Consider the following 57671-nt stretch of genomic DNA (forward strand, 5'->3'; position numbering starts at 1 on the left):
CAGTTCGTGGCGTTTGTCGCTGGCGGTTTCCTCGCTGATGGCCGCTGCCTTCAGCAGCGTTTCATAGCGCCGCGACTGGATCCCGGCCCGGTCCAGGCGGATGCGCGAATCCTGCGCCAGAGCGTGTGCGCGGGACAGCGCCGCCGCCTGGGCCAGGATGCGGTCATCGAGGTCCACCGGGTCCATTTCGCCCAGCGTCTGGCCGGCCCGCACAACGTCGCCCACTTCCACGTCCAGCCGCAGCAACCGTCCGGTCAGGGTCGGGCCGATCCGGTGGATCTCACGGGCCTCGACCGTGCCGATCCCCAGGCGTACCGGATGAATGGAGGCTTCCTGAACCCGTGCCGTGGTGACCGGAATACGGGCCAGCGGGCCGGACCGCAGGGCGACGTAGAAGAACAGCGCCAGCAGGGCCAGGGCAAGCGCGGCCAGCAGCAAGCGTTTTCCATCGATGCGCGGGATCCTCATGACCGGACTCCGATGCCCTGCAGGAACAGGGCGAACAGGGCGGGTGCCTGGCTTTTCATGCGCCGGATGTCGCCGGCCAGCATGGCCTGGATCACCAGACCCTGGATCATGCCCAGGAACAGGGCGGGCATGGCGTCCAGATCCAGCGCATCCCGCAGCGCCCCCCGGGCGATGCCCCGGCGGGCCTGTTCCAGCAGCCGGACCCGGTACTGCTCCAGCAAGGCCCGCACGCGGTTTTTGGCGGGGGTGGTGCGATCGTGCTGCAGTTCGGCGAACAGGATGCGCGGTATGCCCGGGTGGGCGACGATGAAATCCACATGGGCCTGGAACATGGCCTCCAGCGCCGCCAGCGGTCCGTCCGACCGGGCGATGGCCGCATCGACGCGCGCCAGCAGCGTTTTTTCGGCATGAGCCATCACCGCGTCCCAGATGGCCTCCTTGTTCGGGAAATGACGGAACAATGCGCCCTGGGTGAGCTGCATGTGATCGGCGATGGCGGCCGTCGTGATGTCGGCCGGATTGCGGTCCGCGGCCAGTGCGATGACCGCCTGCACGGTGGCCGCCCGCCGTTCGTCCGCCGGCAGGTATTTCGGCGAGGATCTGGGCATTCCGTTCCCCGAAAGAAAGTAATTGATTACTATCTTATCATGCGGGCCGGATCGATTGTCCTTGACTGGATGGCGGGGCGAGCAGGTCAAGGGCGTGCCGGGCCGCGATCCATTCCTCGTTCGTGGGCTCCATGGCGATCCGCACGGCGCTGCCGGGCGTCGACAGCGTCGTGGCCTGAGCCGCGTTGGCCTCCGGGTCCAATGCCATCCCCAGCCAGTCCAGCGCTTCGCAGATCCGCCGCCGCAGCTCGACGCTGTGTTCACCGATCCCGGCCGTGAACACCAGCATGTCCAGTCCGCCCAGCACGGCCGCCAGCGCCCCGATCTCGCGCACGATGCGGCGCACATAAAGCGCCAGGGCCAGCCGCGCGCGAGGCTCGCGAGCCTCGACGGCCAGCAGGTCGCGCGGATCGGGCGAGATGCCCGAAACGCCCTTCAGTCCCGATTCGTGATACAGGATGCGGCCGACTTCTTCCAGGCTGAGCCGTTCGATCTCCATCAGATACAGGACGGCGCCCGGGTCCAGCGAGCCGGTACGGGTGCCCATCATCAGGCCATCCAGGGCGGAAAACCCCATGGTGGTGGCCTGGCTGCGAAGATCGCGCATGGCGCACAGGCTGGCACCGCTGCCCAGGTGGGCGGCGATGACGCGTCCGCGCGCCTGGTCGCCGTGGCGTTCAGGCAGGGCGATGGACAAGTATTCATACGAAAGGCCATGAAAGCCGTAGCGTCGCAGGCCGCGTTCCCAGGCGTCGTAGGGCAGCGGCAGCATTTGCTCGACCTGCGGGATGGTATGGTGAAAAGCGGTGTCGAAACAGGCCATCTGGGGCAGGCCGGGCCGTTCGCGCAGCAGGACGTCGATCGCTTCCAGGGCGAATGGCTGGTGCAGCGGCGCGAGGGGGATGTAGCCGCGAAGATCCTCCAGCACGCCGGCGTCGATGCGCACCGGCGCGAAATATTTGCTGCCTCCGTGGACCACGCGGTGGACGACGGCCGCCAGGCGCCCGTCGCCCAGCCGTGCGTGCACGCGCCGCAGGATCAGGTCCAGTGCGCAGCGGTAGGGTTGGGCGGGATCGAGGGAGACGACGAACGGCGTCACGCCGGTTTCGCCGAAGTCGGGGTGTTCCCCGCCGATGCCCTGCACTTTGCCATTCCAGACGGGCTGCCGGGGCGGAGGATCCGACGCGGTGTCGAACAAGGCGAACTTGATGCTCGACGAGCCGCAGTTCAGCACCAGGATCAGGGATGGCCCGTGGGTGTCGGTCCGGCCGAGGGTCATGGGGGCGTGCTCCGGTAGTGGTGCGCCAGCAGCAGGGCCAGGGCGCATGAGGCGATGCGGGATTCATAAGTGTCGGCCCGGCTGGTCAGGACGATGGGTACGCGGGCGCCCAGGACGATTCCGGCGCTGGCCGCGTCGCCCAGGTACATCAGCTGTTTGGCCAGCATGTTGCCGCTTTCCAGATCGGGTACGACCAGGATGTCGGCGCGGCCGGCGACCTCCGAGCGAATGCCCTTGACTCGCGCGGCGGCCAGCGAGATCGCGTTGTCGAAGGCCAGCGGTCCGTCGAGCAGCCCCCCGGTGATCTGGCCCCTGTCGGCCATCTTGCACAGGGCGGCCGCGTCCAGCGTGGCAGGCATGGCGGCGTTCACGGTCTCGACGGCGGCCAGGATGGCCACGCGCGGTTCGGCCACGCCGATGGCGTGCGCCAGGTCGATGGCGTTGCGGATGATGTCGGCTTTGTGCGCCAGGGTCGGGGCGATGTTGATCGCCGCGTCGGTGACGATGAAGGGGCGGGGATAATGCGGTGTCCGCAGCAGGTAGCAATGGCTGACGCGCCGGCTGGTGCGCAGCCCGTCACGGGCGACCACGGCGCCCATGAGTTCGTCGGTGTGCAGGCTGCCCTTCATCAGTGCGTCGACCTCGCCGGCACGCGCCAGCGCCACGGCCTGCTCGGCGGCCGCGTGGCTATGGGGCGCGTCCTGGATATCGATGCCGCGCAGCGAGACGCCCAGCGTCCCGGCGGTCTGTTCCAGGCGCGCGCGGGGCGCCACCAGGATGGGGGCGATCAGCCCTTCACGGCGGGCGTCCAGGGCCGCTCTCAGGCTGGTTTCGTCGCACGGGTGCACGACCGCCATCCGGATCGGCCCGAGCCCGCGCACCCGCTCCCGCAGGACGCGCAGCCCGTCCCGCCGTGTGTCTTCAGTGTGCATGTCGGTCATGGGTGCCTCAGACCATATGCTGGCCGCCGTTCATGGCCAGGTTGCTGCCTGTCATGAATGCCGCCAGGTCGCCGCAGACGAAGGCCACCAGCGCGCCGATTTCTTCCGGTCGACCCAGACGGCCGACCGGGATCTGGGAGATGATCTGGTTTTCGAGGACGTCGCGTGGCACGGCGGCGACCATCGCGGTGTCCATATAACCAGGGGACACCGTGTTGACGGTGATGCCCTTGCGCGCCAGTTCCAGCGCCAGCGATTTGGTGAAGCCGTGGATGCCGGCCTTGGATGCGGCGTAGTTCGTCTGGCCGTACTGGCCCTTGCTGCCGTTGATCGAGGCGATGTTCACGATGCGGCCCCAGCCGGCCTCGATCATGTCGTCGACGAAGGGATGGGTCACGTTGAACATGGAGTCCAGATTGGTGCGCAGCACGCTGTCCCAGGCGGATTTCCGCATCTTGCGGAAGGTGCCGTCGCGCGTGATGCCGGCGTTGTTCACCAGGATGTCCACCCGGTGGCCGTCGGTCCGGATGCGTTCGGCCATGGCCAGGCAAGAGGCCTCATCGGCCACGTCGACGCCGTAGGCATGGAAAGCGTAGCCGTCCGCAGCCTGGGCCTTCAGCCAGGCCGGGACGTGGTCGTTGCCGAGGGTATGGGCGACCAGCACGGTATGGCCCTGGTCGTGCAGGGCGCGGGCGATGGCCTGGCCGAGCCCGCCGGTGCCGCCGGTGACGAGTGCGGTATGGGATGTGGGCATGAAAGACTCCTGGAAGGGTGGACGCTCAGGCCATGCTGCCGATCACGGACCGGAAGCGGCGCAGAGAAAGATAGAACATGAGGGAACCGATGATCGCCAGGCCCAGGAACGAAGGCCAGACCACGTCCAGGCCCGCGCCCCGGTACAGGATGGCCTGCCCCAGCTCGACGAAATGGGTGGTGGGCGCGGCCAGCATCAGGTCCCGGGCCAGCACGGGCATGCTTTCCCGGGGCGTCGTGCCGCCCGAGAGCATCTGCATCGGCAGCAGGATCAGGATCATCAGCATGCCGAATTGGGGCATGTTGCGCGCCAGGGTGGCCAGCCAGATGCCCATCGCGGTCATGGCGAACAGATGCAGTGACGCGCCGGCGAAAAAGAGCGCCAGGGAACCCTCGATCGGCACGTGCAGCAGTCCTCGAACGATGCCGTTGAGCGACAGGGCGGCGGCGGCCAGCACGACCAGGCTCATGGACCAGACTTTGGACAGCATGATCTGGGCCGGCGTGACCGGCATCACCAGCAGGTGCTCGATGGTGCCGTGCTCGCGCTCGCGGATCAGGGCGGCGCCGGTGAGGATCAGCGACACCATGGTGATGTGGTTGATGATTTCCATCAGACCGCCGAACCAGGACTTGTCCAGGCCGGGGTTGAAGCGCGCCCGCAGGACCAGGTCGACGGGCGGATCGGCGGCCTGGCCGCGCCCGCGCATGAAGTCCGCGATCTCGCCCTGGATGATTTGCTGGATGCTGCCGTTGCCCGTGAAGGCCTGGCTCATGCGGGTGGCGTCGACGTTGATCTGGATTTCCGCGCCGCGGCCCGCCAGCGCGTCGCGCTGGAAATCGGGCGGGATGTTCAGCACGAAGGAATACCGGCCGATGTCCATGCCCGGATCGACCTGTTCGTGGCCGATCATGGCGGGCGGCATGAACTGCGGAGGGTAGAAGGCATCGGCAATCTGCCGGGACAGAGGGGAATGATCCTCGTCCACGATGGCGATCGGGACATGGTGCAGGGTCTCCGGGATGGCCGTGGCGGCAGTGTAGACCGAGACCGTGAAGGAAAAGGCGATCAGCACCAGCATGGCGGGGTCGCGCCACAGGCTCCAGAGTTCCTTCACGCCCAGCCACCAGATCGTTCCGAGGAATCGGTGCTTCATGTCAGCGGTCCTGTTTTCGAAGCAGCGCGATGGCGCCGCCCATAATGACCGGGATCGACAGCGCCATGGGCCAGATGGATGGCCAGAGGTCCTGGAATCCCAGCGCCTTGTTGAAGACGCCGCGGCTGATGGTGAACATGTAGGCGGCCGGGTAGGTCAGGCCGACCAGCCGGCCCGGTCCCTCCAGGGAACTGACCGGATCGAGCAGTCCGGAAAACTGGACCGCCGGGATCAGGGTCGCGATCATGGTGAAGAACATGGCGGCGATCTGGCTGCGCGTGATGGCCGACGCCAGCAGGCCCAGGCCGGTCGAGGCGACGCAGAAGAACGCGGCCGCCAGCGCCAGCGTGGGCAGGCTGCCCTTGATGGGCACCCCGAACACCGTCACCGCCAGCAGGCACATGGCGACGAAGTTCACCAGGGCCAGTCCGATGTAGGGGATCTGCTTGCCCAGCAGGAATTCGGCGCGCGACACCGGCGTGACGTACAGGTTGATGATCGAGCCGATTTCCTTTTCCCGCACCACGGCCAGCGCCGTGAGCATGGCGGGCAGCATGATGAGCATCAGCGGGATCACCACCGGCACCATGGCCGGCAGGCTGCGCACGTCCGGGTTGTAGCGGAAGCGGGTTTCCAGGCCGACCGGCTGGGCGATCGGCGTGCCCGGGCGTTCGCGTGCCTGTTGCGTCAGCCATAGCTGGTGCATGCCCTGGACGTAACCCTTGATTGTTTCGGCGCGCTGCGGCATGGCGCCATCGATCCAGGCGCCGATCTCGGTGGCGCGTCCGTGCAGCAGGTCGGCGCCGAAGCCGGGCGGGATCTCGATGGCCAGCGACAGTTCGCCGCTGCGCATGCGGCGGTCCATGTCGGCCTCATCGAGGATCGGGGCGTGCTCGACGAAATAGCGTGAGCCGGAAAGGTTCAGCGCATAGTCGCGGCTGATCGTGGTGCCGTCCCGGTCCAGGACGGCGAAGCGCAGGTTGTCCACATCCATGCTGATGCCGAAGCCGATGACGAACATCAGGACCAGGGAACCCAGCAGGGCCAGCGTGCCGCGCACCGGATCGCGGCGCAGCTCCATGGATTCGCGGCGCATGGTGCTCAGCAGCCGGACCGGGCTGAAGGCCGGAATGCGGGGGGCGCGGGCGGCCGGTGTCGTCGCCGATGCCCGGCCGGAAGGGGCGGGTGGCATGCCGTCGTTTGCGGATGCCCCGGATCCCGTAAGCCCGGGCGGCGCCGCGGCCTGGCCGCCGGCCTCCAGGAGGTAGCCGATGAAGGCTTCCTCCAGAGTCTTTGCGCCACGCTTGCGCACCAGTTCGGCGGGCCGGTCGCTGTCGAGTACGCGCCCCGCGTGCATCATGGACATGCGGTCGCAGCGTTCTGCCTCGTTCATGAAATGGGTGGAAATGAAGATCGTCACCCGGTCGCGGCGCGACAGCGAGATCAGCAGGCGCCAGAAATCGTCGCGGGCGATGGGATCCACACCGGATGTGGGCTCGTCCAGGATCAACAATTCCGGTTCGTGCACCATTGCCACCGCCAGCGAAAGCCGCTGGCGGATGCCCAGCGGCAGGCTGTCGGGCAGTTTGTCCAGCGACTCGTCCAGGCCGAAACGCTCCGTCATGGCCCGGACACGGTCCGGGATGCGTTCGGGCGGAACGTGGAACAGACGGGCGTGCAAGACCAGGTTCTGGCGGACCGTCAGTTCCCCATACAGAGAGAAAGACTGGGACATGTAGCCGACCCGTCGGCGCACGCCCAGGTCGCCGGGATCGATCTCTCGACCGAACAGCCGGGCGTGGCCTTCGCTGGCGGGCAGCAGGCCCGTCAGCATTTTCATGGTGGTGGTTTTGCCGCAGCCGTTCGAACCCAGGAAGCCGAAAATCTCGCCGCGGCGGATGCTGAAACTGACGTGATCGACGGCGACGAAATCGCCGAACCGCATGGTCAGGCCGTTGGCCTCGATGGCGATGTCGCCATCCGTATCCTCGGGCAGCGGAGGGATTTCCACCGGCGCGTAGCCCTCGCGCCGGGAGGGGGGCAGCAGATGGATGAAGGCCGATTCCAGCGTTTTCTGGCCAGTCGAGGCGAGCAATCCGGCGGGCGTGCCAGTGGCCAGGATGCGGCCCTGATCCATGGCGACCAGCGAGTCGAAGCGTCGCGCCTCGTCCATGTAGGCCGTGGCCACGACCACCGTCATCCCCTGCCGCCCGGCACGGATGCGGGCGATCAGTTCCCAGAACTGGGCGCGGGCGAGCGGATCGATGCCGGTGGTGGGTTCATCCAGAATCAGGAAATCGGGATCGTGGACCAGGGCGCAGCACAAACTGAGTTTCTGTCGCATGCCGCCCGAAAGCTTGCTGGCCGGGCGTGACAGGAACGGATGCAGGCCGGTGCTGCGGGTCAGGTCGTCGATGCGCCGGCGCCGCTCGGCGGCGTCGTGGCCGAACAGCCGGGCGAAGAATTGCAGGTTTTCCTCCACCGACAGGGTGGGGTACAGGTTCTTGCCCAGGCCTTGCGGCATGTAGGCGATGCGCGGGCAGGCGCGGTCGCGGTGGTCTCGCCGAGCCATGTCGCCGCCCAGCGCCTCCACCCGTCCCCGCTGGATGACCCGGGCGCCCGCCAGGATCGACAGCAGCGTGGATTTGCCCACGCCGTCCGGGCCGATCAGCCCCATCATCCGGCCAGCCGGAATCTCCAGATCGATGCCGTCCAGCGCGCGGGTCCGGCCGTAATGGTGGCTCAGCCCCTGGATCCGGGCCGCGAACGCAGTCGATGCCATACGCTTACCCGGGCAGACGGATGGCCAGGGATTCGGGCCAGGGACGACCGGCATCGGTGCGCACCCAGGCCACGCCCGGCAAACCGGTCTTGACTTGCTCCAGGTGCTTCAGCAACAGGTCGGGCGGGATGCGGGCCTTGACGCGGAACATCAGCTTCTGGCGTTCGCTGGCGGTTTCCACCGTTTTGGGGGTGAATTGCGCCTGGCTGGCCACGAAGGACACTTCGGCCGGAATCACGTACTCGGGCGCGGCGTCCAGGACGATGCGGACCTCGCTGCCCATCGCCAGGCGCCCGGCGGCGGTTTCGGGCACGAAGAAGGTCATGGACACGTCGGCCAGGTCCAGCATGTTCAGCACCCGGCCGCCGGCTCCCAGGACCTCGCCGGGCTGAGCCACGCGCAGTTGGATGCGGCCGTCGCGCGGCGCCTTCAGGCTGGCGTCCTTCAGATCGGCCTCGATGCGGGTCGTCGTGGCGGCGGCCGCCGCCACGGCGGACTCCGCGCCCACCAGGTCGGCCTTGGCCGCGGCCACGCCCGCCTGGGCGGAGAGGATGCGGGCCCTGGCCGCCGCCAGGCCGGCTTCCGCACTGTGCAGCCTGGCCTGGTCATCGTCCAGCTCCTGCTGGGACGCCGCCCCGCGCTGCGCGAGGGAGCGCGAGCGGTTCAGGCGTTGACGGGCGGCGAACAGATCGCTTTCGCGCTGCCTGGCGACGGCCTGTTGCGTAGCGACATCGCTTTCCCGGAGGGCGACCTGCGCCTGGGCGGCGGCGACGGCGTGCACCGCCTGGCGCTGGCGGGCGCCGGCTTCGTCGAGCTGGGCCTGCAGGGAATCCAGGTTCATGACCGCCAGGGTCTGGCCGGTCTTGACGAAGTCGCCTTCGCCGACCAGGATCCGGTCGACCCGGCCAGGCAGCCTGGTGGCGATGTCGATTTCCGTTGCTTCGATCCGGCCGTTGCTCTGGATGAAGCCGGGGCCCGGTCCCCGGTCCTGGGCGACGCGCCAGAGGCCATAGGCGCCGGCCCCCACGACGAGGACGATGGCAAGAGCCAGCGGGAGTCTTTTCTTGAGGCGGTCGGTTGGGTTCATGGTCGATCCGGCGTTCAGTGTGTGATCCCGGCCTGTGGAGCGGGGCTGCGATGATCGGTCGGCGCCGGGCCCGCGCCACCGCCCAGGGCGGCGAACAGCGCGACCTGGCTTGACAGCCACGCGGCGCGGACCTGCACCAGTTGCTGCTGGGCGGTCAGCAGGTCGCGTTGGGCATCGAGCACCTCCAGGTAGGGCGCGGCTCCGCTGTCATAACGCAGTTGCGCGAGCGTCGCGCGTTCGGCCTGGGTCCGGGCCATGCGGGCCTGGATCTCCATCTGTTCGGCCAGCCACCGGCGTGCGGACAAAGCGTCCGACACTTCGCGGAACGCCGTCTGGATGTCCCTTTCGTAGGTGGCCACCGCCATGTCGCGGCGGACTTCGGCGACCTCCAGGTTGGCCTGGAGCCGGCCGGCCGTGAAGATCGGAATCTCGATGACGGGGGTGAACATCCATGCGCGGCTGCCGCTCTCGAACAGGCTGTCCAGTTCGGTGCTGGCGGTGCCCAGGGACGACGTCAGGGAGATGCGCGGCAGGAATGCCGCCCGTGCGGCCCCGATCCGGGCGTGGGCCGCGCGCAGTCTGTATTCGGCGACCCGGATGTCCGGGCGGGCCAGCAGCACGTCGGCCGGCAGGCCGGGCCGCAGGGAGGCCAGCGGAGTGGCGTCCAGACTGACGGGGACGGCGGACCGGGGCCCCGGATCGGCGCCCACCAGCAAGGCCAGCGCATGGCGGGCGGCGGCCCGTTGCTGCTCGATCTGGGCGCTGAGCGACTGGGCCTGGATCAGCAGGGTGCGGACCTGGGTAAGTTCAAGTGCCGAGGACGAGCCGATCTTCCGGCGCTGTTCGAAGATGTCCAGCGACTGTCTGCGGTTGTCGACCGCTTCCCGGGCCAGGACGGCCCGTTGCTCCAGTTCGCGCAGCGCAAGCACGGCGTCTGCCACCTGGCGGATCAGAGCGGTCTGGACGCCCTGGCGGGCCGCATCGGTCGCCAGCCACTCGTCCAGGGCGGCGTCTTTCAGATTGCGGATCCGGCCCCAGAAGTCGATTTCCCAGTTCGTGAGGCCGACGGCGGCCTGGTACTTGGATTGCACGACGGTCTGGTCCGGCAGCGGCGCGGCAATGTCGCGCGCGCGGGTGCCCTGGCCCTGGGCGCCGATCGAGGGCGGCAGTTCCGAACGCTGGATGCGATAGGCGGCCTCGGCCTCGCGCACGCGCAGCACGGCCAGGCGCAGGTCGCGGTTGTGTTCCAGCGCCAGGCCGATCAGCCGGCGCATTTCCGCATCCTGGAAATAGTGGGACCAATTCAGGTCGGCCAGCGCCCGGGCGGTTTCGGCGCCGGTGTCGGCCGGCCAGGCGTTGGCCACCGGCAGGGGCGGGGTTGCATGCCGGGGGGCCAGGTCGACGCAGGCCGTCACGGTCAGCAGCAGGCCGACGGCGCCCAGGGCGCGAATGGCTCGTTTCATTCGGTTCGGCATGTTGCGGGCTTTGGCGGGTCAGGTTTCCAATACGTAGCGCCCAGGAGCATGGCCCAAGGACGGCCGGCCGGGGATGCCCAGCGGCGGCGGGGCCTCGGGTGCGCCCGAGCGATCCGCCAGCCACTGCGACCAGGCGGTCCACCAGGACCCGTCGGTGACGGGCGTGGCGGCCATCCATTCGTCGGGTGGCAGGAACGGATCGCCGGGCCGGCGTGTACGGATGCGGTACTGGCGATGCGGATGGCCGGGTTCGTTGACGATGCCGGCATTGTGGCCGCCGCTGGTCAGCACGAAGCACAGCTCGCCCGGGAAGAACTGGTGCAGCTTGTAGACCGAGCGCCAGGGAGCGACGTGGTCGGTGACGGTGCCCACGGCGAAGATCGGCAGGCGGATGTCGCTGATCGACACGGACCTTCCGCCTACGGGGTAGCGTCCGGCGCTCAGGTCGTTGTTCAGGTACAGGCGCCGCAGGTATTGCGAATGCATGCGGGCGGGCATGCGCGTGGCATCGGCGTTCCAGGCCATCAGGTCGTTGATGGGCCGGCGCTCGCCCAGCAAGTATTCGTGGATGACGCGCGACCAGAGCAGGTCGTAGGACCTCAGCATCTGGAAGGCGCCCGCCATCTGATCCGCGCTGAAATAGCCCAGGCGCCCCATCTGGGCTTCGAGCATGTGCACCTGGGCCTCATCGATGAACAGGCCGATTTCCCCCGGCTCGCTGAAATCGACCTGGGCCGTGAACAGGCTGGCGCTCGCGAGGCGCGCATCGCCGTCGCGTGCCATGGCCGCCGCCGCGACCGACAGCAGCGTGCCGCCCAGGCAGTAGCCCGTGGCGTGGACGCGGTGTTCCGGCTGGATGCGTCCGATGGCGTCGAGGGCGGCGAAGAATCCGTGGCGGAGATAGTCGTCCATGCCCAGCCCGGCATCCTGGTCGGTGGGATTCTTCCAGGAGATGCAATAGACGGTGTAGCCCTGGTCTCGCAGGAAGCGGATCAGGGAATTGTGCGGCGACAGGTCCAGAATGTAGTACTTCATGATCCAGGCCGGCACCAGCAGGACGGGTTCCGGGCGCACGGTCGCGGTCGTGGGGGCGTACTGGATCAGCTCGATCAGCCGGTTGCGCAGCACCACCTTGCCCGGGGTGGCCGCCACATCGCGCCCGACGCGGAATGCGTCCGCGCCGGCGACCGGCATGCCGGCCTGGTGGCGGACGATATCCTCCAGCAGGTAACCGCCCCCCCGCAGCAGGTTCATGCCGCGTTGCCCGATCGTGCGGTCGAGGGCGACCGGGTTTGTCCAGAGCTGGTTGCCTGGCGACATCATGTCCAGCCACTGCCGCGCCCAGAACGAGACCTGCCGCATGTGATGCGGATCGACGCCGTGCAGGTCGGTCGTGGCTTCCTCCCACCAGGCCTGCGTCAGCAGAAAGCCCTGATGCAACAGGTTGTAAGGCCAGCGGCACCAGGCGGGATCGCTGAACCGGCGGTCGGTTTCCGGCGGCGTGATGCAGACCCGCGACGGCCCACCGGACGCCCGCAGGCAATCATACAGATAGTGCGCCAGATCGATCTGGTGAATGATGGCCAGGCGCAGCAGTTCGGCCTGCTTGCCGGGCGAGGCTGTCAGGTGCGTGGCCCAGTCCAGCCATGCCAGGTTGAGCGAGGCGGGCGACAGCGACGCGAACGCGCGCGCCTGGCTGGCGTGGAAATATTGGTCGGTGGCCCGGGCGGCGGCCCGGGCGTCGATGTCGCCGAGGCGGTTCAAGGATGGTGACATAAGGTCCCCTTTACCGACTTTTTAGTCGATAGATCTCCAGTCTATCCTGATGGAGATCAAGGGCGCGGTGTTCCAGGCGCCGATGCGGCGCATGCCGCCGCTCCATTTCCCCGAGGCTGGAGGCTCAGGGCTTGCGCAGCCGCGCGAAGGCCTCGGCCATGGCGCCCTGGGGGGCGGCGGCCCGGTCGGGGCGTCCGCCGCGTTGGCCCGCGCGGCCGCCTGTGCGGCCCGCGCCGCTCACGCCGGCCGAGGCGCGAGGCTCCGGGTCGTCCTTGCGCATGCTCAGGGCGATGCGCTTGCGCGCCACGTCCACTTCCAGCACGCGCACCTGCACCGTCTGGCCCACGCGCACCACGTCGCGCGGATCCTTGATGAACCTGTCGGCCAGGGCGGATACGTGCACCAGGCCGTCCTGGTGCACGCCGATGTCCACGAAGGCGCCGAAGTTGGCGACGTTGCTGACCACGCCCTCCAGGACCATGCCGGTCGCCAGGTCCTTGATGTCCTGGATGCCTTCCTTGAATTTCGCTGTCTTGAATTCGGGGCGGGGGTCACGGCCCGGTTTTTCCAGTTCGGCGAAGATATCGCGCACCGTGGGCAGGCCGAAGCGCTCGTCGGTAAAGTCCGCAGGAGACAGGCCTTTCAGGGAATCCGCATGGCCCATCACCGCCTCGGCGGGCCGGTCGACTTTTCGCAGGATCCGCTCGACCACGGGATAGGCCTCGGGGTGCACGGCCGAGGCGTCCAGGGGGTTGTCGGACCCCGGGACGCGCAGGAAGCCGGCCGCCTGCTCGAAGGCCTTGTCGCCGAAGCGCGGCACGTCGCGCAACGCCTTGCGATTGCGGAAGGCGCCGTGGGCCTCGCGCCACTGCACGATATTGCGCGCCAGGGACTGGTTCAGTCCGGACACGCGCGTCAACAGAGGCGCCGAGGCCGTATTCACATCCACGCCGACGGCATTGACGCAGTCCTCGACCACGGCGTCCAGGGAACGCGCCAGTTCTCGCTGATTGACGTCGTGCTGGTACTGGCCCACGCCGATCGCCTTGGGCTCGATCTTCACCAGTTCCGCCAGCGGGTCCTGCAGGCGGCGGGCGATGGAGACCGCGCCGCGCAGGCTGACGTCCAGTTCGGGGAATTCCTGGGCAGCCATTTCGGAGGCCGAATAGACCGAGGCGCCGGCCTCGGACACGACGACGCGTTCGAAGGCCAGTTCCGGGTGGCGCTCGCGCAGCGTGGCGGCCAGGCGCTCGGTCTCGCGCGAGGCGGTGCCGTTGCCGATGGCCACCAGATCGATTTTGTGACGCGCGATCAATGCGGCCAGAGTCCGCAGGCTGCCTTCTACGTCGCGGCGCGGTTCGAAGGGGTAGATGGTGGCGGTTTCCAGTAGCTTGCCGGTGGCGTCGATGGCGGCGACCTTGACCCCCGTGCGGATGCCGGGGTCCAGACCCAGCACGGCCTTCGGGCCCGCGGGGGCGGCCAGCAGCAGGTCCTTCAGGTTGGCGGCGAACACGCGGATGGCTTCGGCTTCGGCCGTTTCCCGCAACCGTCCGATCAGCTCGGTCTCGAAGCCGGTCAGCAGCTTGACCCGCCAGGTCCAGCGGCAGACTTCGGCCAGCCAGTGCTGGCGGGGCGTGGCGTGGGCATCGAAACGGGCGTCCACGCCCAGGATGCCGGCGATGCGCGCCACGAAGGGGTGCGGCGTTTCGGCCTCGCGCGCGGGATCCAGTCCCAGGCGCAGGTCCAGGACGCCTTGCTGGCGGCCGCGCAGCAGCGCCAGGATGCGGTGCGAGGGCAGGGTGCGCAGGGCCTCGCTGAAGTCGAACCAGTCGCGGAAGTTCGCGCCTTCGGTTTCCTTGCCTTCGACGACCTGGGCGGTGATCCGGCCGGTGTTCCAGAGTTCCGTGCGCAGCGTGTCCAGCAGCGCGGCGTCTTCCGCGAAGCGCTCGGCCAGGATGTCGCGCGCGCCGTTCAGGGCCGCGCGCACGTCCTCGAAGCCGGCCTCGGCGTTCAGGTAGGAGGCCGCCAGGACTTCGGGATCGGCCGAGGCATCGGTCAGCAGGGCGTCGGCCAGGGGTTCCAGACCCGCCTCCCGGGCGATCTGGGCGCGCGTGCGCCGCTTCGGCTTGTAGGGGGCGTACAGGTCCTCCAGGCGCTGCTTGCTGTCGGCCTCCAGGATCCGAGCCCGCAGGGCGTCGTCGAGTTTGCCCTGTCCGGCGATCGAGTCCAGGATCGCCACGCGGCGGCCTTCCAGTTCGCGGATGTAGAGCAGACGGACTTCCAGCTGGCGCAGCACCGTGTCATCCAGTCCGCCGGTGGCTTCCTTGCGGTAGCGGGCGATGAAAGGCACCGTGGCGCCGGAATCCAGCAGGTCTACCGCCGCCGCGACCTGGGCGGGACGGGCGTCGAGTTCCGCCGTCAGCAGCCGCAGGACGCGGGCGGGATCGACGACATGGGTCTGAGAGTCGGAGCTGGTCATGGTCATGGGTGTCACGCAATACCGGTACAAGCGGCGCATTTTGCCATACCCGCTCCGTCATGCCGCGAGGCCTGGCGTATCATCCGGGGATCGATCCGCATCCACGCCGCGTCCTGCATCATGTTTTCCGACGATCTCGCCGCTCTTTTCGGCCCCGACGGCCCGCTGGCCAGCCAGTTGCCGGGCTACGTGCCGCGCGCGGCCCAGCTCGAACTGTCGGAGGCCATCCGCGCCACGCTGGACAGCGGCGGCGTGCTGATCGCCGAGGCCGGCACGGGCACTGGCAAGACCTGGGCCTACCTGGCGCCCGCCTTTCTCTCGGGCGGCAAGGTGCTGGTCTCCACCGGCACCCGGACGTTGCAGGACCAATTATTCCGCCGCGACATTCCGCGCCTGCGCGCTGCGCTGGCCTTGCCCGTGGATGTGGCGCTGCTCAAGGGGCGCGGCAACTACGTTTGCCATTACCACCTGGAACGCCTGGAACAGGACGAGCGCGGCCTGAAGTCGCGCGACGAAATGCCCCAGTTGCGCGCCATCCGCCGCTTCACGCGGGAAAGCGACAGCGGCGACCGCGCGGACCTGCCCGAGGTGCCGGAGACCGCCGACATCTGGAACCGGGTCACTTCGACCCGCGAGAACTGCCTGGGCCAGGACTGTCCTTACGTGCGCGACTGTTTCCTGCTGAAAGCGCGCCGCCACGCCCAGGAAGCCGACGTGGTGGTGGTCAACCACGCCCTGTTCATGGCCGATCTGGCGCTGCGGGAAGAGGGCGTCACCGATCTGTTGCCGGAGACGCACATGGTGGTGTTCGACGAGGCGCATCAGTTGCCCGACACCGCCACCCGCTTTCTGGGGCAGAGTCTGTCGTTGCACCAGGTGCTGGATTGCGCCCGCCAGGCCGAGGCGGCGGGGCTGGCTCATGCGCGCGAGGCCGTCCGCTGGAGCGAACTGTGCCAGACGCTGGATGCGGCGGCGCGCGATCTGCGCCTGACAAGCGCCCCCGTGGGGCGTCTGCCGGGTGGCCGGGCGACCTTCGAGCAGATTCCCGAGGCCGACGCTTTCGACCAGTCGCTGGACCGTCTGGCGCAGGCGCTGGACGGATTGGCCGACTCCCTGGGCACCCAGGAGGAACGCCACCCGGATCTGGCCGCCGCCGCCCGAGCGGCGCGTACATTGCGTGCCCGTCTTTGGCAATGGGCGCATCCCGCCAGGGGGGAGCCCGAGGCCGGCGGCGATGCCGCCGTGCGCTGGATCGAGCACAGCGCGCATTCCGTGCGGCTGCAACGGGCGCCCTTGTCGGTGGCGCGGATCTTTTCGGGCTTCCGGCGGCCGGGCCAGTCCTGGGTGCTGGCGTCGGCCACCTTGTCGGTGCGCGGCGATTTCCAGCATTTCCAGCGCCAGCTGGGATTGGGGGGCGCCGAGACACGCAGCTGGGCTTCGCCCTTCGACTATCCGGCCCAGGGGCTGCTGTATGTGCCCAAGGGGCTGCCATGGCCGAGCGACCCGGGTTTCACGGATGCCTTCGCGCAGGCCCTGCTGCCGTTGGTGGACGACTGCGCGGGCGGGGTGCTGGTGCTGTGCACCACCTTGCGCGCGGTCGACCGGGTGGCTGATGTCCTGCTGCGCGGCATGCTGGCTTCGGACCGGCCGGTGATGCGCCAGGGCGAAGCCTCGCGCGGCGTGCTGCTGGATCGCTTCCGTGCGGCCGGCAACGCGGTGCTGGTGGGCAGCACCAGTTTCTGGGAAGGCATCGATGTGCCGGGCGACGCGCTGACCCTTGTGGCGATCGACAAGCTGCCGTTCGCGCCGCCCGACGATCCGGTGCTGGAGGCGCGTCTGAACGCCTGCAGGGCCGAAGGCGGCAATCCTTTCATGGAATACCAGTTGCCTCAGGCGGCGCTGCTGCTCAAGCAGGGCGCGGGGCGCCTGATCCGCTCGGAGACCGACTGGGGCGTGCTGGTGGTGGGGGACGGACGCCTGGTGGACAAACCCTATGGGCGGTTGCTGTGGCAGGGCCTGCCGCCTTTCGCACGGACCCGGGATGCCTCCGTGGCGCTGGATTTCCTGGGCAATCCGCCGGGCGGGCGGGAGCCGGCCCCCGAGAGCGCCGCCGAGGCCTGACTGGCGCGAACGGGGCCGGTCGTGGGCCTACTAGAACCAGTTGATGGGGTTCCAGCGGTTGACGGGCGCGTCCAGGCCTTGTTTGTAGTACTTGCTGTCCGGGAAGTTCTTGTCGAGCACGCGCTTGGCGTCGTCGCGCAATTCCGGCAGGTTCAGCTTGTCGTAGCTGAGCATCATCAGATAGAGGGCCTTTTCCGCGATGGGCACGCCCGCGAAGTCGGTGACCACGGTCTGGGCGCGGTTGGCCGCCGCCACATAGGCGCCGCGTTCGTAGTAGTACTGGGCGATGTGGACTTCGTTTTCGGCGATGGTGTTGACCAGCCAGGCGACGCGCTTGCGGGCGTCGGGCGTGTAGCGGCTGTCGGGGTAGCGTTTGATCAGCTCGTTGAAGGCTTCGTAGGATTCGCGCAGGCCCTTGGGATCGCGTTCGCTGGGGTCCTGGCGCGTGAAGTTGGACAGGATGGCGCTGGGCGGCGTGAAAGTGATCATGCCTTTCAAGTACAGCATGTAGTCCGTGCCGGGATGGTTCGGGTATTGCTGCATGAAACGGTCGATCGCGGCACGGGCCTGTTCGGGTTCCTCGTCTTTCCAGTTGACGTAGGCCTGGTCGATCAGGGACTGCTGCGCGTAGATGCCGAAGGGGTAGCGGGCTTCCAGGGCTTCGAGGTTCTTGCGGGCATCGGACCAGTTGCCCGAGCTGATGTCCGACCGGGCCTGGCTGTAGAGACGCTCCGCGCTCCAGCCGGCGGTCGGATCGATATTGCCCTTGGTCGAGCTGCAGCCCGCCGCAAGGGCCATGCACAGGCAAGCCAGGATCAGCCGGATACGGGTTGGCAGGGCTTTCGGTAAAACGAGGGCATGCGCGGCCACGGAGCGTCCTTGGTCAAGGTGTTAGCATTGTCGGCAGATTATATGATTTGTCGCCATGCCGTACACGGATATCGCCACTGAAGACACCGGCCCCGACGCGCCCGACGTGTTCCGCCTGCCGCCCGACGTCCTCCCGGACCGGCTGGACAAGACGCTCGCCCGCCTGATGCCGCGGCATTCGCGCAGCCGTCTGCAGTCATGGATCGAGGACGGTCACGTCGAGGTCGATGGCGCCGTGGGCAGGGTGCGCACCCGGGTGGGGCCCGGCGCCCTCATCCGTGTCTGGCCCCAGCAGGCGCCCGAGGATCTGGCCTTCGTCCCGGAGGACGTCGATTTCCGTGTGGTGGCCGACTCGCCGGAATGGATCGTGGTGGACAAGCCTGCCGGCCTGGTGACGCATCCGGGTGCGGGCAACTGGCACGGCACGCTGCTCAACGGCCTGCTGTTCCGCTATCCGGAACTGGCCCGCGTCGCCCGGGCCGGCATCGTCCACCGGCTGGACAAGGACACCTCGGGGCTGCTGGTCGTGGCCCGCACGGAAACCGCCCAGACGCAACTGGTGCGCCAGCTCCAGGCGCGCACGGTCCGGCGTGAATACTGCGCGCTGGTTCACGGCGCACTGTCGGGGCGGGGCACGGTGGATGCGCCGATCGGCCGCGACGCCCGGGTGCCGGTCCGCATGAGCTCGGACCGCCCGGTAGCGCCCAAACCCGCGGTGACGCATTATGAATCCCTGGGCATCGGGCGCAGCGGCGACGCCGTCGTTTCCCGGGTGCTGTGCCGCCTGGAAACCGGCCGCACACACCAGATCCGTGTGCATATGGCCCGTTTGCGGCACCCCTTGCTGGGCGACACGCTTTACGGGGGACGGCACGAGGCCGGCGCCGGGCGCCAGATGCTGCATGCGCGCGCCCTGGGTTTCGACGACCCGGCCAGCGGTCGGCCCTGCGCCTTCACGGCGGAACCTCCGGACGATTTTCGCCGCGTACTCGACGGTATTCATTGGGAAGACGATGGCGACGACGGTGCTTGAGCCGGCCCCCGGTCTGCGGGGGGTGACAGGGTCGCCCTGGGCCGGCGTGCGCTATTTCTCGACCTGGCGCGTCGGCGGCGTCAGCCGGGCGCCGCGCGACAGCCTGAACCTGGGCGGACACGTCGGGGATGATCCGGCGGCCGTGCGGGAAAACCGGCTGCGGCTGCGGCGCGCCCTGCCGGCCGAGCCGCTCTGGCTCGAACAGGTGCATGGCACGGATGTATTCGAGGCCGATGCCGTGCCCGGCGGATCCTGGCGGGATGCGGGTTCCGGGGCACGCATGAGCGCCCCCTGCGCGGACGCGGCCGTGACGACCTTGCGCGGCCGTCCCCTGGCGATCATGACCGCCGATTGCCTTCCGGTCGTGCTGGCCGACGAGGACGGCGCCGTGCTGGGCGTCGCTCATGCGGGCTGGCGCGGGCTGGCGGCCGGCGTGCTGGAAAACACGCTGGGCGCCATGCGCCGCCGTGCGCCGTCCGCTCGCGGCTGGCGTGCCTGGATCGGCCCGGGCATCGGACCCGGGGCCTTCCAGGTCGGGCCGGACGTGCGCGAGGCGTTCACTGGCCCTGGAGGCGATCCGGCCTGGGCCGCGTTCTTCTCGGCCGAGCCGGATGGCACGCACTGGCGCGCGGATCTGGCGGGCCTGGCGTGCGCCCGGCTGCAGCGTGCCGGTGTGGATCGGGTGGAGCCCTGCGGGGAATGCACCTGGACACGGGCGGACCGGTACTTTTCCCATCGACGCGATCCAGGATCCGGACGGCAGGCGACCCTGGCGTGGCTGACACCTCGCCCAGGCTAGCGACTTACCCGAATTGACGCGTTTTGGCAGAATGACAGAATAGACAAACAAAAAGGTTCCGGGTTGTTTCGGGATCTGGCGGTACAAGGGATCGTGGAATGGCTGATCGGAATTCTTCACAAAAGCGGACGCCGCCCAGGGTCGCCCCTGCCCAATTGGCATCCATCCAGTCAGATTTCACCCAGGCCTGGCAGTCGCTGCTCGACACGTTCCGCCAGGGCGCGCTGACGCCACCCGCGGACCGGCGTTTCTCGTCCGAGGCCTGGGCCGGCAACCCACACGCGCTGTTCTCGGCGCATGCCTACCTCCTCATGGCCGACGCCTTGCAGCGCCTGGCCCAGGCCGCCGACCTCGAGACCGGCGCGCGCGAACGCCTGAAATTCTCGATCATGCAGTGGGTCGAGGCCGCCGCGCCGAGCAATTTCCTCGCGTCCAATCCCGATGCCCTCAAGGCCATGGCCGACAGTGGAGGCGAATCCCTGCAGCGGGGCTTGGCGAACCTGATGCGCGACCTGACGCGGGGCCGCATCACACAGACCGACGAGTCCGCGTTCGCGCCCGGCGAAAACCTGGCCATGACGCCGGGGGCGGTGATCTACGAAAACGCCCTGATGCAGGTCATCCAGTACCGGCCGCAGACGGCGAAGGTCCGCCGGCTCCCTCTGCTGATGGTGCCGCCTTGCATCAACAAGTACTACATCCTGGACCTGCAGCCGGCCAATTCCCTGGTGCTGCACGCCGTGCGAGCCGGCTTCGAAGTCTTCATGGTGTCCTGGCGCAATCCGTTGCCAGGTGACGAAGACGGCATCCAGCACAAGACCTGGGACGACTACGTCGAGGACGGCGTGCTGCAGGCCATCCGGGTCGTGCGGGATGTGACCCGCCAGCCGCGAATCAATGCCCTGGGCTTCTGCGTGGGGGGCACGTTGCTCTCCAGTGCCCTGGCCGTGGCGCGCGCCCGGGGCGAGGACCCGGTGGCCGCGCTGACGCTGTTGACCACTTTCCTGGATTTTCGCGAGACCGGCATCCTCAACGTCTTCGTCGACGAGCAGCATGCCCGTGCGCGGGAACAGCAACTGGGCGCGGGCGGCCTGATGACGGCGGGTGAACTGTCGACCACCTTCTCGTTCCTGCGGCCTTCGGAGCTCGTCTGGAACTACGTCGGCTCCAATTATCTGATGGGCGAATCGCCGCGGGCCTTCGACCTGCTGGCGTGGAACGCCGACGGCACCAATCTGCCGGGGCCGTTCTTCACCTGGTATTTCCGCAACACCTATCTGGAAAACCGCCTGGAAACCGGCCGGTTGCGTATTGGCGGCACGGTCGTCGACCTGCGCGCCCTGGACATGCCGGCCTACCTGTATGCTTCTCGCGAGGACCACATCGTGCCCTGGACCTCGGCCTACGCCTCGACGCGGCTGCTGCGCGGCCCGCTGCGTTTCGTGCTGGGCGAGTCCGGCCATATCGCGGGGGTCGTCAATCCTCCGGAACGGGGCCGTCGGGGCTATTGGTCCGGGGGGCGGGACGCCGGCCTGCCGGCAGACCCCCAGGCCTGGCTGGACCAGGCGGATCATGCCAAGGGCAGCTGGTGGCCCGACTGGCTGGACTGGCTGGCCGGGCATTCAGGGGATTGGCGGCCGGCCCGCCGCTCCCTCGGCAATCGAAAATATCCTGCCATAGAGCCCGCACCCGGGCGCTATGTCAAAGTCAAAGCAGTCTGAAAAGGAGAACACCATGAGCGGCAAACTGGCTTACGTGACGGGGGGCATGGGCGGCATCGGCACATCGATCTGCCAGCGTCTCGCAAAAGAAGGCTTCACGGTGGTGGCCGGTTGCGGTCCCAGCCGGGACTATGCCAAATGGCTGGACGAGCAGGCCGCGCTGGGCTACCGGTTCAGCGCCTCGGTCGGCAACGTGTCCGACTGGGATTCCACGGTCGAGGCCTTCGTCAAGGTCAAGGAGCAGTTCGGGCCGGTCGATGTGCTGGTGAACAACGCGGGCATCACCCGCGATGGCGTCTTCCGCAAGATGACCCAGGAGGACTGGCGCGCCGTCATCGACACCAACCTCAACAGCCTGTTCAATGTGACCAAGCAGGTCATCGACGACATGGTGGACCGGCAATGGGGCCGGATCATCAACATCAGTTCGGTCAACGGCCAGAAAGGCCAGTTCGGTCAGACTAACTATTCGACGGCCAAGGCCGGCATCCATGGCTTCACCATGGCCCTGGCCCAGGAAGTCGCCAGCAAGGGCGTCACCGTGAACACGATCTCGCCGGGCTATATCGGCACCGACATGGTGCGCGCCATCAGGCCCGACGTGCTGGAAAAGATCGTCGCCACCATCCCGGTCAAGCGCCTGGGCACGCCCGAGGAAATCGGCTCCATCGTCGCCTGGCTCGCATCCGACGATTCTGGCTTTGCCACCGGGGCGGATTTTTCGCTGAACGGCGGCCTGCACATGGGTTGATCATGGCTCGGAACACCCAAACCCCCCAAACGGAACGGCTGATCAAGAAATATCCCAACCGCCGCCTTTACGACACCCAGTCCAGCGCCTACATCACGCTGGCCGACATCAAGCAGCTCGTCCTGGACAACGAAGTGTTCAGGGTCGTCGATGCCAAGACCGGCGACGACCTGACCCGCAGCATCCTGCTCCAGATCATCCTCGAAGAGGAATCCGGCGGCGTGCCCATGTTTTCGGCCGAGGCGCTGGCGCAGATCATCCGGTTCTACGGCCATGCCATGCAGGGCGTGATGGGCACGTTTCTGGAAAAGAACATCCAGGTGCTGATGGACATCCAGGACCGCATGGCCGAACAATCCCAGGGGCTGTACCAGCAGCATTTCGGCCCCGAGGCCTGGGCCCAGTTGATGAACATGCAGACTCCGGCCCTGCAGAACATGATGAACAACTACATCGAGCAAAGCCGCGGCCTGTTCGTGCAGATGCAGGATCAGATGCAGGATCAGACGCGCTCCATGTTCTCGGCCTTTCCTTTCCCCGGGCAACCGCCCGAGGGCGGGAAAAAGAAAAAATGACCGCGAGCCGGGCGAGGTGCCCGGCCCCGCGCCGTTTCGACCCGGTTTCGCCCCCTGGTGGTTTTCCGGCGCGGTTTCTGGTGCTATAGTAACGAGAATCATTCTTCTTACTAGCACGGAGATCGTTCATGGTGAACAAGTTGTTCGTCGCACTGGCCGGCATCGGTCTGGCTTCTTCCGCCTTGGCGGCCGAATACCCCATCGGCGAGCCCAGCGAGCGCAACGGGCTGGAAGTGGCGGCGGTCTATCTGCAGCCGGTCGAAATGGAACCGGAGGGCATGATGCTCGCCGCGAAGGATTCCGACATTCACCTGGAAGCCGACATCCACGCCACGGCCGACAACAAGAACGGCTTGCCAGAAGGCGCCTGGGCGCCGTACCTGAACATCCAGTACGTGCTGCAGAAGCAGGGCAGCGACAAGATCCTGAAGGGCGACCTGATGCCGATGGTGGCCAACGACGGCCCGCACTATGGCGACAACGTCAAGCTCGAAGGACCGGGCAAATACACCCTCACCTTTGTCATCGGCTCGCCCGAAACTGCGCACAACAACCATTTCGGCCGCCATATCGACAAGGAAACCGGCGTTGCGCCGTGGTTCAAGACCTTCGAGGTCAAGTACGAGTTCGTCTATGCCGGCACGGGCAAGAAGGGCGGCTACTGACATGCGCGCCTGGATCGCGTTCGCGGCCCTGGTGTGGGCGGGCTGGCTGGCTCCGATGTCGGTGGCCGGCGCCGCCGACATGCCGGTCCATACTTTGACTTTCAAGGCCGACGGCACCTTCGAGCCGGCCCACCTGGAAGTGCAGGCTGGCCGTTTCAAGATCGTCCTCGTCAACGAAAGCACCGAAGCGGTCGAGTTCGAGAGCCTGCCGCTGCGCAAGGAAAAAGTCCTGGGGCCGGGGGTCACCTCGTTCGTGGTGCTGTCCCTGTCGCGGCCGGGCGAATACCCTTTTTTCGATGACTTTCATCCCCAGGTGAAGGGCACCCTGGTGGTGCTTCCCAAGCCCTGACATCCGCATCCCATCATGGAACAAGTCGCCTTCATCGTCTGGCGTGAAAGTGTCGAGGCTCTTTTGGTCGTCGGCATCCTTTATTCCTGGCTACGCGCCTCGCCGGAAGGCCGGCGCGGATTGCCCTGGCTGTGGGGGGGCGTCGGCGCCGGGCTGTTGCTGGCCGGCGCGCTGGCGCTGGTGCTGCTGGGGATTTCTTCCTGGCTGTCGGACCAGGGCCAGGAGTGGTTCCAGGCCTTGATGGCGCTGGCGGCCTGCGGACTGGTGGTTCAGATGGTCGTCTGGATGCGCGCTCACGGTCGCGGCCTGAAGCGCGAGCTGGAATCAGGCGCATCCGAGCGGGTCGGCGACGATCACTGGTGGGGCCTGCTCGCGCTGGTCATGATCGCCGTTGCGCGCGAAGGCAGCGAGACCGTGGTTTTCCTGTACGGCACTGTCCTGTCCTCGCAGGCGTCCGGAGATGTCGGCGCCATGGCGCTGGCGGGCGCGGGCGGATTTTCCGCCGCGCTGCTGACTTTCTGGCTGCTGCAGTTGGGCGGTCGGATCATTACCTGGCGGCGTTTTTTCAAGCTGACGGAAATCCTGCTGCTGCTGCTGGCCGGCGCATTGCTGGTGTCGGCCACTGACCGGCTGATTTCCCTGGACGTGTTGCCGACGCTGATGGATCCGGTCTGGGATACCTCCTGGCTGCTGGGCACCGAAAGCGGACTGGGCAAGATCCTGGCGGATTTCGCCGGCTATCGCGCCTATCCCGCGCTGTCCCAATTGCTGATCTGGCTGGCGTACTGGTGCGTCGTGGCGTGGATGCTGCGTCGAGCCTCGCGCGCCGCCGTGCCGGCAGCCTCCGGCCGTGCCAAGGCGCCCGTGGCGGCATGACCTGCCGGCTCGGGGGGCGGCCCGGGGCCGCCATCTCTTCGGCCAAGGGCGCGAGGATATCCGTCCCATGGGCGGCGCACAGCGCCGCGAGACAGTCTCGTACCTCGGAGGGGGATGCGGTGGCGGTGCGCTCGCCGGCTCGATGGCTTGCATGAGGCAACCCCTGTTTGCCTGGAAGGGGGGATGTGTGGAGAATACCGCCTTGGCCTCAAGACATGAAATGGCATAGCCGCATGATTTCGTCGCATTCGTTCCGTTCCAGTGTCGCGCGCGCAGGAGATTTCCTGCGCGATCATCAGCGCGCGATCCGGCGGATGCAATGGGTCATCGTCTTCGTCTACATCGCTTTGCTGGCGATTCCTGCGGTCATGCCCTTGCCGGATCGCACCGCGTCCGTCTTCAACAATCTCACCATCCTGGCCCAGTTCGCCTTCTGGGGGATCTGGTGGCCGTTCGTGCTGGTGTCCATTCCCCTTTTCGGGCGTGCCTGGTGCGGCCTGTTCTGTCCCGAAGGCGCCCTGACCGAATGGGCCAGCAGGCACGGGCGCGGCCGGGCCATCCCGCGCTGGATGCGCTGGGGCGGCTGGCCTTTCGTGGCCTTCAGCCTGACCACGGTCTACGGTCAGTTGGTCAGCGTCTATCAATACCCCTGGGCGGTCGCCGCGGTGCTGGGCGGTTCGACCGTTGCCGCCATGATCGTCGGCTGGCTTTACGGGCGCGACAAGCGCGTCTGGTGCAAGTATCTGTGTCCTGTCAACGGGGTGTTCAACCTGCTGGCCAAGCTCGCCCCCTGGCATTACCGCGTGGACGCCGCCGCCTGGCGCGCGCCCGCCAGGCGGACCGAATCCATCAACTGTGCGCCCTTGCTGCCCCTGCGCAACATGCAGGGCGCGGCCGAATGCCACATGTGCGGGCGCTGCAGCGATTACCGTGGCGCCATCACCCTGTCGCCCCGCTCGCCCGAGGCCGAGGTCGTCCACGTGGCGCAGGGCGACGGCTGGCAGACGGCGCTGATCGTCTTCGGCCTGATGGGATTGGCCGTGGGCGCCTTCCTGTGGAGCGCCAGCCCCTGGTTCGTGTCAATCAAGCAGGCCGCCGCGACCTGGCTGGTGACGCGGGATATCTATTGGCCGCTGGCGGACAACGCCCCCTGGTTCATCCTGACCCATTACCCGGACGTCAACGACAGCTTCAGCTGGCTGGACGGCGCCGTCATCCTGCTCTTCATCGGCGGCGCGGCCATCATCGTGGGCGGCGCCGCGTTCTGTGGGCTGTGGCTGGCGGATCGCCTGCTGCCGGTCGCGGATGCGCCGGGGGTGCGGGACGCCACCGGCCGGCTGTTGCGCGGCCGCCTGGCGGGCGTGCACAAGCTTGCCCAGGGCCTGATTCCGGCGGCGGGCGCGGGCGTTTTTCTGGGGCTGTCGGCCACGACACTGACTTTGCTGCAGCACGAGGGCGTGCCCATCGGCTGGGCGAACGCGGTGCGTTTCACGCTGCTGGCGCTGGCGCTGGCCTGGAGTCTGCGCTTCGAATGGCGGCTCGCGGGCTTGCGCACGCCGCAGCCACTGCGCAAGCTGGGCGCCGTGATGCTGGTGGCGGCGGGCCTGCTGCCGTTTTGCTGGGCCTGGGTGCTGTTCTTCGTGCGCTGGTGACCGGGGGCGCGTGCGAGCCCACGCGGCCGGCCAGCCGATGCGGACGCGCGATTCGATGCCGTGGCCGCCGACGTTCGCAACAATTCACAACAGCCATCGAAAAAACGCTATTCTTATTCCGGGACTCTCGCCGCCCGGCGGAGCGCGCATGCAACCAGTCCGCGTCTTTGCCTGTCTTTTCAATCGAGGAGTCTCATGGCGGGGTTTTCCGCAAGACGAACGTTCAGCCTCTGGTTTCCAGGCCTCGTGGTGGCCCTATTCGGGCTCGGCCTGACTTACGGTCTGGCGCGGCAACAGCAGGATGCCGGGCGGGCGATCGCCCAGTTGCGGTTTTCCGAGGAAGTCCGTTCCTCCAGCGACGCGATCGCCCAGCGCATCGTGGCCTATTCGGAAGTCGTGGCCGGTCTGCGCGATCTGTTCATGGTGAATCCCGACCTGGACGACGCCCTGTTCGACCGCGTGGTGGCGCAGCACGATGTGCGCCAGAACTATCCCGAGCTGGTCAATCTGTCCTTCGTGCGCCAGGTGTTCGCCGACGAGCTGTCCGCATATGAGTCGCGGCTGCGTGCACGCATGCGCGTGACGGGCGCCGCAGCGTCCGTCATCCATCCGCGTGTCGAGCGTCCCGATCACTATATCGTCGAGTATCTCTGGCCCAGGGATGGCAACGAGGGCGTCTGGGGGCTTGACATCGCCTCGCAGCCCGCCAACCTGGCCTGCCTGCTGGTGGGGCGGGCGACGGGCCGTCCCGCGGCGTCGGCGCCTTTCTCCCTGCTTCAGTACAAGGAAGACGGCATCGCTTTCGTCCTGCGCTTTCCCGTGTTCCATCGGGGCGAGGACGACCGCTTCATCGGCGCCGTGGCCGCCGTGGTGCGGGTTGCCGATATGTTACAGGCCGTGCGTGCGTCCGGATTTCTGCGCGGCCTTTCGGTGCGGCTGCAGGACGTCGGTCCCGCCGGCGCGCCGGGCGTGCCGGCCACGCTGGGCGCCTCGATGCTGCCGCCGGACGACGCCATGTCCGGCGTGATGCTCGAGGAAACCCGGCTGCTGGATGTGGTGGGCCGGACCTGGCGCCTGGAATTCACGCCCAGCCGTGCGCTGTTGTCCTCCGCCGAACGGATGATGCCCTGGTGGATCGGTTTCTCGGGCGTGATCCTGACGCTGCTGCTGGTGACGTTGACCTGCCTGCTGACACGTCAGCGTTCCCGTGCCTACACGGAAGTCGCCTCCACGCACGAGGCCCTGCGGCGCAGCGAGGAGCGTTTCCGCGCCGTCTTCAACCAGGCGGCGGTCGGTGTGTCCCTGACCGACGTCAAAACCGGCGCCCTGGTCCGTGTCAATCAGAAATATTGCGACATCCTCGGCTATACGCGCGAAGAACTGCTGAGGCTCGACTTTCAGCAACTGACCCATCCCGACGATCTGGAGCTGGATCTTGAGCAGATGCGGCGCGTCCAGGCCGGTGAAATCCGTGAATTCCGGCTCGAAAAACGCGTTGTGCGCAAGAGCGGTGAGCCGATCTGGGTGGATCTGACCGTTTCACCCATCTGGCAACCGGGCGAAGCGCCCGACTATCACATCGCCGTCATCCAGGATGTCGACGAACGGCACCAGATGCAGGATGCGATGCGGGACCGGGAACGGCACCTGCGCAGTATCCTCGATCACTTGCCAGTGGGTGTGTGCCTGGTGCGGCAAGATGAGCGCATCACGTTCCGCAACCAGCATTTCGTGCAGATTTTCGGCTATACCGAGCGGGACGTGCCCGACGTGCGGACCTGGTGGGCGAAAATCTGCCCCGATCCCGAAATCCGCGAACGGGCGACGAGGCATTGGGCGCAGCGATGCGACGCGGCCCGCCAGTCGGGCGAGGGCGTCATCGCGGCGGGCGAATACCGGATCCTGTGCAGCGACGGCGTCCACCGGACGGTCGAGGTCGCCGGCATCCTGTTGGGCGAAGACTATCTCCTGACTCTGGAAGACCTCACGTCGCGCCGGGCGGCCGAGGAGGAGATCAATTACCTGGCCTTCTACGATTCCCTGACCGGGCTGCCCAACCGCCGTTTGCTGCTGGATCGTTTGCAGCAGACCATGGCGGCCACGTCGCGCCATCAGCGCTCGGGCGCGCTGCTGATGCTGGATCTGGACCATTTCAAGACCCTGAATGAAACCCGGGGCCATGACAGTGGAGACCTGGTGTTGCGCCAGGTGGCCGAACGCCTGAGGGCCTGTCTGGCTGATTCGCAGACCGTGGCCCGGCACGGGGACGATGAGTTCGTTGTCGTCCTGGATGATCTGGGCGCATCCCCCGAGGAGGCCGCCGCGCAGGCCGAGGAGATCGGCCAGCGCATTCTGACGCTGCTGAGCGAGCCCTACCAGTTGGGGACGGAACACTATCATGCGACGGTCAGCATGGGAGCGGCGGTGTTCCATGGGCTGGAACAGGGGGTGGACGAGCACCTCAAGCGGGCCGATCTGGCCATGTATCAGGCCAAGGCGGCGGGTCGCAACACGCTGCGCTTCTACGATCCGCTGATGCAGGCCGCAGTGCATCGGCGCGCCACGCTGGAACTGGACATGCGCATCGGCCTGGAGCGGGGGCAGTTCGAGCTCTTCTACCAGCCACAGATGGACCGGGACCGCGTCATCGGCTGCGAAGCGTTGCTGCGCTGGCATCACCCCCGGGACGGATTCGTTTCGCCCGCCGCCTTCATCCCGCTGGCCGAGGAGACCGGCCTGATCCTGCCGCTGGGCGAGTGGGTCCTGAGGGCCGCGTGCGAACAGTTGGCCCGATGGGCGCAGGATCCCGCGTTCGCGCATCTGAGTCTGGCCGTGAACGTCAGTCCGCGCCAGTTCCACCAGTCCGGCTTCGTCGATCAGGCCCTGGCGGCCCTGGCGGGTGCCGGTGCGGACGCCAGCCGGCTCGAACTCGAGCTGACCGAAGGCTTGTTGCTGCAAGACGTCGAGGACACGATCCGCAAGATGGTGCGGCTCAAGGGTTACGGCGTGGGTTTTTCCCTGGATGATTTCGGTACCGGTTATTCGTCGCTCGCCTACCTGAAGCGCCTGCCGCTGGACCAGTTGAAGATCGATCAGAGCTTTGTGCGCGATGTGCTGACCGATCCCAACGACGCGGCGATCGCGCGTACCATCGTCGCTCTTGGGATCAGCCTGGGCCTGCGCGTCATCGCCGAGGGGGTGGAAACCGAGGCGCAGCGCGTCTTCCTGGAACGACACCACTGCCATGCGTGGCAAGGCTACCTGCTGAGCCGGCCATTGCCTGCGGCCGAATTCGAGGCGCTGGTGCGGGAAAGGGCGGCGCAGGCGGGTGGCGCAGGCGTCCGGACCTAGCGTTCCGGTCCGCTTTCAGACGGTGCGCAAGCCAGCGCGCGCACAAATGAAAACAGGCCGGATTCCATGAGAATCCGGCCTGCGTTCTAGAACTGGTTGCGGGGACAGGATTTGAACCTGTGACCTTCGGGTTATGAGCCCGACGAGCTGCCAGACTGCTCCACCCCGCGTCTGGAGAACAGAACTATAGCAAGTCTGCGAAAATAATGCAAGCAATCGATCGGAGTTCAAGCTAAAATGACGGAAACGGAAATCCTGCGCGTATTGGAAACGGCCTTGTTGTGCGCCGATGCGCCTCTCGCGGTCACCGATCTGCGCAGCCTCTTCGAAGACACGATTTCCGGGGACGACGTCCGCCGTCATCTGGCCGCCTTGCAGCTCGACTGGCAGGAACGGGGGCTCGAACTGGTGCAGCTCGCCAGTGGCTGGCGCTTCCAGAGCCGTCCCGACATGCAGCGTTACCTGGGGCGCCTGAACCCCGAAAAACCGCCTCGCTATTCTCGCGCCGTGCTTGAAACGCTTGCCATCATCGCGTGGCGGCAGCCCGTGACGCGCGGGGACATCGAGGACATCCGCGGCGTCACGGTCTCGGCACAGATCATCCGCACCCTGGAGGACAGGGGCTGGATCGAAACCCTGGGCTATCGCGACGCGCCGGGGCGCCCGGCCCTGCTGGGGACGACGCGCCGATTTCTCGAAGACCTCGGTCTGCGGGCGCTGGACGAACTGCCGGCGCTCGACGCGGAAGACTCTGCGGAAGCGCTGGGCGTCCTGGCGTTCGACGCGGCGGATGGGCCCGGTCCCGCCGCGCCGGAGGCCGGCGCGGACGATTCCCGGGCACCGGAGCCGCGCCTCCCGGAAGAATGAAGAACGGAATTTTGTGTAGGAGTCACCGAACCCCATGACAGCAGAAACAGAGACGATGCCGCGCGCCGAAACGGCCGCGCCCGAAACACCGGCCGCCGAGCACAGGCAGGAAAACGGCAAGCCGCGCGGACGCAAACTGCGCACGCCGTTCCGCCGCCGCCGTGGGGATGCGCAGCAAACCGGTGTCCTGGGCGCCGAGGACCGGGAAACCGAATCCGGCGAGGCCATCGATGCGGGCACGGCGGAAGAGGCCGATCGCGCCCTGACGTATCTGAACGATGCGCACCCGACCGCCAAGCGCCTGGATCGCTATCTGAACAGCGATGTGCTGATGCCCAAGCTGCACAAGGTGCTGGCCGAGGCGGGGGTGGGCTCCCGGCGCGAAATGGAAGAATTGATCATCGCCGGCCGCGTCTCGGTCAACGGCGAGCCCGCGCACGTGGGCCAGCGCATCGGTCCCGATGACAAGGTCCGCGTCAATGGCCGGCTGGTGACACGCCCCAAGGCGGGCAAACTGCCTCGCGTCATCCTCTATCACAAGCCGGCAGGCGAAATCGTCAGTCACGACGACCCCGAGGGTCGGGCTTCCGTGTTCGCCCGCCTGCCGCGCATCCGGACCGGCAAATGGCTGTCCGTGGGCCGTCTGGATCTGAACACGGAGGGCCTGTTGATTCTGACGACCTCGGGCGAGCTGGCCAACCGGCTGTCGCACCCGCGCTACGGGTCGGAGCGCGAATACGCGGTCCGTGTCCTGGGCGAACTGGGCGAACAGGAACAGGCCCGTCTCACCAGTGGCATCGAACTGGAGGATGGGCCGGCGCAATTCAATTCCCTGGATTACATCGGCGGCGAGGGCAGCAATCGCTGGTACCGCGTGACGCTGAGCGAAGGTCGCAACCGAGAGGTGCGGCGTATGTTCCAGGCGGCGGGGGTGACGGTCAGCCGCCTGATCCGCACGCGTTTCGGCGATGTGATGCTGCCCACCAATCTGCGCCGGGGGCGCTGGGACGAACTGGATTCCGGCCTGGTCGGAGCGCTGATGGTTCAACTGGGCCTGTTGCGTGACGGAGACGAGGACGACAGTCAGTCCGAGCGCCAGCCGTTGTCGCATGCCAGCGCCCTGCCGCCGGGTTTTGGCACGCCGGGCCAGAACGGCCAGAATGGTGCGCGTCTGAACCGCAGGGGCAGGGTGTCGGGCGGCCGCAAGGGGGGCATCGATCCGTTCACGACCGGACTGCTCATCAGCGGCGGGCTGGCCAACGGCCATCCGGATGGCGGCAGGTCCGACGGCGGCAAGCCCCGCCAGTCCGCCAAACAGGGTCGCAAGCCGGCCAAACCCCAGGCTCATGGCCATGCCCCTCGGGTGGCCGAGGTCCAGGACGGCCACACCGAAGGCCGGTCCGCGCCGGGCCGGCCGGCCAGGCCGGGCAAGCCGGGCAAGCAGGGCAAGGCCGCCGGCAAGCCAGCGGGGAAATCCGCCGGCAAGCCACCCCGTTCAGGCAAGCAGGGATCCGGCAGGCAGGGATCCGGCAAGCCCGGCAAAGCCACCCAGGTCGGGGCGGGGCAGCCCCAGGTCGAAGGTGCCGCCGCTTCGGCGCGCCCGCCCAAGGCCGCCCAGAAGTCCGGCCGCAAGCCGGGCAACAAGGCGCCTCGCAAGCAGGCGGGTGGCGGGGGCGAGAGCCAGCCGCGCGGCGCCCATGCGCACGAATCCCGCCTGGGTTTTCTAGGGCGGAACCGCTGACCGTCTCCAAACCTCGGCCGTGTGCCGGGGTTTGGTGGAAAAAGGTCTTTAGGTCAAGAAACGCTGTTATAATGTAAGGCTTTACAGCACCTTTGTGCTGTGTCCACCGGGGGTTGGCCGTTCGCATCGCGCATCTGCATGCGGGCTCCGGCGCCGCGCATGCCGATCCGGCGTGCCCGTGCCGGGACAGGCTGGGCGTCGGCGGTTCCTGAACAGGCTTCGGGTATCCCGGGGCGAACAAAGGGCTGCGGGACAGCCCCTTTTTTTTGGATTTTATGGCGGATATCTTGACGGTCGCCCAGCAGGCCCTGCTGGGTTTCGATGTGGAGTTGGTCGATGTGGAACGCGCGCCCCTGGGGCTTTTGCGTGTAGTGATCGATCGTCCCGAAGGGGTGCGCATCGAGGACTGCGAGCAGGTTTCCCGCCAATTGTCGCATGTGTTCGAAGTCGAAAACATCGACTACAAGCGCCTGGAGGTCAGCTCCCCCGGCGTCGATCGGCCCCTGCGCCGTCCGGCGGACTTCGTCCGCTTTGCCGGTGAACGCATCGAACTGCGCCTGCACGAACCGGTCGAATCCCGCAAGACCTTCACCGGCATCCTGCAGGTCAGCGGGGATGAACCGCCCGTGTTCAGCCTGGACTGGGAAGACCAGGCCGGCGAGTCACGGACGCTGCCGTTTTCTTTTGACGATGTGGACCGGGCCCGGTTGGACCCCGTCCTCGATTTCAAGGGTAAGAAGCGATGAGTCGCGAAATTCTGCTGTTGGTCGACGCCCTGGCGCGTGAAAAAAACGTCGAGCGCGATGTCGTGTTCGGCGCTCTCGAAAACGCGCTGGCTTCGGCCATGAAAAAGCGGTTCAAGGAAGAAGTGGACATCCGCGTGGCCATCGACCGCCAGACCGGCGAGCACGAGGGCTTCCGTCGCTGGCTGGTCGTGCCCGACGAGGCCGGCCTGCAGGAACCCGACGCCCAGGAACTCTATACCGACGCCCAGGACATCGTGCCGGGCATCGAGATCGGTGAATACATCGAAGAACCCCTCGAACCCATCGAGTTCGGTCGCATCGGCGCGCAGGCCGCCAAGCAGGCGATCCTCCAGAGGATCCGCGACGCCGAACGCGAACAGGTGCTCAACGATTTCCTGGACCGGGGCGAGACCATCGTGTCCGGCACGGTCAAACGTCTGGACAAGGGCGACGCGATCATCGAGATCGGCAAGGTCGAGGCCCGTCTGCCGCGCACCGAGATGATTCCCAAGGAAAACATCCGCGCCGGCGACCGCGTGCGCGCCTACGTCCTCAAGGTCGACCACGCCGCGCGCGGCCAGCAGGTCATCCTGTCGCGCACTTCGCCTGATTTCATTCGCGAGCTGTTCGAGAACGAAGTGCCCGAGATCGAACAGGGTCTGCTCGAAATCAAGGCGGCGGCCCGCGACCCGGGTGTGCGTGCCAAGATCGCCGTGGTGGCGTACGATAAGCGAATTGATCCGATCGGTACCTGCGTCGGGATGCGCGGCTCGCGTGTCACGGCAGTGCGCAACGAACTGGGCGGCGAGCAGGTGGACATCGTCCTGTGGGCCGATGATCCGGCGGAATTCGTGATCGGCGCCCTGGCGCCGGCGCACGTCGAGTCCATCCTCGTGGACGAGGACAAGCACGCCATGGACGTGGTGGTCGACGAGGAAAACCTGCCCAAGGCCATCGGCGCGCGCGGGCAGAACGTCCGCCTGGCGTCCGAACTGACCGGCTGGCAAATCAACATCATGACGCCCGAGGAAAGCCAGAGCCGTCAGGATGCCGAGCGCGCCGCGTTGCGCCACACTTTCATCACGAAGCTGGATGTGGACGAGGAGGTCGCCGACATCCTGATCGACGAGGGTTTCACGGGTCTCGAGGAAATCGCCTACGTGCCCATGCAGGAACTGCTGGACATCGAGGCCTTCGATGAGGATACCGTCAATGAATTGCGCACCCGTGCGCGCAATGCCTTGCTGACCGAAGCCATCGCCCAGGAAGAACGCGTGCAGACCGCTCGCGATCTGCTGGAAATCCAGGGAATGGACCCGGCCCTGGTGGCGAAACTGGCCGAAAAAGGCATCACCACGCTGGACGATCTGGCCGAGCTGGCCGCCGACGAACTCGCCGAACTGACCGGGTTGCCCGAGGACGTCGCCAGCGACATGATCATGCAGGCGCGGGCCCACTGGTTCGAGGACGACGAAGCCTGACCGCTTCGTCGCATCGAACCGCACCGCCCTTCAACGTAGTCAAAGAGAGAGTCGAATGCCGAGTAACACCGTCGCCCAATTCGCCGAAGAACTGAACATGCCCGCCAACGTCCTGCTGGATCATTTCCGCTCGGCCGGCGTCGAGCTGGATTCGGTGAACGCCGACGTGACCGAAGCAGACAAGAGCGCCTTGCTCGAATCCCTGCGGCGTTCGCACGGCTCCGACATGGGCAAGAAGGTCGTGCTGACGCGCCGCAAGACGTCGGAAATCCACCAGGCCGACAGTTCCGGCCGCTCGCGCACGATCCAGGTCGAAGTCCGCAAGAAACGCGTGCTGGTCAAGCGCGACCGTTCCGAGCTGATCGAGGCCGCCCGCGCCGAGGCCGCCCAGGCCGCCGAGGCTGCTCCGGCCGCCGCGGAGCCGACCGCGCCCCAGCCCCAGCCCGAACCCGCTCAGGCGCCGGTGGCCACGGCCGAGGCGGCCGTCGAGTCCCGTCCCGCCGAGGCCGTGCGTGCTGACGCCGCCGCCCCCGAGACGGCGCCTGTCGCGCCCCCGGTTCAGGCGGTCGAGGCCCCTGTGGACGAGACCCCAGCGCAGCAAGAATCCGCCGAGGCCAACGCACCGGCCGAAACCAGTACCCTTCAGGACACCGTGAGCGAAACCCCTGTCGCCGAACCCGTGGCCGAAGCGCCTGCCGCGTCCGAGCCGGTTCAGGCCGCCGAACCCGCGCCGCGCGCCGAACCCGCGCCCGCCTCCTCCGCGCCTGTGTCCGCGCCTCAGGCCACACCGGGCAAGGCCCGTCGCGCGCCGGCCGATGCCGATCGCGAGCGCGCCCGCCGTGCCGCAGAGGCCGAAGCCGCCGCTTTGCGTGAAATGATGCGCCAGCCGCGCAAGGTGCTGCGCGCGCCCGAACCCGAGGAAACGCCCACCACCGGCACGCTGCACAAGCCCGCCGGCACCAAGGCGACCGTCAAGAAGGAATCCGAGGGCAAGAAGGTCATCAAGGCGGCCGACGTGTCTTCGAGCTGGTCCAACGACGGCCGCAAGAAGCCTTCCAAGGCCGAAACCCTGTCGCCCGGCGCCGGGCGCGACGCCTGGCGCGCGGGCGGCAAGGCCGGTGGTCGGGGCGGCAAGGCCTCGCGCGGCAAGGGCCGACGCCAGGCCGACCACCAGGAACCGATGCAGGCGGAATTCATCGCGCGTGAAATTCACGTGCCGGAAACGATTTCCGTCGCCGACCTGGCCCACAAGATGTCCGTGAAAGCGGCCGAGGTCATCAAGCACCTGATGAAGCTGGGCCAGATGGTCACCATCAACCAGATCCTGGATCAGGAAACGGCCATGATCGTGGTCGAGGAACTCGGCCATACCGCCATCGCCGCCAAGCTGGATGACCCCGAAGCCTTCCTGGCCGACACCGAGACGGCCGACGAGGCCGAAGCCTTGCCGCGCGCCCCGGTCGTCACGGTGATGGGCCACGTCGATCATGGCAAGACCTCCCTGCTGGACTACATCCGCCGCACCAAGGTCGCCACGGGCGAAGCCGGCGGCATCACCCAGCATATCGGCGCCTACAGCGTCAAGACCGATCGTGGCGTGGTGGCCTTCCTGGATACCCCGGGTCACGAGGCCTTCACGGCCATGCGCGCCCGCGGCGCCCAGGCCACCGACATCGTCATCCTGGTGGTGGCGGCCGACGACGGCGTCATGCCCCAGACCAAGGAAGCCATCCACCACGCCCGCGCGGCCAACGTGCCCCTGGTGGTGGCGATCAACAAGATCGACAAGCCGGAGGCCAATCCCGACCGGGTCAAGCAGGAACTCGTGGCCGAGGAAGTCGTGCCGGAAGAATACGGCGGCGACGTGCCCTTCATCCCCGTGTCGGCCAAGACCGGCCAGGGCATCGACGATCTGCTGGAGAACGTGCTCCTGCAGGCCGAGATCCTGGAACTCAAGGCGCCCGTCGACGCGCCGGCCAAGGGCATCGTCATCGAGGCCCGGCTGGACAAGGGCCGCGGCCCCGTGGCCACCATCCTGGTCCAGAGCGGCACCCTGCACCGCGGTGACGCCGTGCTGGCGGGTGTCGCCTATGGCCGGGTGCGCGCCATGTTGAACGACACCGGCAAGCCCACCGCCGAGGCGGGCCCCTCGACCCCGGTCGAGATCCAGGGTCTGGCCGAGGTTCCGGCAGCCGGCGACGAGGTCCTTGTCTTGAACGACGAGCGCAAGGCGCGCGAGATCGCCCTGTTCCGCCAGGGCAAGTTCCGCGACGTCAAGCTCGCCCGCCAGCAGGCGGCCAAACTGGAATCCATGTTCGACAACCTGGGCGAGGGCGTGCGTACGCTGCCGCTGATCGTCAAGACCGACGTCCAGGGTTCCCAGGAAGCCCTGGTGCAGTCGCTGCTCAAATTGTCCACCGACGAAGTCCGGGTGCAGGTCGTGCACGCGGCCGTGGGCGGCATCTCCGAAAGCGATGTCAACCTGGCGATCGCCTCGGGCGCCGTGGTGATCGGCTTCAACGTGCGGGCCGACGCTCAGGCCAAGAAACTGGCCGAGGGCAACGACGTCGACCTGCGCTACTACAACATCATCTACGACGCGATCGACGAGGTGCGCAATGCCATGTCGGGGATGCTGGCGCCGGAAAAACGCGAGGAAATCACCGGCCTGGTCGAGATCCGCGAGATCTTCACCGTGTCCAAGGTCGGCAACATCGCCGGCTGCATGGTCCTCGAGGGCCTGATCCGCCGCGATTCCCAGGTCCGCCTGCTGCGCAACAACGTGGTGCACTGGACCGGCTCCCTGGATTCGCTGCGGCGTTTCAAGGACGACGTCAAGGAAGTCAAATCCGGCTTCGATTGCGGGATCACGCTCAAGGGCAACAACGACATCCAGATCGGCGATCAACTCGAAGCCTTCGAAATCAAGGAAGTCGCCCGCACGCTCTGAGCGCGCGGCATGCATCATGGGTCGTCATAAATCCAAACCGAATCCCGGCCGCAACACGCGCCTGGCCGACCAGATCCAGAAGGATCTGGCGACCCTGGTGCAGCGCGAGCTCGACGTCGCGCGCGCCGGCCTGATCACGCTCACCGGCGTCGATCTGTCGGCCGACTATGCCCATGCCAAGGTCTACTTCTCCGTGCTGGGCGCCGAACCCGATGTCGCCGCCCAGGCCCTGAACGACAAGGCGGGCTGGTTGCATTCGCAGCTATTCCGCATGCTGCATATCCATACTGTGCCCACCCTGCGTTTCGTCCACGACGCGCAGCTGGCTCGCGGCATCGAACTGACTCAACTGATCGATCGGGCCAACCGTCCCCAGGCGGGCGCTTCGGATATCCCCGAACTCGAAGACCCGGACGGCCAGCCCTGAGGGGGCGGTCGTCACTCATCTGGACGGATTGAACGATGGCTTCCCGACGCGGGCAGATGCTCGACGGAGTCCTGTTGCTGGACAAACCGGAGGGCCTGTCGAGCAACCATGCGCTGCAACGCGCCAAACGCACGGTGGACGCCCGCAAGGCGGGCCACACCGGCACGTTGGACCCATTCGCCACGGGCCTGCTGGTCTGCTGCCTCGGCCGGGCGACGAAGATCTCCGCCGCCATGCTGGAGGCCGACAAGGTCTATGAGGCGACCCTGGCCTTCGGCGAGGAGACCGACAGCGGCGATCTGACGGGGCATGTCACGGCGCGCGCGCCGGAGGATTTTTCCGGCGTGGCCCCCGAGGCGCTGGAAGCCGTGCTGGCCGGATTCAGGGGCGAGATCGAGCAGATCCCGCCCATGGTGTCGGCGCTCAAGCGTGACGGCAAGCCCCTGTATGAATACGCACGCCAGGGAATCGAGCTGGAGCGTCCGCCGCGCCGGATCGTGATCCACGCGCTGGAGCTGCTGGCCTGCGAGGGCCGCAGCGCCCGGGTGCGGGTGCATTGCAGCAAGGGCACCTACGTGCGCACCCTGGCCCAGGACATCGGCCGTCGGCTGGGTTGCCTGGCGCACCTGTCGGCCCTGCGGCGTACCGCGGTCGGGCCGTTTTCGATCGAACAGGCCGTGGGGCTGGAAGCCCTGCAGGCCATGGAAGCGCCGGTGACGGCGCTGATCCCTTTACACGCCTTGCCGGACGGTCTGCGTCCGGCAAGCGTTTCCACCGAGGAAAACACTCTATGAAACGAGCTTTGCGCAACGTGGCCATCATCGCCCACGTGGACCATGGCAAGACCACGCTTGTCGACCAACTGCTGCGGCAGTCCGGCACCTTCCGCGACAACCAGCAGGTGTCCGAGCGGGTCATGGACTCGGGCGACATCGAGCGCGAGCGCGGCATCACGATCCTGGCCAAGAACTGTGCCGTCGAATACGAAGGCACGCACATCAACATCATCGACACCCCGGGCCACGCCGACTTTGGCGGCGAAGTCGAGCGCGTGTTGTCCATGGTGGACGGCGTGCTGCTGCTGGTGGACGCCGTCGAAGGTCCGATGCCGCAGACCCGCTTCGTCACGCGCAAGGCGCTGGCGCTGGGCCTGAAACCCATCGTGGTGGTCAACAAGGTCGACCGCCCGGGCGCGCGCCCCGACTACGTGGTCAACGCCACTTTCGACCTGTTCGACAAGCTGGGCGCGACCGAGGAGCAACTGGACTTTCCGGTGATCTACGCCTCGGGCCTGTCGGGCTATGCCGGGCTGACCGATGACGTGCGCTCCGGCGACATGCGGCCGCTCTTCGAGGCCATCCTGCAGTATGTGCCGCAGCGCGACGACGACGCCGACGGCCCTTTGCAACTGCAGATCATCTCGCTGGACTACAGCAGCTACGTGGGCAAGATCGGCGTGGGTCGCATCAACCGCGGCCGTCTGCGCACCGCCCAGGACGTGGTGGTGAAATTCGGTCCCGATGGCGAGCCGTTCAAGGGCCGCGTCAACCAGGTGCTGAAGTTCAAGGGCCTGGAACGCGAACTGGTGAACGAGGCCGAGGCCGGCGACATCGTACTGATCAACGGCATCGAGGACATCGGCATCGGCTGCACCCTGATGGATCCCGCCGTGCCCGAGGCGCTGCCGATGCTGCGCATCGACGAACCCACCCTGACCATGAACTTCATGGTCAACACCTCGCCCCTGGCCGGCCGCGAAGGCAAGTTCGTCACCAGTCGCCAGCTGCGCGACCGCCTGGACCGCGAACTGAAGTCCAACGTCGCCCTGCGTGTGAACGATACCGATGACGATACCGTGTTCGAGGTCTGCGGCCGGGGCGAACTGCACCTGACCATCCTGCTGGAAAACATGCGCCGCGAAGGCTACGAACTGGCGGTGTCGCGGCCGCGCGTGATGTTCAAGGACATCGACGGCGTGAAATGCGAACCCTACGAACTGCTCACCGTGGACGTGGAAGACACGCACCAGGGCGGCGTGATGGAAGAACTGGGCCGGCGCAAGGGCGACCTGCAGGACATGCAACCCGACGGACGCGGCCGCACCCGTCTGGAATATCGTATCCCGGCGCGCGGCCTGATCGGCTTCCAGAGCGAATTCCTGACCCTGACGCGCGGCACCGGCCTGATGAGCCACATTTTCGACGACTACGCGCCGGTGCGCGAGGGCGGGGTGGGCGAGCGTCGCAACGGCGTGCTGATCAGCCAGGACGACGGCACCGCCGTGGCCTACGCCCTGTGGAAGCTCCAGGAGCGCGGCCGCATGTTCGTGTCGCCCCAGGATCCGGTCTATGAAGGCATGATCATCGGCATCCATTCGCGCGACAACGACCTGGTGGTCAACCCGATCAAGGAAAAGAAGCTGACGAATGTGCGCGCCTCCGGCAAGGACGAGCATATCGACCTGGTGCCGCCCATCGCGCTGAACCTGGAATACGCCGTCGAATTCATCGCCGACGACGAACTGGTCGAGGTCACGCCCAAGTCGATCCGCCTGCGCAAGCGCCATCTGCAAGAGCACGAGCGCCGCCGCAGCCTGCGCGAATCGGCCTGATTCCATCATCGTTCAGACTGGTGAAGACCCCGCCCTATGCGCGGGGATGAGACTGGGCACGGAAAAGTCCCTGCGGACTATTCCGTGCCTGTCGAATCCGGGCCGCTTGCAAACGGCGAGGTCGGAGGCCGGGTTTACCGGGTTTCCGCCCGGATCACGAGGGCCAGCCCGGCCAGCAGCGCGGCCAGGCCGGCATAGGCGGGAGCGCCTGGCCGTTCGCCCACCACCGCCAGTGCCAGCAGGAAGGCGGTGACGGGCTCCATCAGGGCCAGCGACACGCCGGTGGCCGCGCTGATGTCGCGCAGGCCCGTACTGAAGAGCAGGTAGGCGATTCCCGTCGAGGCGATGCCCAGGAAGCCGACCACCAGCCAGCCCGAGACCGTGATCTGCGGCGGCCCGGCCCAGAATCCGGCGGCCGGCAGGGCCAGCAGGGCGCCCACCAGGAATACGCCCAGCGTGGCGACGGCGGGTGTCGAGTGCCGCACCAGTTTCTTGTTCAGCAGGGCGTAGAGCGCATAGGTCAGGCCCGAGGCCAGGCACAGGGCGATGCCCGGCGGATCGGCCTGGATGTCGCCGCCACGTCCGAAGACGAGCAGCACGCCACCGCCCACCGCCAGCAATGTGCCCGCCCACCAGCCCGGGCCGGGGCGCGCGCCGCCGGCCAGTTGCAGCAGGCCGGCCCAGATGGGGCCGCTGCCGATGGCCAGCGCCGTGCCGACGGCCACGCCCGTGGCCTTTACGCCGGCGAAGAACGTCAGGTTGTAGCCCGCCATGCAGGCGCCGGCCCAGGCGGCGCGGCGCCAGTCCAGGCCCGCAAGCTGGCGGGCCAGATGGGGCAGTCCGTTGATCGAACCGGCGCAGACCAGGAAGAAGAGAGCCGCCACCCCCAGGCGCAGGGCGCCCACCCAGTAGGGCGACAGGGCGCCGTCGGAAAAGCTTTGGGCCGTGCCCGTGGTGCCCCACAGCATGCCGGCGCACAACACCAGCAGGATGCCGCGCAGGGGCCGGATGACGGCGGCCGAGGAAGGATTCGGAATCGTGCTCATGCCGACATGATGGCACCATGGCCGCCGGGCTTTTGTCGAGAAACGCTCGCGGTGGACGGCACGTCCGGCCGGGTCGCCGAGCGGGGCCCGCGCAGGGGAATCAGGCGTCGCTCCGGCGCAGCGCGCGGGCCCCGATGCCCCGGTCGCGTCGCAGCGCGTAGGCCAGGGCGCTGCCGGACCCGTAGCCGACCCGGACGGCGGCGAATTCCAGTGTCGCGCCTCGTGCCAGCATGCGGCTGGCGGAGTCCAGCCGCAGGGCGCGCAAATGGTCGCCCGGCGTGCGGCCGGTCAGCTCCAGCAGACGGGCGTGGAAGCGCTGAGGACTCAGGCTGAACAGTCGGGCCATGCGGGCCGTCGGCCAGGGCTCGTGCAGCGCGCAGGACAGCGCGGTATCCAGGCGCGTCAGATCCAGACCCCGGCGCGAGGAGAGTGCCGTGGGCAGACCCAGCAGCAAGGCCAGTTGTTGTCCGGCATCCCCCTGGGCGCCCAGGACGCGGCAGGCGGGCGACAGGGCGAAGCGCCGTAACCGGTCGAGGCCGGCCGATCCGGGCGCGTCGATCACCAGGATGCGGGTGCCGGGGCGCGCGCAATAGGCGTGCCGGGCGCCCGCCGGGATCAACAGGCCGCAGGATGGATCCGTGAACGCGGCATGTCCATCGATCTCCAGCTCCATGCGCCCGGTCAGCGGCGCCATGATCTGCGCGTGGTCATGGGCGTGTACGTGGGCCTGGCCGTCGTAGGTGCGCAGCGTGCTGACCGGTTCGAGGAGCGGCATGGGATCGGGCGGCAATGCGGAGAGGGTAATCGAAGGATCTTACTGCTTAAAATGAAGGACTGGCTCCGTTGCGCGCCGCCGGGCGCCCGGAATGCCACGTTGCGCCCCGCCATGATGCTCTATCTGCACGGATTCCGATCCTCGCCCGATTCCCTCAAGGCCCGCCTGATGGCCGGGGCCATGGCCGAACGCGGCTTGGCGGCCGACTGGCATTGTCCGCAATTGCCCGCCAGCCCGGCGGCGGCGCTGGACCTGGCGCTGGAATGGGCGCGGGACCGCCTGGGCATTGATACCGCCGGCGAGCGTCAGGGCGGCGTGATGCCGGGGGGCGCCGATGCGGCGGCCCGCCTGACCATCGTTGGCTCATCCCTGGGCGGTTTCTATGCCACTTGGCTGGCCGAACGCCTGGGCTGCCGCGCCGTGCTGCTCAACCCTGTCGTCCATGCGGCGCGCGATCTGGCGACCCAGGTCGGTTCGCATCGTACTTTCCATGGAGACGAACCCTTCGAATTCCTGCCAGGCTATGTGGACGAACTGGCGCACGCCGAGGCCGACATCCCGGTCCTGACGCGACCCGAACGCTATTTCCTGCTGGCCGCCACCGGCGACGAGGTCCTGGACTGGCGGGAAATGCGGGATCGCTTCGCGGGCAGTCGCCAGCGCATCATCGAAGGCGGCGATCACGGCATTTCGGATTTCGCCGACTGGCTGCCTGACGTGCTGGAGTTCGCCCTGGACGGCCCCGAACAAGACGCGCCAGGCCGTCGCGTCGTCACCGGCGGCTGGACCGATCTGGGCGCCGAGGCCGGCCGCATCCGCCTTGAAGTCTTCGTCGAGGAACAGAAGGTGCCGCTGGAAGAAGAACTGGATGCCCGCGACGCGCAGTGCCTGCACGCCATCGCCTATGACGCCGACGGCCGGGCCATGGGCACCGGCCGGCTGCTGCCCGACGGCCACATCGGCCGCATGGCCGTGCGCAAACCCTGGCGCGGCCAGGGCGTCGGCTCGCTCCTGTTGACCGCGCTGATGGATGCGGCGCGCCGCCGGGGCGACGCTGAGGTCGTGCTGGACGCACAACTGCAAGCCCGGCCTTTCTACGCCCGTCACGGCTTCGTGGAAGAGGGCGAAACCTTCATGGACGCGGGGATCCCGCATCGGGTGATGCGGTTGCGGTTTTAAAGCCTTACTTCAGGTTGCCCGACAGGAACTGCCGCAGCCGGGGGCTTTGCGGGTTGTCGAACAGATCGGCCGGCGGGCCGACTTCCTCGGCCACGCCCTGGTGCAGGAACATGACCTGGGACGCCAGGTTGCGCGCGAACCCCATTTCGTGGGTGACGACCAGCATGGTCCGGCCTTCTTCAGCGAGCTTCTGCATGACCTTCAGCACTTCGCCCACCAGTTCAGGGTCCAGGGCGGACGTGGGTTCGTCGAACAGCATGACTTCGGGCTCCATGGCCAGGGCGCGGGCGATCGCCACGCGCTGCTGCTGGCCGCCCGACAGGGACGAGGGATACTGGGTCTCGACCTTGGGGTCCAGGCCGACCTTGGCCAGATAGTGACGGGCGCGCTCGACGGCCTCGGCCCGGCTCAGCTTGAGCACCTGGATCGGGGCTTCGATCACGTTGCCCAGCACGTTCATGTGCGCCCACAGATTGAAATGCTGAAACACCATCGCCAGCTTGGAACGCAGGCGACGCAGCTGATCCAGGTCGGCGGCATGGGGTTCGCCGTGCTTGTCGTGCACGATCTTCAGCAGTTCGCCGTTCAGCGACACCGAGCCCTGATTGGGTTTCTCCAGGAAATTGATGCAGCGCAGGAAGGTCGATTTGCCCGAGCCGCTGGAGCCCAGGATGCAGATCACGTCGCCGGCGTTGGCCGTGAGCGAGACGCCCTTGAGGACCTCGTTGTCGCCGTAGCGCTTGTGGATGTTGATGACGTCGAGTTTGGACATGGCGATGAGTATGGACGGGCTCTAGCGGTGGGTGCCCAGGTAGGCCAGCGTGCGGCGCTCGAACCGGCGGAACAGCCCGATCAGCGCGAACGACAGGCACAGGTAGAGCAGGGCGGCGAGCCCGTAGGAAGCGAAGGTCTGGTAGGTGGCCGAATTGGCGTCGCGGGCGACTTTCAGGATGTCGGGCACGGTGGCGGTGAAAGCCAGGGACGTGGCATGCAGCATCAGGATGACCTCGTTGCTGTATGCCGGCAGCGCGCGGCGCAGGGCCGAGGGCAGGATCACCCGGCGGTACATGGCGAAGCGCGTCATGCCGTAGGCGCGCGCGGCTTCGATTTCGCCCGCGCTGGTGGCGCGGATGGCGCCGGCGAAAATCTCGGTCGTGTAGGCCACGGTGTTCAGCGTCAGGGCCAGCACCAGGCAGTTGAAGCCGCTCTGGAAGAACGCCGCCAGGGGCGGCGTGCCCTTGATGAAATCCAGGCTGTAGATGCCGGCGTAAATGAACAGGATCTGTACGTACAGCGGGGTGCCCCGGAAGACGTAGCTGAACGCCCACAGCGGGATCGACAGCCAGCGGCGCGAGGACACCCGGGCCACGGCCAGACCGATGGAGATGAAGAAGCCCATCGACACCGACAGGACCAGCAGCCACAGGGTGACGGCCATCCCGGAGGCGCTGCCGTTGCTGGCGTACAGGTAGGCGCGCCAGAATTGGTCGAGTACGTCGATCATAGCTGCGCCTTGCGCACGCCCACGCTGTAGCGCCGGTCCAGCCAGTACAGGATGCCGTTGGACAGGGTGGTGAGGGCCAGGTAGATCAGGCCGGTCAGGCTGATGAACAGGAACACCCGGAAGGTGACGTTGCCGGCGTCCTGGGCGACCTTGACCAGGTCGGACAGGCCGATCAGCGACACCAGGGCGGTGGATTTCAGCAGAACCTGCCAGTTGTTGCCGATGCCGGGCAGGGCATGGCGCATCATCTGCGGGAACAGGACGCGGCGGAAGATCTGGAACTCGCGCATGCCGTAGGCCGTGGCGGCTTCCATTTGGCCGTACGGCACGGCCATGAAGGCGCCCCGGAAGGTCTCGGCGAAATAGGCGCCGTAGATGAAGCCCAGCGTCAGCACCCCGGCCCCGAAGGGATCGATGTCGATCGGGTCCAGTCCGACCAGATCGGTCAGGTTGTTCAGGTAGATCTGCATGCTGAAGAAGATCAGCAGCATCAGCACCAGGTCCGGCACGCCGCGGATGAGGGTGGTGTAGGCCGTGGCGGCCAGGCGCGCCCCCCAGGAGGAAGAGAGCTTGGCCCAGGCACCCAGCAGCCCCAGCCCCACGGCCACGGCCAGGGACAGCAACGCCAGCTTGATGGTGACCCAGGTCCCCGCCAGCAGCAGGGGGCCGTAGCCGTCTAGAAACATGGAAATCGGGGAAGGACGGAAGGGCGGGACGTCCCGGCTCGCGCGCCGGAACGGCCCCGCCCGGATTGGGATGGGCCGGCCGCGCGGTCAGGCGACATCGCGCGGCGGGCGCGGGATCACTGGGCGGGGAACTGGATCAGGCCCTCGGCGAAGTATTTCTTCGCGTAGCCCTGGAGGGTGCCGTCGGCCAGCATGGCCTTGAGCACCTTGTCCACGTCGGCCTTGAGCGCGTTGCCCTTGCGGATGCCCATGGCGATGGGTTCGTTCAGGATCGGATCGTCCAGCGTCATGGCGGCGAGCTCGTAGCCGGCGCCCTCGGGCTTGTTCAGGAAACCGTCGACTGCGCTCTGGGCTTCCTGGAAGGTGGCGTCCAGGCGGCCGGCCGTGACGTCCACGTAGGCGTTCGTGTAGCTGGGATAGGCGACGACCTCGACGCCTTTGGGCGCCCAGTGCTTGCGGGCGTAGGTTTCCATCGTGGTGCCCTGCTGGACGCCGACGCGCTTGCCCTTCAGGGATTCGGCGGTGGGTTCCAGGCCGCTGCCTTTCTTGACCATCAGCTTGACCGGCACGATGTACATGGGCGTGGAGAAGTCGATGACCTTCTTGCGCGCCTCGGTGGCGGTCATGGTGGAATTGGCCAGGTCGAACTTGCGTGCCTGCAGGCCGGGGATCAGGCTGTCGAACGATTGGTCGATCCACACGCAGGTGCGGTTCAGCCGCTTGCAGAGCTCGTTGCCGATGTCGATGTCGAAGCCCTCGAGCTGGCCGTTGGGATTGCGGTATTCGAACGGCGGGTAGCCGGCTTCGGTGGCGATCTTGAGTTCCTTGGCGTCGGCGGCGTTGCCGACGGCGGGGATCAGGCCGGCCGCGATCAGCAGCGCGGCGCCAAGCAGGGTGGTTTTCATCGTGTGTTCTCCTGGGGGGCCGGGCGGCGGGTAGCGCCGGCCGACGGTGACAAGGCGTGATGTTAACCCAGGTTCTTGCCGGGGCGCATCAAGCATTACCCCTACAAGAACCCCCGCGGGTGCTGGCGCGCGGCGGGCATCCGCGGGCTCAGGTCGGCAGCGCGGGCTCGCGTTGCTGCTCGATCTGGGCGGCTTCCTGGATGAGGCGGACGACTTCATCGATGTCGTCGGTGACCAGCAGCAGGTCGAGGTCGAAGGGACCGATCATGCCGTGGGTCAGCAACTGGTCGCGGACCCATTCCACCAGGCCGGACCAGAAGGCCTTGCCCACGAGGATGATTGGGGCGGGCGGCTGTTTCATCGTCTGAACCAGCGTGATGGCCTCGAACAGTTCGTCCAGCGTGCCGAAGCCGCCGGGCAGCACCACATAAGCCAGGCTGTGCATGAAGAACGAGGCCTTGCGCGAGTTGAAGTATTCGAATTGCAGGCTGTCGGTCTGGTAGGAATTGTCGGTCTTTTCGCGCGGCAGGCGGATGTTCAGGCCGACGCTGCGCCCGCCGGCCTCGAAGGCGCCGCGGTTGGCGGCTTCCATCAGGCCGGGGCCGCCGCCGGCGATCACCGGCAGGCCGAGCTGGGCGATGCGCGCGCCCAGTTCCATGCCCTGGGTGTAGAAAGGGTGGCCGGGGGGAATCCGGGCACTGCCGAAGAGGCTGACTCCCAGGCCGATTTTCTGGAAGGCCTGAGCCGCCGCGCGCATCTCTGCAATAATCGTGGGGATCTGTTGTTCGGCCGAAACGCGTTTTGTCTTATTGTCCGTCATGAAAAAAACCTTGTTGCTCGTGGATGGGTCCAGCTACCTGTACCGCGCCTATCATGCGATGCCCGATCTGCGCAATGCGCGCGGCGAACCCACCGGAGCCCTGTATGGCGTCATCTCCATGTTACGGAGGCTGTTGCTGGATTACAAGGACGTGGCCACCCATGGCGCCTGCGTGTTCGATGCGCCCGGCGGCTCGTTCCGGGAAACGATCTACCCCGACTACAAGGCCCACCGGCCATCGATGCCGGAAGACCTGCGGGCACAGATCGAGCCGATCCATCAAGCCGCCGCCGCACTGGGCTGGACCGTGATCGTGGCGCCGGGCGTGGAAGCCGACGACATCATCGGCACCCTGTCGCGCCGGGCGGGCGAAAGCGGCTTTTATACCATCATTTCGACAGGCGACAAGGATCTGGCCCAACTGGTCGACGATCGTGTGGAACTGATCAACACCATGTCGGGCGAGCGCCAGGACCGCGAGGGCGTGATTCGCAAGTTCGGCGTGCCGCCCGAGCGCATCGTCGATTATCTGATGCTGACCGGCGATGCGGTGGACAATGTGCCGGGCGTGGCCAAGGTCGGCCCGAAGACCGCCGCCAAGTGGCTGAACGAATACGGCGATATCGACACGCTGGTCGCCCGGGCCGACGAAATCCGCGGCGTGGCGGGGGAAAACCTGCGCGCGGCGGCGCCCCGCTTTCCCATGACGCGGGACTTGCTGACTGTCCGGCTCGATTGCGAACTGCAGGCGCAGTGGGAGCCGGCCGAGCTGGACCTGCGGACGCCGGATCATGACGCGTTGGTCGCGCTGTACGAAGCCTATGGCTTCCGGACCTGGCTGCGCGAGGAAACCGGCGAGCCGGATCGCATTCCGGAACAGGACGCCCGAGCCCCCCGCGAGGCGCCTGCCGCGCCGGACGGCGTGCGGTACGAAACCATCCTCGACGAGGCGGCACTGGATGATTGGGTGGCGCGGCTTCGGGCCGCGCCTCTGGCGGCCCTGGATACGGAAACCACCAGCCTGGACCCCATGGTGGCCCGCCTGGTGGGGGTGTCGTTCGCCATCGAGCCCGGCCGCGCCGCCTATGTGCCGGTGGGCCATCGCGCGCCGGGCACGCCCGACCAGCTGGACCGCGCGCTGGTGCTTGAACGCCTGCGTCCCTGGCTGGAGGACCCGGCCGCGTCCAAGCTGCTGCACCATGCCAAGTACGACGCCCACGTGTTCGCCAACGAGGGCGTCGAACTGCGCGGGGTGCGGCACGACACCATGTTGCAGGCCTATGTGCTGCAGTCCCACCGGCGCGTGAATCTGCAGGATCTGTGCAGCCAGTGGCTGGGGCTGACGGGCACGACCTACGAGGCTCTGTGTGGCAAGGGCGCGCGCCAGATAGGTTTCGACGAGGTCGCGCTGGATCAGGCCGCGCATTACGCCGCCGAGGACGCCGATTTCACGCTGCGCCTGCACCAGGTGCTGTACCCGAAGGTCCGGGCCGAGGCCGGGCTGGACCGGATCTACGCGCTCGAGATCCGCGCTTCCGACGTGCTGACGCGCATCGAGCGCAACGGCGTGGCCATCGACGCCAAGGTGCTGGCGGCGCAAAGCCATGAACTGGGTCGGCAGATGATCGACCTGGAAGCCCAGGCCCATGCCCTGGCGGGCCAGCCCTTCAATCTGAATTCGCCCAAGCAGTTGGGCGAGATCCTGTTCCAGCGCATGCAGCTGCCCGTGCTGCGCAAGACAGCGAGCGGCGCGCCGTCCACCGATGAGGAGGTCCTGACCCGACTGGCGCAGGACTATCCCCTGCCGCGCCTGCTGCTCGACTATCGCGGCATCGCCAAGCTCAAATCCACCTATACCGACAAGCTGCCGCGCATGATCGATCCGCGCACCGGCCGGGTGCACACGCGCTACGCCCAGGCGGCCGTGGTGACGGGGCGGCTGGCCTCGTCCGACCCGAATCTGCAGAACATCCCCGTGCGCACGGCCGAGGGCCGCCGCGTGCGATCGGCCTTCGTGTCCAGCCTGGGCAAGATCGTGTCGGCCGACTACTCGCAGATCGAACTGCGCGTGATGGCCCACGTGTCGGGCGACGAGAATCTGCGTCGGGCTTTCGCCCAGGGACTGGACATCCACCGCGCCACGGCGGCCGAGGTCTTCGGCCTGCCGCCGGACCAGGTCGACGCGGAACATCGCCGGGCGGCCAAGGCGATCAATTTCGGGCTGATCTACGGCATGGGCGAATTCGGCCTGGCGAGCAACCTGGGCATCACGCGGGCGGCCGCCAAGTCCTACATCGACCGCTATTTCATGCGCTATCCGGGCGTGGCCGACTACATGGACCGCGTGCGCCGTCAGGCCCGTGAACAGGGCTACGTGGAAACCGTCTTCGGACGCCGCCTGTATTTCCCCGAACTGGCCGGCGCCAAGGGGCCGCGCGCCGCCGCAGCCGAACGCGCCGCCATCAACGCGCCCATGCAGGGTACGGCGGCCGACCTCATCAAGATGGCCATGGTGGCGGTCCAGGACTGGCTGGACGCCGAGGGTCTGCGCAGTCTGATGGTGATGCAGGTGCATGACGAACTGGTGTTCGACGCGGCCGAGGACGAGGTCGAGGTCTTGCGCGAACGCGTGCCGGCGCTGATGGCGGGCGTGGCGGAACTGGCGGTGCCGTTGGTCGCCGAGGTCGGCGTCGGTCCGGACTGGGGCGCCGCGCACTGACCGCGATCCGTCACTCCGAGTCGCGCAGCCGGTTGGGGCGCAGTTCGCCGTGGCGGTCCAGGATGGGGTAGGCCGCCGCGTTGACCAGGCAGGCATTCACCCCGCTCGCGTCGCGCAGGATCTCCAGGTAGAAGGCGCCGACGTCGGCGACGTCGATGCGGCCGGTCTTGATGTGGTCCAGGTGACGCTCGGCCGCCCGCGCCTCGAGGGCGCGGAAGTGCTCTTTCTCGAAGGCCAGGGCGCGGGCGGCCACCCGATCGCCCGAGACGAACAGGGCGGCGGCCTGGCGCAGGTTGCGCTGCAGCCGTTCCAGGACTTCGGCCAGTTCGGCCTGCTGCTCGGGGTCCAGCGTCCAGTGCTTCTTGTGCAGCCGGCTGGCGTGGCCCAGCAGGCCCATGCCGGACACGTCGGCGGCGTGGGCGATGTTCATGGAAAAGGTCAGGATGGACTTCAGGTATTGCACGTCGTCGGCGCTCAGGCCTTCCTGGTCCTGGGTCGCCAGATAGGCGGTCACCGACCGGTCCAGCTGGCTGATGGCGCTGTTCAGGTAACGGGCCTGGCCGTTGGCCCGGGGGTCTTCGCGCAGCAGGGCTTCTCCGGTCAGCCGCAGCGATTCGCGCAGCAGGTCCGTCAGTCTCAGCGCTTCGCGGGCGGCCTGGCCCAGGGCGACGGCCGGGACTTCGCGGGCGGACTCGTCCAGGTACTGGGGGCGGGCGGGGTCGTGCGGGTCGACGCGCGGTGGAAGCAGCCGCTGCAGCAGCCGCGCGTAAGGCCGCAGCGCGGGCATGAAGCAGGCGGCCACCGTCAGGTTGAACAGCAGGTGAAAATTCGCCACACCATGGGCGGCATCGCCCAGTCCGGCCATGAGGGTCCCCGCCCAGGGCAGCAGGGCCAGGCCCAGCAGGCAGCCGGCGACGCGTGTGCCCAGATTGCCCATGGGCACGCGGCGGGATGCGGGATTGCCGTCGCCGCCGCTTTCCAGAACCGGATTGATGGCGGTGCCCAGGTTGGCGCCCAGCACCAGTGCATAGGCCAGTTCAGGCGTGACCAGGCCGTGATGGGCGAGCGACATGATCAGCACGACCACGGCGACGCTGGAATGCGAGGCCCAGGTCAGCGCCGCGCTGGCCGCCAGGGCGATCACCGGCGCGCCGGCGAGCGCAAGCAGGGCGCCGCCCAGCAGGGGCGCGTCCCGCAGCGGCTCGAACAGGGTCACCAGTTCGTGCAGGGCCAGAAGAAGCAGGCCCAGGCCGATCAGGGCCCGGCCCAGGTCACGGGCCCGGCCCGGCTCGTAGTGGCGGAACATCCACACACCGACGAGCACGAGGCCGGGCGCCAGAGCCGTCGGGTCGAAGGACAGCGCCTGGACGATCAGGGTGGTGCCGACGTTGGCGCCCAGCATGGCCGCCAGGCCCGGAACCAGCGGCACCAGCCCGTCCAGAGCGAAGCCGGTGATCATCAGCCCGGTGGCCGTGCTGCTCTGGATGGCGGCGGTGATCATCAGTCCGGTGCCGAAGGCGCGCGAGGGCGATCCCATGGCGCGACCCATCCACAGGCCCAGCGTTTTGCCGAAGGCCCGTTGTACGCCGGTCTGGACCATGTGCACACCCCACAGCAGCAGGGCGACGAAGCCGCCGAAGGCGATCAGGACCTGGAATTCGCGCACATCCGGCCCGCCCGGCTCAGGCCGTCTGCCGGCGCAGGGCCTCGATGCGTCGTTCGATGGGCGGATGCGAGGCGAACAGCGCGCCGAGCGCGCCGCCCGCGATGCCGGAGGCGGCGAAGGACTTGGGCAGTTCGCCGGCTTCGACCCCGCCCAGGCGGGCGAGCGCCCGGATCATGGGCTCGCGCGCGCCCATCAGCCGGGCCGAGCCCGCGTCGGCGCGGAACTCCCGCTGGCGTGAGAACCAGGCGACGATGATGGAGGCGAGCACCCCGAAGAGGATTTCGCATACAAACACGCTGGCGTAGTAACCGATGCCGACATCGCGCTCGTTCTTGAGCACGGCGCGATCGATGAAGTAGCCGACGATGCGCGACAGGAAAATGACGAAGGTGTTGACGACGCCCTGGATCAGGGTGAGGGTCACCATGTCGCCGTTGGCGACGTGGGAGACTTCATGGCCCAGCACGGCGGCGACTTCTTCTTCGGTCATGGACGAGAGCAGGCCGGTGGACACCGCCACCAGGGCATCGTTGCGGAAAGCCCCCGTGGCGAAGGCGTTGGGCGCACCTTCGTAGATGGCGACTTCCGGGTGGCCGATGCCGGCCCGGTCGGCCAACTGGTGCACGGTGGCGACCAGCCAGGCCTCGCGCTGGTCGCGCGGTCGTTGGGGATCGATCACCCGGGCGCCGGTGCTGGACTTGGCCATCCATTTGCTCATCAGCAATGAGATGAATGAGCCGGTGAAACCCAGCACCGCCGAAAACACCAGCAGCGCGGCCGGATCGATGCCGTTGGCCGTCAGGTAGCGGCCGACGCCCAGGATGTTCATGGTGATGCTCAGCACCAGCATGACCGCCATGTTGGTGACGAGGAACAGGATGATTCTTTTCATGTGGGGGCGAAGCTCCGCAGGAAGGGAACAATGATGTCCAAAGTGTATAGTATCGGCTTCCGGTTGGTATCACTGTCTTTGGTGACGCATGCAGTCTTTGTGGATGTTGCTGGCCTGCGCCATGTTCGCCATGATGGGGGCCTTCGTGAAGGTCGCCGCCGACTTTGGCGCCACTCTGCCGGAAATCGTCCTGTTCCGGGGCATTCCTTCCGTCCTGCTGCTGTATTTCTGGGCGCGCTCCACGCGTCGCACGATCCGCCCGTCCAGTTGGCGCCTGCACATCTGGCGCAATCTCAGCGGCATCATGTCTATGTGGCTGGGTTTCTTCGCATTGTCCCATCTGACACTGCCCACGGCCGTCAGCCTGAACTACACGGCGCCGCTGTTCATCGCGGGCTGGATGCTGTGCTTCGGCGGCGCCCAGCGCGATCCGGTGCGCGTGCTGGCCGTGCTGGCGGGCTTCCTGGGGGTGCTGGGCGTGCTGCGCCCCAGCATCCAGCACGATCAGTGGCTCGCGGCCCTGATGGGGCTGGGAGCGGGCGGGCTGGCGGCGATCGCCATGATGCAGGTCCGCCAGCTGGGCCAGGTCGGCGAGCCTGAATGGCGCACGGTGCTGCTGTTTTCGCTGGGCGTCTGCGCGAGCGGCCTGGGCGGCATCGCGTTTCAGGGCTGGCGCACGAGCGATCCCCTGGCTTTGCTGGCCCTGGTCGGGCTGGGCCTGGCGGGATTGGTCGGCCAATTGGCCATGACCCGGGCTTTCGGCCTGGGATCTACCCTGTTGACGGCCGCGCTGCAGTACGTGACCATCATCTTTGCCGCCCTGATCGGCGTCCTGTTCTGGGGCGACCGGCCTGCGCCTCTGGCCTGGGCCGGCATGGCCTTGATCATCGGATCCGGTCTGCTGTCGGTCTGGCGCACTTACACCGAGGCCCGCGCGCTGCGGGGCGACGGCCGCGCGGCGCCGCCAGCGGGCCCAGGCTTTTCCACAAAGGAGGTAACCCCGTCATGACCGCTTTGCTGATTCAGCCCGAGGCCTTGCGCGACCGCCTGGCCCGTCCGGGCTGCCTGGTTTTCGACGTGCGCCACGATCTGGCGGACCATCAGGCGGGCCGGCGGGCCTACGAATCGGGCCATGTGCCCGGGGCGCTGTACCTGGACCATGAAACTCAGCTGTGCGCGCTCAAGACCGGACGCAACGGCCGCCATCCCCTGCCGGACCGCGCCGATTTCGCCGCCCTGATGCGGGCGCAGGGCCTGACGGCCCGCTCCGACGTGGTGGTCTACGACGCCGGCAACGCCATGTTCGCGGCCCATCTGTGGTGGATGCTGCGCTGGCTGGGGCACGAATCCGTCGCGGTTCTGGACGGGGGGTGGACCACCTGGCAGGCGACAGGCGGGGCGGTCGAGACTGGCGCGCGCGCGCCCGCACTCAACGAAGCCCAGGCGATCCAGGGGCTCGCGCCTTCGGGCAAACCGTCCATGCCCGTGGTTGACGCCCGCGCCGTCCTGGCCAACCTGGACGAGCCGCGCTTCACGGTGCTGGATGCGCGCGCGCCGGAACGTTTCAGCGGCACGGTCGAACCCATCGATCCGGTGGGGGGGCACATCCCGGGCGCCCTGAACCGGCCGTTCGCCCAAAACCTCGGGTCGGACGGGCGTTTCAAGCCGGCCAGCGAATTGCGGGCGGAATTCGAGTTCCTGCTTGGAGACCGGCTGGACCGCGGCATTGTCCACCAGTGCGGCTCGGGCATCACCGCCTGCCACAACCTGTTCGCCATGGAACTGGCCGGTCTGCGCGGCTCCGCCCTGTACCCGGGTTCCTGGAGCGAATGGTGCGCCGATTCCTCCAGGCCGGTGGCGCGCGACTGATTCAGGCCATCATGCGGCGGTACCAGGCATGGAAGTGCGCCATGCCGTCCTCCAGAGGGCTCTGATAGGGGCCGCATTCGTTTTCGCCGCGCTCCATCAGGGCGCGGCGTCCCGCGTCCATGCGCTCGCCGATCTCGTCGTCCTCGATCGCGGTCTCCAGATAGGCCGCGCGCTGGGCCTCGATGAACTCGCGCTCGAAGGCGACGATCTCCTCGGGGTAGTAGAACTCGATCACGTTGACGGTTTCCTGGGGGGCGACGGGATGCAGCGTGGACAGCACCAGGACGTGCGGATAGAGCTCGATCATGTGGGTGGGGAAATACGTCACCCAGACCGCGCCGAAATCGGGCGCCGAGCCCGATCGGTACTGCAGCAGGCGGTCGTGCCATTGGCGATAGACCTCGGTGCCCGGCTGGCCCAGGGCCTGGTGGATGCCGACGCGCTGCATGCTGTGGAAGTCGCCGAATTCCCATTCCAGGTCGTCGCAGGTGACGAAGCGCCCCAGTCCCGGGTGGAAGGGACCGACGTGGTAGTCCTCCAGGTAGACCTCGATGAAGGTCTTCCAGTTGTAATGGCAGGGATGGACTTCCACGTGGTCCAGCACATAGTCCGAAAAATCGAATTCCGGCCGTTCGAACAGGCCGCCGATGTCGCCGAGCGGATCGCGTGCGCCCTCGAACAGCAGGCCGTGGCAGTCGCGCAGCGGGAATTCCCGCAGCCGCAGGTCCGGTTTCTCGGGGAACAACGGGGCGTTCAGCAGGCCGCCCCGGGCGTCGTAGCTCCATTGATGGATGGGGCACAGGATGCGTCCGCCCGTGCTGCACAGGTTGCCGGCCGCACAATCGGCGTCGCGGCCGTTCTGGCTGCCCAGCATCAGGGCCTGGCGGTGGCGGCAGACATTGGACAGCAGGCGTACGTCGGTCCGGTCGCGCAGCAGGACACGGCCGCCGCCCTCGTGGGCCAGTGTGCGCCAGTCGCCGGGGTTCGGCACCATTTTCCCGTGCCCCACGTAGCGCGCGCTGCGTTCGAATATGTGGCTGCGTTCCCGTGCCAGGATGGACGGGTCGAAATAATGATGGACCGGAAGCTGGCTGGCCAGATCCGCGCCGGAAGGGATGTAAGGGTTGGTCATTGGTTCCCCCCGCAAGAATGGAACCGTCCGGGTTGCCGCGTCCCCGCGTCCCGGCGCCGGCAGTCCAGGCGGGCGGGGCGGGGAAAGGACGGCGGCCGGATCGGCGCGAAGAAAAACGCCCGAGCCGGTCGGCCGCATGGCGCGACCGGACCGCATGGCCCCGACACGGCGTGAAGCCCGGTTCGGGGCAGGGGACGAAATTGTACCCCACCCTGGGGCCGGGATGGGCCGTGCCTGTTTCATGGTCTGGCGGGGTTCCCGTACAATCCAGTCTGGAATGCACAGATGAAATCCCATGGTCAACGAACAAACCCCGCCGCCGGATCGCGCGCCCCGGTCGGCCGATTCATTGCCCCAGGACTTCGAGACGGCACTGGCCGAACTCGAGGACCTGGCCGGCCGCATGAACGACGGCAGCCTGGGCCTGGACGAATCCATTGCCTTGTATCAGCGCGGCGTGGCGCTGGCCCAGGTGTGCCAGCAGCGGCTGGAGGCTGTCGAGCAGCAGGTCCAGGTGCTTCAGGGCCAGTTGCTCCAGCCTTTCGACGACGCCTCGACGCGGGACGCGTCATGAGTGCTGCGGCGGGTAATTTCGACGCTTGGCTGCACGATCGGGTGGATCATGTCTCGGCGGTGCTCGACGATCTGCTGCCGCCCGTCGAGGACGATCCCGCGCGGCTGCACGAAGCCATGCGTTATGCCGTTCTCGGGCCGGGCAAGCGGGTGCGGGCCGCGTTGGTCTATGCGGCCGGCGAGGCCAGCCGCGCGCCGAACGGAACGGCCGCCTCCCAGGATCTGGCGCTTGACGCCGCCGCCGCCGCCGTGGAACTGATTCATGCCTATTCGTTGATTCACGACGATCTGCCCTGCATGGATGACGACGATCTGCGGCGGGGCAGGCCCACCGTGCATCGCCGGTTCGACGACGAGGCCCTGGCCATGCTGGCGGGGGATGCGCTGCAGCCCTTGGCCTTCGATTGCCTGGCGCAGATGCCCATTGCGCCGGCCCTGACGGTCCAGGCGGTCCAGTTGTTGGCCCGCGCGGCGGGCAGCGACGGCATGGTCGGCGGCCAGGCCATCGATTGCGCCAGTGTTGGCCGGACGCTGCGCGTCGAGGCCCTGCAGCACATGCACCGCATGAAGACCGGTGCCCTGCTTGAGGCCAGCGTGCTTCTGGGCGGGGTGGTGGCCGGTGCCAGCAGCACGGCGCGGGCCGGCCTGGAATCGTACGCCTCGGCCATGGGCCTGGCCTTCCAGGTGGTGGATGACATCCTGGACGTGACCGCCGATTCGGCCACGCTGGGCAAGACCGCCGGCAAGGATGCCGCCCAGGGCAAGCCGACCTACGTGTCCATCATGGGGCTGGAAGGTTCGCGCGAACTGCTGGCCAGCCTGCGCGAACAGGCTTGCGCTGCGCTGCTGCCGCTCGGGCCGTCGGCCTGCCGCCTGCGCGAACTGGCCGACTACATCATCGGCCGGTCCCATTAGCGGGGACTGGCCCTGGATCAAGGCATCATGACTAGACTACTGGAAGGCATCCAATCGCCGGCGGATCTGCGCCGTCTGGACCGTCGGGACCTCAGGGAACTGGCCGCCGAACTGCGGGCGTTCGTGCTGGACTCCGTGTCGCGCACCGGGGGGCACCTGTCCTCCAACCTGGGGACGATCGAACTCACCCTGGCGCTGCACTATGCGTTCGATACGCCCCGGGACAGGCTGATCTGGGACGTGGGCCACCAATCCTATCCGCACAAAATCCTGACCGGACGACGCGAGGCCATGTCCGGCTTGCGCCAGCAGGGCGGGATCTCCGGCTTCCCGAAACGCGCGGAATCGCCGTACGATGCCTTCGGCACGGCGCATTCCTCGACCTCGATCTCCGCCGCACTGGGCATGGCGGTCGCCTCGCGCAACGCCGGCGTCGACCGGCAGCACATCGCCGTGATCGGCGACGGGGCCATGACGGCGGGGATGGCCTTCGAGGCTCTGAACAATGCCGGCGTCACGCCCGACGTGAACCTGCTGGTCGTACTGAACGACAACGACATGTCGATTTCGCCCCCGGTCGGCGCGTTGAACTATTACTT

47 protein-coding genes, 1 tRNA gene and 2 pseudogenes (2 of these 50 cut by a window edge) are annotated in these 57671 nt (G+C 67.5%); 27 read left to right on the forward strand and 23 right to left on the reverse strand.

From position 1 onward, the window contains the following. The 11 genes from O4H32_RS07780 to O4H32_RS07830 form a co-directional block, all read right to left on the reverse strand. Window positions 1-468: the beginning of an efflux RND transporter periplasmic adaptor subunit gene (locus tag O4H32_RS07780; RefSeq protein ID WP_269358024.1), read on the reverse strand. The gene continues 687 nt to the left of window position 1, outside the view; 468 of the gene's 1155 nt are visible here — the first part of the coding sequence; the start codon lies at window positions 466-468; the stop codon falls past the left edge of the window. Beyond that, window positions 465-1076 (reverse strand): TetR/AcrR family transcriptional regulator, encoded by a 612-nt coding sequence (locus O4H32_RS07785; protein WP_269358025.1) that lies wholly within the window; start codon window positions 1074-1076, stop codon window positions 465-467. The genes O4H32_RS07780 and O4H32_RS07785 overlap by 4 nt, the downstream gene beginning before the upstream one ends. A gap of 37 nt (window positions 1077-1113) precedes the next feature. Further along, window positions 1114-2355: an acetate/propionate family kinase gene (locus tag O4H32_RS07790; RefSeq protein WP_269358026.1), complete on the reverse strand. Its 1242-nt coding sequence runs from the start codon at window positions 2353-2355 to the stop codon at window positions 1114-1116. Then, the gene (locus tag O4H32_RS07795; protein ID WP_269358171.1) at window positions 2352-3287 is read right to left on the reverse strand and encodes a bifunctional enoyl-CoA hydratase/phosphate acetyltransferase; all 936 of its coding nucleotides are present in this window, start codon (window positions 3285-3287) and stop codon (window positions 2352-2354) included. Before O4H32_RS07795 ends, O4H32_RS07790 begins: the two co-directional genes overlap by 4 nt. A 16-nt stretch (window positions 3288-3303) precedes the next feature. After that, window positions 3304-4050, reverse strand: a complete 747-nt coding sequence (phbB, locus tag O4H32_RS07800; protein WP_269358027.1) for an acetoacetyl-CoA reductase — start codon at window positions 4048-4050, stop codon at window positions 3304-3306. Between the two features lie 25 nt (window positions 4051-4075). Then, on the reverse strand, window positions 4076-5206 hold the full coding sequence (locus tag O4H32_RS07805; protein ID WP_269358028.1) for an ABC transporter permease: 1131 nt from the start codon (window positions 5204-5206) through the stop codon (window positions 4076-4078). A 1-nt stretch (window position 5207) separates the two neighbouring features. Beyond that, window positions 5208-7988: a ribosome-associated ATPase/putative transporter RbbA gene (gene rbbA, locus O4H32_RS07810; RefSeq protein WP_269358029.1), complete on the reverse strand. Its 2781-nt coding sequence runs from the start codon at window positions 7986-7988 to the stop codon at window positions 5208-5210. A 4-nt stretch (window positions 7989-7992) separates the two neighbouring features. Continuing rightward, entirely contained in the window at window positions 7993-9075 is a 1083-nt protein-coding gene (locus tag O4H32_RS07815; RefSeq protein WP_269358030.1) for an HlyD family secretion protein, read from the reverse strand. 14 nt (window positions 9076-9089) lie between these two features. Beyond that, the gene (locus O4H32_RS07820; protein ID WP_269358031.1) at window positions 9090-10538 is read right to left on the reverse strand and encodes an efflux transporter outer membrane subunit; all 1449 of its coding nucleotides are present in this window, start codon (window positions 10536-10538) and stop codon (window positions 9090-9092) included. Window positions 10539-10568: 30 nt separating this feature from the next. Beyond that, window positions 10569-12326 (reverse strand): PHA/PHB synthase family protein, encoded by a 1758-nt coding sequence (locus O4H32_RS07825; RefSeq protein WP_269358032.1) that lies wholly within the window; start codon window positions 12324-12326, stop codon window positions 10569-10571. A 124-nt stretch (window positions 12327-12450) separates the two neighbouring features. Further along, entirely contained in the window at window positions 12451-14805 is a 2355-nt protein-coding gene (locus O4H32_RS07830; protein ID WP_269358173.1) for a Tex family protein, read from the reverse strand. A 120-nt stretch (window positions 14806-14925) separates the two neighbouring features. Between O4H32_RS07830 and O4H32_RS07835 the strand changes: the two genes are divergently transcribed. Further along, window positions 14926-16926, forward strand: coding sequence for a DNA repair helicase YoaA (locus O4H32_RS07835; protein ID WP_269358033.1), 2001 nt, complete (start codon window positions 14926-14928; stop codon window positions 16924-16926). 30 nt (window positions 16927-16956) lie between these two features. Here the strand turns inward: O4H32_RS07835 and O4H32_RS07840 are convergent, their stop codons facing one another. Then, entirely contained in the window at window positions 16957-17724 is a 768-nt protein-coding gene (locus O4H32_RS07840; protein ID WP_269358034.1) for an outer membrane protein assembly factor BamD, read from the reverse strand. A 127-nt stretch (window positions 17725-17851) separates the two neighbouring features. Between O4H32_RS07840 and O4H32_RS07845 the strand changes: the two genes are divergently transcribed. The 10 genes from O4H32_RS07845 to O4H32_RS07890 all read left to right on the forward strand — a co-directional run bounded on the left by O4H32_RS07845 (window position 17852) and on the right by O4H32_RS07890 (window position 29568). Then, the gene (locus O4H32_RS07845) at window positions 17852-18829 is read left to right on the forward strand and encodes an RluA family pseudouridine synthase (RefSeq protein WP_269358035.1); all 978 of its coding nucleotides are present in this window, start codon (window positions 17852-17854) and stop codon (window positions 18827-18829) included. Next, window positions 18810-19628: a peptidoglycan editing factor PgeF gene (gene pgeF, locus O4H32_RS07850; RefSeq protein WP_269358036.1), complete on the forward strand. Its 819-nt coding sequence runs from the start codon at window positions 18810-18812 to the stop codon at window positions 19626-19628. The genes O4H32_RS07845 and pgeF overlap by 20 nt, the downstream gene beginning before the upstream one ends. Before the next feature lie 98 nt (window positions 19629-19726). Continuing rightward, window positions 19727-21349 (forward strand): class I poly(R)-hydroxyalkanoic acid synthase, encoded by a 1623-nt coding sequence (phaC, locus tag O4H32_RS07855; RefSeq protein ID WP_269358037.1) that lies wholly within the window; start codon window positions 19727-19729, stop codon window positions 21347-21349. A gap of 13 nt (window positions 21350-21362) precedes the next feature. Continuing rightward, window positions 21363-22100 (forward strand): 3-ketoacyl-ACP reductase, encoded by a 738-nt coding sequence (locus tag O4H32_RS07860; RefSeq protein WP_269358038.1) that lies wholly within the window; start codon window positions 21363-21365, stop codon window positions 22098-22100. A gap of 2 nt (window positions 22101-22102) precedes the next feature. After that, a complete protein-coding gene (gene phaR, locus O4H32_RS07865) occupies window positions 22103-22675 on the forward strand; it encodes a polyhydroxyalkanoate synthesis repressor PhaR (protein ID WP_269358039.1) in 573 nt (190 codons plus the stop codon). A gap of 128 nt (window positions 22676-22803) precedes the next feature. Beyond that, a complete protein-coding gene (locus O4H32_RS07870) occupies window positions 22804-23340 on the forward strand; it encodes an iron transporter (protein ID WP_269358040.1) in 537 nt (178 codons plus the stop codon). 1 nt (window position 23341) lies between these two features. Beyond that, window positions 23342-23689, forward strand: a complete 348-nt coding sequence (locus O4H32_RS07875) for a cupredoxin domain-containing protein (RefSeq protein ID WP_269358041.1) — start codon at window positions 23342-23344, stop codon at window positions 23687-23689. A 15-nt stretch (window positions 23690-23704) separates the two neighbouring features. Beyond that, window positions 23705-24565, forward strand: a complete 861-nt coding sequence (locus tag O4H32_RS07880; protein ID WP_269358042.1) for an FTR1 family iron permease — start codon at window positions 23705-23707, stop codon at window positions 24563-24565. 215 nt (window positions 24566-24780) lie between these two features. Beyond that, a complete protein-coding gene (locus O4H32_RS07885) occupies window positions 24781-26217 on the forward strand; it encodes a 4Fe-4S binding protein (protein ID WP_407932632.1) in 1437 nt (478 codons plus the stop codon). A gap of 246 nt (window positions 26218-26463) precedes the next feature. Beyond that, entirely contained in the window at window positions 26464-29568 is a 3105-nt protein-coding gene (locus tag O4H32_RS07890; RefSeq protein ID WP_331284283.1) for a bifunctional diguanylate cyclase/phosphodiesterase, read from the forward strand. A gap of 93 nt (window positions 29569-29661) precedes the next feature. On the opposite strand, the gene O4H32_RS07895 is transcribed toward O4H32_RS07890, so the two are convergent. Continuing rightward, window positions 29662-29738 (reverse strand) — tRNA-Met (locus O4H32_RS07895). A gap of 67 nt (window positions 29739-29805) precedes the next feature. Between O4H32_RS07895 and scpB the strand changes: the two are divergent. From scpB to typA, 8 genes and pseudogenes are all read left to right on the forward strand, one after another. Further along, a pseudogene (gene scpB, locus O4H32_RS07900) lies at window positions 29806-30402 on the forward strand (SMC-Scp complex subunit ScpB); the annotation flags it as partial. Window positions 30403-30469: 67 nt separating this feature from the next. Further along, window positions 30470-32176, forward strand: a complete 1707-nt coding sequence (locus O4H32_RS07905; protein WP_269358044.1) for a pseudouridine synthase — start codon at window positions 30470-30472, stop codon at window positions 32174-32176. 275 nt (window positions 32177-32451) lie between these two features. Beyond that, on the forward strand, window positions 32452-32922 hold the full coding sequence (gene rimP / locus O4H32_RS07910; RefSeq protein ID WP_269358045.1) for a ribosome maturation factor RimP: 471 nt from the start codon (window positions 32452-32454) through the stop codon (window positions 32920-32922). Then, a complete protein-coding gene (gene nusA, locus O4H32_RS07915) occupies window positions 32919-34403 on the forward strand; it encodes a transcription termination factor NusA (protein WP_269358046.1) in 1485 nt (494 codons plus the stop codon). Before rimP ends, nusA begins: the two co-directional genes overlap by 4 nt. 55 nt (window positions 34404-34458) lie before the next feature. Then, entirely contained in the window at window positions 34459-37353 is a 2895-nt protein-coding gene (gene infB, locus O4H32_RS07920) for a translation initiation factor IF-2 (protein ID WP_269358047.1), read from the forward strand. Between the two features lie 16 nt (window positions 37354-37369). After that, the gene (gene rbfA / locus O4H32_RS07925; protein ID WP_269358048.1) at window positions 37370-37780 is read left to right on the forward strand and encodes a 30S ribosome-binding factor RbfA; all 411 of its coding nucleotides are present in this window, start codon (window positions 37370-37372) and stop codon (window positions 37778-37780) included. A gap of 35 nt (window positions 37781-37815) precedes the next feature. Then, window positions 37816-38574: a tRNA pseudouridine(55) synthase TruB gene (gene truB / locus O4H32_RS07930; protein WP_269358049.1), complete on the forward strand. Its 759-nt coding sequence runs from the start codon at window positions 37816-37818 to the stop codon at window positions 38572-38574. Beyond that, window positions 38571-40391 carry a translational GTPase TypA gene (gene typA / locus O4H32_RS07935; protein WP_269358050.1) on the forward strand — a complete coding sequence of 607 codons (1821 nt, stop codon included), beginning with the start codon at window positions 38571-38573 and terminating at the stop codon, window positions 40389-40391. The genes truB and typA overlap by 4 nt, the downstream gene beginning before the upstream one ends. A gap of 134 nt (window positions 40392-40525) precedes the next feature. Here the strand turns inward: typA and O4H32_RS07940 are convergent, their stop codons facing one another. Further along, window positions 40526-41437, reverse strand: a complete 912-nt coding sequence (locus O4H32_RS07940; protein ID WP_269358051.1) for a DMT family transporter — start codon at window positions 41435-41437, stop codon at window positions 40526-40528. A 100-nt stretch (window positions 41438-41537) separates the two neighbouring features. Continuing rightward, on the reverse strand, window positions 41538-42212 hold the full coding sequence (locus O4H32_RS07945; protein WP_269358052.1) for a helix-turn-helix domain-containing protein: 675 nt from the start codon (window positions 42210-42212) through the stop codon (window positions 41538-41540). 111 nt (window positions 42213-42323) lie between these two features. On the opposite strand from O4H32_RS07945, the pseudogene O4H32_RS07950 reads away from it, so the two are divergent. Then, a pseudogene (locus O4H32_RS07950) lies at window positions 42324-42956 on the forward strand (YqiA/YcfP family alpha/beta fold hydrolase); the annotation flags it as partial. Next, the gene (locus O4H32_RS07955; protein WP_269358177.1) at window positions 42930-43391 is read left to right on the forward strand and encodes a GNAT family N-acetyltransferase; all 462 of its coding nucleotides are present in this window, start codon (window positions 42930-42932) and stop codon (window positions 43389-43391) included. The pseudogene O4H32_RS07950 and the gene O4H32_RS07955, both read left to right, overlap by 27 nt. Before the next feature lie 4 nt (window positions 43392-43395). On the opposite strand, the gene O4H32_RS07960 is transcribed toward O4H32_RS07955, so the two are convergent. From O4H32_RS07960 to O4H32_RS07980, 5 genes are all read right to left on the reverse strand, one after another. Then, the gene (locus O4H32_RS07960; protein WP_269358053.1) at window positions 43396-44163 is read right to left on the reverse strand and encodes an ABC transporter ATP-binding protein; all 768 of its coding nucleotides are present in this window, start codon (window positions 44161-44163) and stop codon (window positions 43396-43398) included. A gap of 21 nt (window positions 44164-44184) precedes the next feature. Then, on the reverse strand, window positions 44185-44895 hold the full coding sequence (gene hisM, locus O4H32_RS07965; protein WP_269358054.1) for a histidine ABC transporter permease HisM: 711 nt from the start codon (window positions 44893-44895) through the stop codon (window positions 44185-44187). Beyond that, the gene (locus O4H32_RS07970) at window positions 44892-45581 is read right to left on the reverse strand and encodes an ABC transporter permease (RefSeq protein WP_269358055.1); all 690 of its coding nucleotides are present in this window, start codon (window positions 45579-45581) and stop codon (window positions 44892-44894) included. The genes hisM and O4H32_RS07970 overlap by 4 nt, the downstream gene beginning before the upstream one ends. Before the next feature lie 116 nt (window positions 45582-45697). Beyond that, entirely contained in the window at window positions 45698-46486 is a 789-nt protein-coding gene (locus tag O4H32_RS07975) for a transporter substrate-binding domain-containing protein (RefSeq protein WP_269358056.1), read from the reverse strand. A 148-nt stretch (window positions 46487-46634) separates the two neighbouring features. Then, window positions 46635-47306 carry an LOG family protein gene (locus O4H32_RS07980; RefSeq protein WP_269358057.1) on the reverse strand — a complete coding sequence of 224 codons (672 nt, stop codon included), beginning with the start codon at window positions 47304-47306 and terminating at the stop codon, window positions 46635-46637. On the opposite strand from O4H32_RS07980, the gene polA reads away from it, so the two are divergent. Continuing rightward, window positions 47305-50025, forward strand: a complete 2721-nt coding sequence (gene polA, locus O4H32_RS07985) for a DNA polymerase I (RefSeq protein ID WP_269358058.1) — start codon at window positions 47305-47307, stop codon at window positions 50023-50025. The two genes, O4H32_RS07980 and polA, sit on opposite strands and share 2 nt — an antisense overlap. Before the next feature lie 10 nt (window positions 50026-50035). Here the strand turns inward: polA and O4H32_RS07990 are convergent, their stop codons facing one another. Both O4H32_RS07990 and htpX read right to left on the reverse strand, forming a co-directional pair. Then, window positions 50036-51691, reverse strand: a complete 1656-nt coding sequence (locus tag O4H32_RS07990; protein WP_269358059.1) for a Na/Pi cotransporter family protein — start codon at window positions 51689-51691, stop codon at window positions 50036-50038. Between the two features lie 16 nt (window positions 51692-51707). After that, a complete protein-coding gene (gene htpX / locus O4H32_RS07995; RefSeq protein WP_269358060.1) occupies window positions 51708-52583 on the reverse strand; it encodes a protease HtpX in 876 nt (291 codons plus the stop codon). 88 nt (window positions 52584-52671) lie between these two features. Here htpX and O4H32_RS08000 point away from each other — a divergent pair, with 88 nt between their 5' ends. After that, window positions 52672-53592, forward strand: coding sequence for a DMT family transporter (locus tag O4H32_RS08000; protein ID WP_269358061.1), 921 nt, complete (start codon window positions 52672-52674; stop codon window positions 53590-53592). Then, entirely contained in the window at window positions 53589-54452 is an 864-nt protein-coding gene (locus O4H32_RS08005) for a sulfurtransferase (RefSeq protein WP_269358062.1), read from the forward strand. The genes O4H32_RS08000 and O4H32_RS08005 overlap by 4 nt, the downstream gene beginning before the upstream one ends. A gap of 1 nt (window position 54453) precedes the next feature. On the opposite strand, the gene O4H32_RS08010 is transcribed toward O4H32_RS08005, so the two are convergent. Beyond that, a complete protein-coding gene (locus O4H32_RS08010) occupies window positions 54454-55584 on the reverse strand; it encodes an aromatic ring-hydroxylating oxygenase subunit alpha (RefSeq protein ID WP_269358063.1) in 1131 nt (376 codons plus the stop codon). A 295-nt stretch (window positions 55585-55879) separates the two neighbouring features. Between O4H32_RS08010 and O4H32_RS08015 the strand changes: the two genes are divergently transcribed. The 3 genes in view from O4H32_RS08015 to dxs are tightly spaced (at most 24 nt apart) and all read left to right on the forward strand, a layout consistent with a single transcriptional unit that may run on beyond the window. Next, window positions 55880-56158 (forward strand): exodeoxyribonuclease VII small subunit, encoded by a 279-nt coding sequence (locus tag O4H32_RS08015; protein ID WP_269358064.1) that lies wholly within the window; start codon window positions 55880-55882, stop codon window positions 56156-56158. Beyond that, window positions 56155-57072: a polyprenyl synthetase family protein gene (locus O4H32_RS08020; RefSeq protein ID WP_269358065.1), complete on the forward strand. Its 918-nt coding sequence runs from the start codon at window positions 56155-56157 to the stop codon at window positions 57070-57072. The genes O4H32_RS08015 and O4H32_RS08020 overlap by 4 nt, the downstream gene beginning before the upstream one ends. 24 nt (window positions 57073-57096) lie before the next feature. Next, on the forward strand, window positions 57097-57671 hold the start of the coding sequence (gene dxs / locus O4H32_RS08025; protein WP_269358179.1) for a 1-deoxy-D-xylulose-5-phosphate synthase. It continues 1288 nt past the right edge of the window; only the first 575 of its 1863 coding nucleotides appear in the window; it begins with the start codon at window positions 57097-57099; the stop codon falls past the right edge of the window.

Origin of the sequence: Castellaniella denitrificans (genome assembly GCF_027214045.1) — a bacterium.
In the GTDB taxonomy this organism is placed as follows: domain Bacteria; phylum Pseudomonadota; class Gammaproteobacteria; order Burkholderiales; family Burkholderiaceae_B; genus Castellaniella; species Castellaniella denitrificans_A.

Bases quoted from the DNA above. Each gene is read 5' to 3' on its own strand.
- infB (WP_269358047.1), top strand. From the start codon at position 34,459: ATGCCGAGTAACACCGTCGCCCAATTCGCCGAAGAACTGAACATGCCC.
- typA (WP_269358050.1), top strand. From the start codon at position 38,571: ATGAAACGAGCTTTGCGCAACGTGGCCATCATCGCCCACGTGGACCAT.
- O4H32_RS07835 (WP_269358033.1), top strand. From the start codon at position 14,926: ATGTTTTCCGACGATCTCGCCGCTCTTTTCGGCCCCGACGGCCCGCTG.
- O4H32_RS07945 (WP_269358052.1), bottom strand. From the start codon at position 42,212: ATGCCGCTCCTCGAACCGGTCAGCACGCTGCGCACCTACGACGGCCAG.
- O4H32_RS08000 (WP_269358061.1), top strand. From the start codon at position 52,672: ATGCAGTCTTTGTGGATGTTGCTGGCCTGCGCCATGTTCGCCATGATG.
- O4H32_RS08005 (WP_269358062.1), top strand. From the start codon at position 53,589: ATGACCGCTTTGCTGATTCAGCCCGAGGCCTTGCGCGACCGCCTGGCC.
- truB (WP_269358049.1), top strand. From the start codon at position 37,816: ATGGCTTCCCGACGCGGGCAGATGCTCGACGGAGTCCTGTTGCTGGAC.
- O4H32_RS07840 (WP_269358034.1), bottom strand. From the start codon at position 17,724: ATGGCCCTTGCGGCGGGCTGCAGCTCGACCAAGGGCAATATCGATCCG.
- O4H32_RS07790 (WP_269358026.1), bottom strand. From the start codon at position 2,355: ATGACCCTCGGCCGGACCGACACCCACGGGCCATCCCTGATCCTGGTG.
- O4H32_RS07825 (WP_269358032.1), bottom strand. From the start codon at position 12,326: ATGTCACCATCCTTGAACCGCCTCGGCGACATCGACGCCCGGGCCGCC.
- O4H32_RS07845 (WP_269358035.1), top strand. From the start codon at position 17,852: ATGCCGTACACGGATATCGCCACTGAAGACACCGGCCCCGACGCGCCC.
- O4H32_RS07820 (WP_269358031.1), bottom strand. From the start codon at position 10,538: ATGAAACGAGCCATTCGCGCCCTGGGCGCCGTCGGCCTGCTGCTGACC.
- phaC (WP_269358037.1), top strand. From the start codon at position 19,727: ATGGCTGATCGGAATTCTTCACAAAAGCGGACGCCGCCCAGGGTCGCC.
- O4H32_RS08010 (WP_269358063.1), bottom strand. From the start codon at position 55,584: ATGACCAACCCTTACATCCCTTCCGGCGCGGATCTGGCCAGCCAGCTT.
- O4H32_RS07860 (WP_269358038.1), top strand. From the start codon at position 21,363: ATGAGCGGCAAACTGGCTTACGTGACGGGGGGCATGGGCGGCATCGGC.
- O4H32_RS07970 (WP_269358055.1), bottom strand. From the start codon at position 45,581: ATGTTTCTAGACGGCTACGGCCCCCTGCTGCTGGCGGGGACCTGGGTC.
- hisM (WP_269358054.1), bottom strand. From the start codon at position 44,895: ATGATCGACGTACTCGACCAATTCTGGCGCGCCTACCTGTACGCCAGC.
- phaR (WP_269358039.1), top strand. From the start codon at position 22,103: ATGGCTCGGAACACCCAAACCCCCCAAACGGAACGGCTGATCAAGAAA.
- O4H32_RS07875 (WP_269358041.1), top strand. From the start codon at position 23,342: ATGCGCGCCTGGATCGCGTTCGCGGCCCTGGTGTGGGCGGGCTGGCTG.
- O4H32_RS07880 (WP_269358042.1), top strand. From the start codon at position 23,705: ATGGAACAAGTCGCCTTCATCGTCTGGCGTGAAAGTGTCGAGGCTCTT.
- rbfA (WP_269358048.1), top strand. From the start codon at position 37,370: ATGGGTCGTCATAAATCCAAACCGAATCCCGGCCGCAACACGCGCCTG.
- O4H32_RS07870 (WP_269358040.1), top strand. From the start codon at position 22,804: ATGGTGAACAAGTTGTTCGTCGCACTGGCCGGCATCGGTCTGGCTTCT.
- O4H32_RS07940 (WP_269358051.1), bottom strand. From the start codon at position 41,437: ATGAGCACGATTCCGAATCCTTCCTCGGCCGCCGTCATCCGGCCCCTG.
- pgeF (WP_269358036.1), top strand. From the start codon at position 18,810: ATGGCGACGACGGTGCTTGAGCCGGCCCCCGGTCTGCGGGGGGTGACA.
- O4H32_RS08015 (WP_269358064.1), top strand. From the start codon at position 55,880: ATGGTCAACGAACAAACCCCGCCGCCGGATCGCGCGCCCCGGTCGGCC.
- O4H32_RS07815 (WP_269358030.1), bottom strand. From the start codon at position 9,075: ATGAACCCAACCGACCGCCTCAAGAAAAGACTCCCGCTGGCTCTTGCC.
- O4H32_RS07885 (WP_407932632.1), top strand. From the start codon at position 24,781: ATGAAATGGCATAGCCGCATGATTTCGTCGCATTCGTTCCGTTCCAGT.
- O4H32_RS07830 (WP_269358173.1), bottom strand. From the start codon at position 14,805: ATGACCAGCTCCGACTCTCAGACCCATGTCGTCGATCCCGCCCGCGTC.
- O4H32_RS07975 (WP_269358056.1), bottom strand. From the start codon at position 46,486: ATGAAAACCACCCTGCTTGGCGCCGCGCTGCTGATCGCGGCCGGCCTG.
- O4H32_RS07980 (WP_269358057.1), bottom strand. From the start codon at position 47,306: ATGACGGACAATAAGACAAAACGCGTTTCGGCCGAACAACAGATCCCC.
- phbB (WP_269358027.1), bottom strand. From the start codon at position 4,050: ATGCCCACATCCCATACCGCACTCGTCACCGGCGGCACCGGCGGGCTC.
- htpX (WP_269358060.1), bottom strand. From the start codon at position 52,583: ATGAAAAGAATCATCCTGTTCCTCGTCACCAACATGGCGGTCATGCTG.
- O4H32_RS07795 (WP_269358171.1), bottom strand. From the start codon at position 3,287: ATGCACACTGAAGACACACGGCGGGACGGGCTGCGCGTCCTGCGGGAG.
- polA (WP_269358058.1), top strand. From the start codon at position 47,305: ATGAAAAAAACCTTGTTGCTCGTGGATGGGTCCAGCTACCTGTACCGC.
- O4H32_RS07905 (WP_269358044.1), top strand. From the start codon at position 30,470: ATGACAGCAGAAACAGAGACGATGCCGCGCGCCGAAACGGCCGCGCCC.
- O4H32_RS07960 (WP_269358053.1), bottom strand. From the start codon at position 44,163: ATGTCCAAACTCGACGTCATCAACATCCACAAGCGCTACGGCGACAAC.
- O4H32_RS08020 (WP_269358065.1), top strand. From the start codon at position 56,155: ATGAGTGCTGCGGCGGGTAATTTCGACGCTTGGCTGCACGATCGGGTG.
- O4H32_RS07785 (WP_269358025.1), bottom strand. From the start codon at position 1,076: ATGCCCAGATCCTCGCCGAAATACCTGCCGGCGGACGAACGGCGGGCG.
- O4H32_RS07805 (WP_269358028.1), bottom strand. From the start codon at position 5,206: ATGAAGCACCGATTCCTCGGAACGATCTGGTGGCTGGGCGTGAAGGAA.
- rbbA (WP_269358029.1), bottom strand. From the start codon at position 7,988: ATGGCATCGACTGCGTTCGCGGCCCGGATCCAGGGGCTGAGCCACCAT.
- nusA (WP_269358046.1), top strand. From the start codon at position 32,919: ATGAGTCGCGAAATTCTGCTGTTGGTCGACGCCCTGGCGCGTGAAAAA.
- rimP (WP_269358045.1), top strand. From the start codon at position 32,452: ATGGCGGATATCTTGACGGTCGCCCAGCAGGCCCTGCTGGGTTTCGAT.